At 44.9% G+C, this 57,671-nt stretch carries 51 protein-coding genes (1 of these 51 running past the window's edge); 12 read left to right on the top strand and 39 right to left on the bottom strand.

The window, feature by feature from the left end:
- Window positions 1–103: the 3' end of a BlaI/MecI/CopY family transcriptional regulator gene (locus tag KDM92_RS05870; RefSeq protein ID WP_212683476.1), read on the top strand. The gene continues 269 nt to the left of window position 1, outside the view; the window shows 103 of its 372 coding nt (coding positions 270–372); the start codon falls outside the window, past its left edge; it ends in the stop codon at window positions 101–103.
- Window positions 100–1,512: a M56 family metallopeptidase gene (locus KDM92_RS05865; protein WP_212683475.1), complete on the top strand. Its 1,413-nt coding sequence runs from the start codon at window positions 100–102 to the stop codon at window positions 1,510–1,512. Before KDM92_RS05870 ends, KDM92_RS05865 begins: the two co-directional genes overlap by 4 nt.
- An 89-nt stretch (window positions 1,513–1,601) precedes the next feature.
- On the opposite strand, the gene KDM92_RS05860 is transcribed toward KDM92_RS05865, so the two are convergent.
- The 3 genes from KDM92_RS05860 to KDM92_RS05850 form a co-directional block, all read right to left on the bottom strand.
- The gene (locus tag KDM92_RS05860) at window positions 1,602–1,910 is read right to left on the bottom strand and encodes a DUF1272 domain-containing protein (protein WP_212683474.1); all 309 of its coding nucleotides are present in this window, start codon (window positions 1,908–1,910) and stop codon (window positions 1,602–1,604) included.
- A 41-nt stretch (window positions 1,911–1,951) separates the two neighbouring features.
- A complete protein-coding gene (locus tag KDM92_RS05855; protein ID WP_212683473.1) occupies window positions 1,952–2,359 on the bottom strand; it encodes an SRPBCC family protein in 408 nt (135 codons plus the stop codon).
- A gap of 135 nt (window positions 2,360–2,494) precedes the next feature.
- Entirely contained in the window at window positions 2,495–3,391 is an 897-nt protein-coding gene (locus KDM92_RS05850; protein WP_212683472.1) for a DMT family transporter, read from the bottom strand.
- 148 nt (window positions 3,392–3,539) lie between these two features.
- Between KDM92_RS05850 and gcvA the strand changes: the two genes are divergently transcribed.
- Complete coding sequence (gcvA, locus tag KDM92_RS05845) at window positions 3,540–4,436, top strand: transcriptional regulator GcvA (RefSeq protein WP_212683471.1); 897 nt, start codon at window positions 3,540–3,542, stop codon at window positions 4,434–4,436.
- A 1-nt stretch (window position 4,437) separates the two neighbouring features.
- On the opposite strand, the gene KDM92_RS05840 is transcribed toward gcvA, so the two are convergent.
- On the bottom strand, window positions 4,438–5,040 hold the full coding sequence (locus KDM92_RS05840; protein WP_212683470.1) for a dihydrofolate reductase family protein: 603 nt from the start codon (window positions 5,038–5,040) through the stop codon (window positions 4,438–4,440).
- A 299-nt stretch (window positions 5,041–5,339) separates the two neighbouring features.
- Between KDM92_RS05840 and KDM92_RS05835 the strand changes: the two genes are divergently transcribed.
- Window positions 5,340–6,920, top strand: a complete 1,581-nt coding sequence (locus KDM92_RS05835; RefSeq protein ID WP_212683469.1) for an AbgT family transporter — start codon at window positions 5,340–5,342, stop codon at window positions 6,918–6,920.
- A gap of 107 nt (window positions 6,921–7,027) precedes the next feature.
- On the opposite strand, the gene KDM92_RS05830 is transcribed toward KDM92_RS05835, so the two are convergent.
- The 4 genes from KDM92_RS05830 to KDM92_RS05815 form a co-directional block, all read right to left on the bottom strand.
- Window positions 7,028–7,780 (bottom strand): substrate-binding periplasmic protein, encoded by a 753-nt coding sequence (locus KDM92_RS05830; protein WP_212683468.1) that lies wholly within the window; start codon window positions 7,778–7,780, stop codon window positions 7,028–7,030.
- A gap of 337 nt (window positions 7,781–8,117) precedes the next feature.
- Complete coding sequence (locus tag KDM92_RS05825) at window positions 8,118–8,708, bottom strand: HD domain-containing protein (protein ID WP_212683467.1); 591 nt, start codon at window positions 8,706–8,708, stop codon at window positions 8,118–8,120.
- 99 nt (window positions 8,709–8,807) lie between these two features.
- Window positions 8,808–9,620, bottom strand: a complete 813-nt coding sequence (locus KDM92_RS05820) for a LytR/AlgR family response regulator transcription factor (RefSeq protein WP_212683466.1) — start codon at window positions 9,618–9,620, stop codon at window positions 8,808–8,810.
- A gap of 43 nt (window positions 9,621–9,663) precedes the next feature.
- Window positions 9,664–10,650, bottom strand: coding sequence for a sensor histidine kinase (locus tag KDM92_RS05815; RefSeq protein WP_212683465.1), 987 nt, complete (start codon window positions 10,648–10,650; stop codon window positions 9,664–9,666).
- Window positions 10,651–11,343: 693 nt separating this feature from the next.
- Here KDM92_RS05815 and KDM92_RS05810 point away from each other — a divergent pair.
- Together KDM92_RS05810 and KDM92_RS05805 are read left to right on the top strand one after the other, a co-directional pair.
- Entirely contained in the window at window positions 11,344–11,811 is a 468-nt protein-coding gene (locus tag KDM92_RS05810; protein ID WP_212683464.1) for a helix-turn-helix domain-containing protein, read from the top strand.
- Window positions 11,808–12,707, top strand: a complete 900-nt coding sequence (locus KDM92_RS05805) for an alpha/beta hydrolase family protein (RefSeq protein WP_212683463.1) — start codon at window positions 11,808–11,810, stop codon at window positions 12,705–12,707. The genes KDM92_RS05810 and KDM92_RS05805 overlap by 4 nt, the downstream gene beginning before the upstream one ends.
- Window positions 12,708–12,846: 139 nt before the next feature.
- Here the strand turns inward: KDM92_RS05805 and KDM92_RS05800 are convergent, their stop codons facing one another.
- The 10 genes from KDM92_RS05800 to KDM92_RS05755 all read right to left on the bottom strand — a co-directional run bounded on the left by KDM92_RS05800 (window position 12,847) and on the right by KDM92_RS05755 (window position 21,412).
- Window positions 12,847–13,707, bottom strand: a complete 861-nt coding sequence (locus KDM92_RS05800) for an alpha/beta hydrolase (RefSeq protein WP_212683462.1) — start codon at window positions 13,705–13,707, stop codon at window positions 12,847–12,849.
- A 57-nt stretch (window positions 13,708–13,764) separates the two neighbouring features.
- The gene (locus KDM92_RS05795) at window positions 13,765–14,250 is read right to left on the bottom strand and encodes a DUF1579 domain-containing protein (RefSeq protein WP_212683461.1); all 486 of its coding nucleotides are present in this window, start codon (window positions 14,248–14,250) and stop codon (window positions 13,765–13,767) included.
- Window positions 14,251–14,461: 211 nt separating this feature from the next.
- Entirely contained in the window at window positions 14,462–14,872 is a 411-nt protein-coding gene (locus KDM92_RS05790; RefSeq protein WP_212683460.1) for a VOC family protein, read from the bottom strand.
- 76 nt (window positions 14,873–14,948) lie between these two features.
- Window positions 14,949–15,296, bottom strand: a complete 348-nt coding sequence (locus KDM92_RS05785) for a YciI family protein (protein WP_212683459.1) — start codon at window positions 15,294–15,296, stop codon at window positions 14,949–14,951.
- Window positions 15,297–15,325: 29 nt separating this feature from the next.
- Window positions 15,326–15,736 (bottom strand): VOC family protein, encoded by a 411-nt coding sequence (locus KDM92_RS05780; protein ID WP_212683458.1) that lies wholly within the window; start codon window positions 15,734–15,736, stop codon window positions 15,326–15,328.
- 39 nt (window positions 15,737–15,775) lie between these two features.
- On the bottom strand, window positions 15,776–16,222 hold the full coding sequence (locus KDM92_RS05775) for an SRPBCC family protein (protein ID WP_212683457.1): 447 nt from the start codon (window positions 16,220–16,222) through the stop codon (window positions 15,776–15,778).
- Between the two features lie 220 nt (window positions 16,223–16,442).
- Entirely contained in the window at window positions 16,443–17,726 is a 1,284-nt protein-coding gene (locus tag KDM92_RS05770) for an RNA polymerase sigma factor (protein ID WP_212683456.1), read from the bottom strand.
- A gap of 372 nt (window positions 17,727–18,098) precedes the next feature.
- Window positions 18,099–19,058: a DUF6624 domain-containing protein gene (locus KDM92_RS05765; protein WP_212683455.1), complete on the bottom strand. Its 960-nt coding sequence runs from the start codon at window positions 19,056–19,058 to the stop codon at window positions 18,099–18,101.
- Between the two features lie 472 nt (window positions 19,059–19,530).
- Complete coding sequence (locus KDM92_RS05760) at window positions 19,531–20,337, bottom strand: acyl-CoA thioesterase (RefSeq protein WP_212683454.1); 807 nt, start codon at window positions 20,335–20,337, stop codon at window positions 19,531–19,533.
- A 292-nt stretch (window positions 20,338–20,629) separates the two neighbouring features.
- Entirely contained in the window at window positions 20,630–21,412 is a 783-nt protein-coding gene (locus KDM92_RS05755; RefSeq protein WP_212683453.1) for a putative signal transducing protein, read from the bottom strand.
- A 321-nt stretch (window positions 21,413–21,733) separates the two neighbouring features.
- On the opposite strand from KDM92_RS05755, the gene KDM92_RS05750 reads away from it, so the two are divergent.
- On the top strand, window positions 21,734–25,384 hold the full coding sequence (locus KDM92_RS05750) for a DUF4214 domain-containing protein (RefSeq protein ID WP_212683452.1): 3,651 nt from the start codon (window positions 21,734–21,736) through the stop codon (window positions 25,382–25,384).
- Between the two features lie 310 nt (window positions 25,385–25,694).
- Here KDM92_RS05750 and KDM92_RS05745 read toward each other — a convergent pair whose 3' ends face one another.
- The 11 genes from KDM92_RS05745 to KDM92_RS05695 all read right to left on the bottom strand — a co-directional run bounded on the left by KDM92_RS05745 (window position 25,695) and on the right by KDM92_RS05695 (window position 39,646).
- On the bottom strand, window positions 25,695–26,402 hold the full coding sequence (locus tag KDM92_RS05745; protein WP_212683451.1) for a hypothetical protein: 708 nt from the start codon (window positions 26,400–26,402) through the stop codon (window positions 25,695–25,697).
- 271 nt (window positions 26,403–26,673) lie between these two features.
- Window positions 26,674–27,243 (bottom strand): hypothetical protein, encoded by a 570-nt coding sequence (locus tag KDM92_RS05740; RefSeq protein WP_212683450.1) that lies wholly within the window; start codon window positions 27,241–27,243, stop codon window positions 26,674–26,676.
- A gap of 657 nt (window positions 27,244–27,900) precedes the next feature.
- On the bottom strand, window positions 27,901–28,038 hold the full coding sequence (locus KDM92_RS05735) for a hypothetical protein (protein ID WP_212683449.1): 138 nt from the start codon (window positions 28,036–28,038) through the stop codon (window positions 27,901–27,903).
- Between the two features lie 175 nt (window positions 28,039–28,213).
- A complete protein-coding gene (gene asnS, locus KDM92_RS05730) occupies window positions 28,214–29,614 on the bottom strand; it encodes an asparagine--tRNA ligase (protein WP_212683448.1) in 1,401 nt (466 codons plus the stop codon).
- 554 nt (window positions 29,615–30,168) lie between these two features.
- Window positions 30,169–30,618 (bottom strand): dUTP diphosphatase, encoded by a 450-nt coding sequence (gene dut / locus KDM92_RS05725; RefSeq protein ID WP_212674323.1) that lies wholly within the window; start codon window positions 30,616–30,618, stop codon window positions 30,169–30,171.
- Window positions 30,619–30,674: 56 nt separating this feature from the next.
- Entirely contained in the window at window positions 30,675–31,265 is a 591-nt protein-coding gene (locus tag KDM92_RS05720; RefSeq protein WP_212683447.1) for a hypothetical protein, read from the bottom strand.
- Entirely contained in the window at window positions 31,266–32,468 is a 1,203-nt protein-coding gene (gene coaBC, locus KDM92_RS05715; protein WP_212683446.1) for a bifunctional phosphopantothenoylcysteine decarboxylase/phosphopantothenate--cysteine ligase CoaBC, read from the bottom strand.
- A gap of 10 nt (window positions 32,469–32,478) precedes the next feature.
- Window positions 32,479–32,997, bottom strand: a complete 519-nt coding sequence (gene lspA / locus KDM92_RS05710; protein WP_212683445.1) for a signal peptidase II — start codon at window positions 32,995–32,997, stop codon at window positions 32,479–32,481.
- A 229-nt stretch (window positions 32,998–33,226) separates the two neighbouring features.
- The gene (gene ileS / locus KDM92_RS05705) at window positions 33,227–36,127 is read right to left on the bottom strand and encodes an isoleucine--tRNA ligase (RefSeq protein ID WP_212683444.1); all 2,901 of its coding nucleotides are present in this window, start codon (window positions 36,125–36,127) and stop codon (window positions 33,227–33,229) included.
- Window positions 36,128–36,199: 72 nt separating this feature from the next.
- Window positions 36,200–37,168 (bottom strand): bifunctional riboflavin kinase/FAD synthetase, encoded by a 969-nt coding sequence (locus tag KDM92_RS05700; RefSeq protein WP_212683443.1) that lies wholly within the window; start codon window positions 37,166–37,168, stop codon window positions 36,200–36,202.
- Window positions 37,169–37,495: 327 nt separating this feature from the next.
- Entirely contained in the window at window positions 37,496–39,646 is a 2,151-nt protein-coding gene (locus KDM92_RS05695; RefSeq protein ID WP_212683442.1) for an HzsA-related protein, read from the bottom strand.
- 387 nt (window positions 39,647–40,033) lie between these two features.
- Here KDM92_RS05695 and KDM92_RS05690 point away from each other — a divergent pair, with 387 nt between their 5' ends.
- Together KDM92_RS05690 and KDM92_RS05685 are read left to right on the top strand one after the other, a co-directional pair.
- The gene (locus KDM92_RS05690; RefSeq protein ID WP_212683441.1) at window positions 40,034–41,671 is read left to right on the top strand and encodes a hypothetical protein; all 1,638 of its coding nucleotides are present in this window, start codon (window positions 40,034–40,036) and stop codon (window positions 41,669–41,671) included.
- A 172-nt stretch (window positions 41,672–41,843) separates the two neighbouring features.
- A complete protein-coding gene (locus KDM92_RS05685; RefSeq protein WP_230408200.1) occupies window positions 41,844–43,238 on the top strand; it encodes an HD-GYP domain-containing protein in 1,395 nt (464 codons plus the stop codon).
- A 45-nt stretch (window positions 43,239–43,283) separates the two neighbouring features.
- On the opposite strand, the gene KDM92_RS05680 is transcribed toward KDM92_RS05685, so the two are convergent.
- The 7 genes from KDM92_RS05680 to KDM92_RS05650 form a co-directional block, all read right to left on the bottom strand.
- Window positions 43,284–43,607: a DUF2322 family protein gene (locus tag KDM92_RS05680; RefSeq protein ID WP_212683440.1), complete on the bottom strand. Its 324-nt coding sequence runs from the start codon at window positions 43,605–43,607 to the stop codon at window positions 43,284–43,286.
- Window positions 43,608–43,922: 315 nt separating this feature from the next.
- Complete coding sequence (locus tag KDM92_RS05675; RefSeq protein ID WP_212683439.1) at window positions 43,923–46,046, bottom strand: amidohydrolase family protein; 2,124 nt, start codon at window positions 46,044–46,046, stop codon at window positions 43,923–43,925.
- Between the two features lie 284 nt (window positions 46,047–46,330).
- Complete coding sequence (locus KDM92_RS05670) at window positions 46,331–46,843, bottom strand: TPM domain-containing protein (protein ID WP_212683438.1); 513 nt, start codon at window positions 46,841–46,843, stop codon at window positions 46,331–46,333.
- Window positions 46,843–47,745, bottom strand: coding sequence for a TPM domain-containing protein (locus KDM92_RS05665; RefSeq protein ID WP_329603131.1), 903 nt, complete (start codon window positions 47,743–47,745; stop codon window positions 46,843–46,845). Before KDM92_RS05665 ends, KDM92_RS05670 begins: the two co-directional genes overlap by 1 nt.
- Window positions 47,746–47,753: 8 nt before the next feature.
- Window positions 47,754–48,341: a LemA family protein gene (locus tag KDM92_RS05660; protein WP_189346943.1), complete on the bottom strand. Its 588-nt coding sequence runs from the start codon at window positions 48,339–48,341 to the stop codon at window positions 47,754–47,756.
- 122 nt (window positions 48,342–48,463) lie between these two features.
- Complete coding sequence (locus KDM92_RS05655) at window positions 48,464–48,928, bottom strand: NanQ anomerase/TabA/YiaL family protein (protein ID WP_212683436.1); 465 nt, start codon at window positions 48,926–48,928, stop codon at window positions 48,464–48,466.
- Window positions 48,929–49,039: 111 nt separating this feature from the next.
- Window positions 49,040–50,302 (bottom strand): putative Na+/H+ antiporter, encoded by a 1,263-nt coding sequence (locus KDM92_RS05650; protein WP_212683435.1) that lies wholly within the window; start codon window positions 50,300–50,302, stop codon window positions 49,040–49,042.
- Window positions 50,303–50,515: 213 nt separating this feature from the next.
- Here KDM92_RS05650 and KDM92_RS05645 point away from each other — a divergent pair, with 213 nt between their 5' ends.
- A complete protein-coding gene (locus tag KDM92_RS05645; RefSeq protein ID WP_212683434.1) occupies window positions 50,516–50,761 on the top strand; it encodes a hypothetical protein in 246 nt (81 codons plus the stop codon).
- 83 nt (window positions 50,762–50,844) lie between these two features.
- Here the strand turns inward: KDM92_RS05645 and KDM92_RS05640 are convergent, their stop codons facing one another.
- Window positions 50,845–51,183 carry a DUF3579 domain-containing protein gene (locus KDM92_RS05640; protein WP_212683433.1) on the bottom strand — a complete coding sequence of 113 codons (339 nt, stop codon included), beginning with the start codon at window positions 51,181–51,183 and terminating at the stop codon, window positions 50,845–50,847.
- A 434-nt stretch (window positions 51,184–51,617) separates the two neighbouring features.
- Between KDM92_RS05640 and KDM92_RS05635 the strand changes: the two genes are divergently transcribed.
- Complete coding sequence (locus tag KDM92_RS05635) at window positions 51,618–53,087, top strand: M20/M25/M40 family metallo-hydrolase (protein ID WP_212683432.1); 1,470 nt, start codon at window positions 51,618–51,620, stop codon at window positions 53,085–53,087.
- A gap of 232 nt (window positions 53,088–53,319) precedes the next feature.
- On the opposite strand, the gene KDM92_RS05630 is transcribed toward KDM92_RS05635, so the two are convergent.
- Window positions 53,320–54,063, bottom strand: a complete 744-nt coding sequence (locus KDM92_RS05630; protein ID WP_212683431.1) for a YoaK family protein — start codon at window positions 54,061–54,063, stop codon at window positions 53,320–53,322.
- A gap of 795 nt (window positions 54,064–54,858) precedes the next feature.
- Between KDM92_RS05630 and KDM92_RS05625 the strand changes: the two genes are divergently transcribed.
- Window positions 54,859–57,504 (top strand): TonB-dependent receptor, encoded by a 2,646-nt coding sequence (locus tag KDM92_RS05625; protein ID WP_212683430.1) that lies wholly within the window; start codon window positions 54,859–54,861, stop codon window positions 57,502–57,504.
- Between the two features lie 74 nt (window positions 57,505–57,578).
- On the opposite strand, the gene KDM92_RS05620 is transcribed toward KDM92_RS05625, so the two are convergent.
- Window positions 57,579–57,671 (bottom strand): IS3 family transposase (locus KDM92_RS05620; RefSeq protein ID WP_212683771.1); only part of this gene is annotated, 93 nt, incomplete at its 5' end.

Genomic DNA, 57,671 nt, shown 5'->3' with positions numbered 1-57,671 from the left:
TAAATCGAGCATGGTTATGCGTTTGTTTGAAGATAAAAAAGCGACCAAGGAAGAACTAGCAGAAATCAAAGCATTTCTAAAAAAGATGGAAGCTGATAAATGAAGCTAGTTGAACTGGTAGATATCTTCGGCATTGATGTCTTGCATGCACTCGCATGGACTTTAGTGCATTCACTTTGGCAAGCCGCTTTGCTCGCCATTGGCGTCATGATCTGCATCGCGTTTACTCGTAGCAATCAAGCCGCATTACGCCATAACATCATCACGCTTGGCATGGGGCTAGGGTGGGGATGGAGTATCACCACCTTTTTTTCGTATTTTCAAAAAAGTGTATTGATGGTGCGTTTTAGTGAGCAAGGTGGCGTGACATCCATCATTCCGCTCAATGGCGAGTCCGACTTTTTTGCGAATGTTAGTCTAGTGGTGAATCAACATTTATCACTGTTAGTTTTGAGTTGGTGTCTTGGATTTGCGGCGATTAGTGGTTTCGCGATTTATGCTTGGGCACTAGGTAGAAATCTGGCCAAGCAAGGAACCGATGCATTCAGCAAAGAGTGGGAGGAGAAATTCTATGCTTTAGCTCGGCAACTCGGTATTCATAAAAAACTCACTTTTCTGCTTTCAAGCAAGATTCATGTGCCATGTGTAATTGGCTACATGAAACCAGTCATTTTATTGCCCGCGAGCTTAATGTTGGGGATGAGTCCGCAACAAATTGAAGTGATTGTATTGCATGAACTCGCGCACATTCGCCGTCACGATGTGCTGGCGGCGTACTTGCAGAGTCTTACTAAAGCGGCTTATTTTTTCAATCCATGTATGTTGTGGATGAATATGAAGTTAGATCAAGAGCGCGAAAATGCTTGTGATGATTTGGCAGTCCGTGTTTGTCAAAACCCTTTGTTGTATGCACAAACTTTGCATCACTACGCAGAAATGCATACGCATTTCTTATCCACCACCACATCTCTTATCGGGAGAAAAAACATGTTGAAGCACAGAATACAAAGATTATTTCCGAGTCCAAAAACACATACGAGTAATGCGAAGAAATTGATGAGCATGATCGTGCTTTTCAGTATGGGCATGAGTACCGCCGCCTTTGCTTGGATGCAATTAGATAAGCGTGGCACCTTCAATCTAAGTGTAAAGAATTTGCCGATCAACAGCGTGCTAAAGCAGGCGGAACAAGCATGTCCTGGCAGTACAAAGCAAATTCAATTGCGACAACCTGAACAGCCTATTACTCTGAGTTTTTCTAATTTAGCTTGTACAGATATTCCAGCAATCTTTGCCGATATCGAAGAACGATTTGGTATGAAATTTACGAAAGTACAGTTTAGCGAAGCACTCAAAGTATTACAGCAGCAATGCCCAGCGGTATTTCGTGATGTTCGACTAAAAAATCCAACTGCGCTTTATAGCGTCAATATGGTCGATGTGACTTGTTTAGAAGTGTTAAGTTCAGTGGCCGCCTTTGATGCCAAACCAGATTTGCAATCGGCTGAGTGAGGTGAAAAGCGGATTGTTTTAATCCGCTGTTTCCACATAAGGTTTGAAGCAATTCAAAATGGTCTGCCAGACTTGTTGTTGCAGTTTCATTAGCGCTTCTCTGGCGGTATTGATTTGATATCGGCTGCAAATCGTGCATGGGTTTCAAGATCGATAGGCCGGTGTTTGACCACGGTGCTCGCTGGGTACTTGCCAAGATAATTGTCGCCTTTCCAATTTTTCGATGGTCTGATTGGCCTGTGCACAAAACCTCCACCACAATTAGGACAGACATTGATTAAGATTGTGTCGACACACGTGGCGCAGAACGTGCATTCATAAGTACAGATGCGCGCCTCAAGTGACTCGGGTGGTAATAATTTGTTGCAGTGCTCACAGCTTGGTCTAAGTTCAAGCATGAAGTTTCTCGTCCATAAAGGTTAAGGATTGGTTCAACGAATTAGTTCAAGGATTCCACATAGCGCTTGAAATTATTCAAAATCGCTTGCCAGCCTTGCTGTTGCTGTTCTGGCGAGTAAGTGGTTTCCGCTTCAAACGTAATATCGAGTTTGACGCCATCTTCGGAGTCTGCAAATTGAATCGTCGCTTTGCGGTCACCGAATGTATATTCAATCAACTTATGCTCGACGATTTTGGTGAAGGTACCTGCAAAATCAAATCCCATGCTGCCGTCTTTTGCTTCCATACGAGACGAGAACTGACCGCCTTCGCGCAAGTCGACAGTCGAGGCGGTAGTGTGCCAATCATCGGATGCAGCATTCCAATTTTTGATATGTTCTGGCGCATTGTAGAGTGTCCATACTTTGGCGATGGGGGCGGCGATGATGGTTTCGACTGTGATGTTCATAATGTTGTCTCCGTTAAATTTTCATTAAAACTAGGACTTAAGTACAAGCGATGTGGCGGTCGTTAAATTTGCCTCGTCAGTGCTTTGTGATTGAGTCCTTAGCTATTTTTGGTTTGCATATTATTACATGCAAGATTACTGTGACCAGCGCTTTAAGAAGGGAAGTTTTTTTAGTAATCCCAATGACATTGCGGTAGCGAGTAAGACGATCAAGATACCAGCGATAATCCCGGGTGTGATCGGTTCATCGAGCAGCAACCATGCCCAAATGGATGCCGTCGCAGGGATTAAGAAAGTGACTGTCACTGCTTTGCTAGCACCTTCAGTTGAGATCAGATGAAAGAACAAAGCATAGGCAATCCCTGTACAAACGATCCCCAGAATCACAACAGAAACCAGTGCGCTGCTAGTGCCATATTCGATCGCATGCGGTACCGATGGCAGCGCAAATGGCAGTAATGCGAGCGCGGCAGCGAATTGGCTACCCGCAGCGGTGGCTAGTGATGGAATTTCTTTGGCATACATGCGTGTGTAGGTTGCTGCAAAGCCGTAATTAATCGATGCTCCCATGCCCGCTAACACGCCAGCAATGACTAAAGGCGTGACGCTGACAGGGCCGATTCCAACTAAAACTGCAACGCCAAATAAGCCTAAGACGAATGCACTAATGCGTAACCAACTTAAACGCTCGCCCAGCATAATGAAGCCAAACACCGCAGTAAAAATTGGCGCCAGTGAATTCATGGTTGCCATGTACGCAGATGGGATATGCAGTGCCGACCAAGCGAATAAACTAAATGGAATCGCCGTGTTGCCCAAACCGATTACCAAGTAGGTCTTTGCATTTTTCTTCCAATGGAATTCGACACCACGCTGGCGGGCAAACAGGTAGATCGCAAATGCGCCTAAACTAGCTCGCCCAAACGTCGTTAGTATCGGGCCGAATACGGGGGAGGCGATACGCATCAGCATAAAGCTAGTGCCCCAAATTAATGCTAGTAATACGAGTCGAGTTAAATTCGATGTGGACATGTGGGTTCTTTTTCGAATGTAAATATAAAGTAGAGATTGGCAAAGGTAAGCAAAGCAGCGAAGTTCAGAGCAACATGCTAACTGTGGTTCGTTAAAAAGGCGAACGATACTTATTGACATCTTCTGTTAGAAAATCTAACAATACGGGATGTTTCCTACTTCCCTAAATTCGCTTCTTACATTCGAGGCAGCTGCGCGCCATAAAAGTTATTCTTTGGCGGCGGCTGAGCTGCACATTACCCATAGCGCGATTAGCCAACAAATGCGTTTGCTGGAAAAGTCTTTGGGCGTTTCTTTGTTTGAGCGCAAAGGTCGGCAGATGCAGTTGACTGCCGAAGGTCTGCAGCTACACAAGCAAATTCAACCTGCATTGCGTCAAATCACACGTGCGTTAGCACAAGTCAAAACAGAAAAACGTATGCCGGCAATTCGAGTGGCAACTTTGCAGTCGTTTGCCACATTTTGGTTGTTACCGCGTTTGGGACAATTTCAAGCGACCCATCCTGATTTGGTGATTCATATTCAGGCAGCGATTGGTTTGGTGAATCTCGACAAAACACAAACCGATATCGCGATACGTTTCGGGCTAGGAAAATGGGAAGACTATGATGCCGAGAAATTGCTTGACGATCAGCTCTATCCCGTTTGTAGCCCCGATTTTAATGCGGGACGATTTCCAAGTAGTCCGAAACAATTACATCGCTTTCGGATTTTATGTGTAGAAAATGGTCGCGAATGGCTCAATTGGAGCCAGTATGCTGGTGTCGATATCGCTAGTTTTCAGCACGAGACGCATCATAGTGATAGTAATTTAATGTTGACTGCTGCCAAAGCAGGGCAGGGCATTGCAGTTGCTCGTCATAGTTTAGTTGCAGGCGAAATTGCAGCGGGAAATTTAGTGCGCTTATTCGACGTCATAGCTCCTTCTGATTACAGCTATTATTTAGTAACACCGAAAGACCTGCAAAAAAGTGCAGCGCTACTGGCATTTGAAACCTGGTTGAAAAGCGAGGCGAAAGCTTTTGCCAGCGATGAGCTTGTGTAATTTAGTCGGGATAACTTCCGGTCTGAACCTCTCCTGCACGCGCGTAGTTCGCAACAATCACGCCAGTTGAAGTCACTTGGCAGGCGTTTAGCTTAAATGCCGCTGGGATGGTGCCTTCGGTAAAAAGGCGTTTTCCACTACCTAAGGTAATCGGATAAATTTTCAGCCATAGCTCATCGACTAAATCGTGTTTCATTAAGGTTTGCATCAAATTGGCGCTTCCGTACAAATGGAGATTCGGGCCGATTTCTTGTTTGAGTCTTTGAATTTTTTCGACGATATCGCCATTCAAAAACACGCTAGGTTGCCAATCATGTTCAGTCAGCGTATTTGATGCCACGTATTTAGTGACCTTGTTGACTGCTGGCCAAAAGTCATTGTGCTCGGGCCAATACTGCGCCCAAATATCAAATGTCTTACGCCCAAGTAAGAGTTCGAACGGTTCGCGCATTTGTTCACGCATGACTTTACCTAATACAGGATCAGAGTGCGGTACTTGCCAGCCTCCATAGACAAAGCCGCCACTCGTATCTTCGGTAGGGCCTCCGCCAGCTTGGATCACCCCATCGAGGGTGATAAATTCTAGTGCAATTATTTTTCTCATGGGTTCTACCGAATTATTTTTGAAGTGCTTCTAAGTTGATGTGCGCACCGCTGCCAGAACCAGTGCTTGAAATCAAGCTTGAATTGATTCATGGACTAGCAAATTTAATTAATGCTTATTCGCCTTTCTTTGCACATTGAGTGAAATGCGCTGCAAAAAATCTTATCAGAGAAATCTGTTAAATTATTACCGCGAACCTGAAAATCGCAGCACATTGTGTATTGCATCTGCTACCGCAGAATATTCATGATTTATTTCAATTGATCAAATAATCAGAAGCTTTTTGATAAAGGAAAATTATGGCTGAAGTCAATGCAACTACTAGCGCACCAGCACCTCAGGGCTGGCTCAATCGTAGCTTGAATACGATCGAGCGCGTCGGTAACAAATTACCCGATCCGGCAATTTTATTCGCCTTGTTTATGTTGGCAGTTTGGATTATTTCTTGGGCGATGTCGGGGATTAGCTTCAATGAAATTGATCCGCGCAATGGTAAACCGATTCAAATTAACAATTTATTAGATGGCGCAGCGTTCACGACGTTCATGGCAAAGTTAGTCAATACCTTTGTCAGTTTTCCGCCGCTAGGTGTGGTTTTGGTCGCCATGCTGGGGCTAGGTGTAGCAGAGCATACGGGTTTTATTAACGCAGGTTTGCGTTCGATTTTAGCGGTTACCCCCAAGATGCTCTTGACGCCTGTATTAGTTGCCGTAGGTATTTTGAGCCACGTGGCGGTTGATGCCGGTTATGTTTTGGTGATTCCTTTAGGTGCAGTGATTTTCTATGCGGCTGGGCGACATCCCTTAGCTGGTATCGCGGCTGCTTTTGCGGGCGTATCGGGTGGGTTTTCTGCTTCTTTGTTTATTCCAAGTAGCTTAGATCCTTTGCTCGCAGGATTAACCCAGGCCTCTGCGCGTCTTTCTTCAAATCCGGCTGCGGCTGATTTAATTATTAATCCACTCAATAATTATTATTTCACTTCCGCATCAGCGATTTTGATTGTGTTTATCGGTTGGTTTTTGACAGATAAAGTGATTGAGCCGCGTTTAAAAAATACTGCGATTGATGGTGATCCAGCTAACCTGCCCAAGTTAGATCCATTGACACCAGCGGAGCGACGCGGTTTGCGTTTTGCGGTGCTAGCGATGTTGTTGAGTATTGGCTTGTTGTTTATTTCCGCGCTACCAGCGAGCTCGGCGTGGCGTGGAACTGATGCAAGCTTGACCCATTCTTCAGCACCTTTAATGCAGTCGATTGTGTCTTTGATTCTGGTTTTATTCTTGATCCCAGGCGTGGTGTACGGCTATGCTGCTGGAACTGTAAAGAATCACCGCGATGTGATTCAAGGCATGAGCAAAGCCATGAGTGGGATGGGTTACTACATCGTGATGGCATTTTTCTGCGCACAATTCATTTATGCATTTGGCCAATCTAATCTTGGCGCGCTGCTTGCAATCAAAGGTGCGGGAGCGTTAAAAGAACTTGCTCTACCGATGGGCGTTACGCTGGTTGGTATCGTTATTTTGACTAGCTTAGTCAATTTGTTAGTCGGCTCGGCTTCTGCTAAGTGGGCATTGATTGGTGCGGTGATGGTACCTATGCTAATGGAGTTGGGAGTATCACCAGACTTAACCCAAGCTGCTTATCGTGTCGGTGATTCATCGACCAACATCATCACACCCTTGATGCCGTATTTTCCGTTGATTGTGGTGTTCTGTCAGAAGTACGTAAAATCAACTGGCATTGGTACTTTGATTGCCCTGATGTTGCCATTCTCGGTAACTTTGTTGGCGTTGTGGACTGCGTTCTTAATGTGCTTTTGGATGCTTGGTATACCGTTAGGAATCGGTGCTAGCTATGAATTTCCAGCTATAAGCTAAGCTAGTTTCTTAAATCGAAAAATGTTAAAGAGCGATCAATCATTGATCGCTCTTTTATTATGCGCAAAAAGATTTGAGTTGTGCTGCTTGGAAAAGCATCGTGGTGACTAGTATTTGAGATCGATATTTTTATACGTGCCATCCGTCTTCATTTCACGCAATTTGGCGTTTAAGAGGGCGATGGTTTCTGCGCGCATCTTGGGATGACAGGCAAGGTAGTAATCTGAACTTTGATAATTGAATAGAAAAACGACTTTGTCTTCAAGCTTGTTTTCAGCGATGATTTTTTTACCGTGGGTATCGCCAGCGGTGGCGTAATCAATTCGTCCCAATGCAACGTTTTTAAAGGTGGTCGCTGATTCTATTGAGGTTACGATATTGAAGCCTCTTTGCGATAAATACGAAACAGATACATTGCCTTCTTCGGTACCGATGCTCGCGTGTTTAATCTCTTCTAGTCGAGTGATTTTACCGAGCTTGTCGGGGCTGCCAAAAACTGCCCAGTTTCCAGACGAAATTGGTCCTATCCAATTAAACCAAGATTCTCTTTCTGTGGTCCGTGCGGTTGAAAAAACACAGGTATTTGGGTTGCGACGCGCTAGCTTAAATGCGCGGCTCCAGCTCATGATATTCATCTGGTACGGCAACTGGCTACGCTTAAATAATTCATGAAGCTTATCTGCCGACTGCCCGTAGATATGGCTACCACCTTGGTCTACGATATTGAGCGGATATAGATATTCGGTGGTGAGATAAATCGTAGGTGAGTTAGTTTGTGCGCTGCTTGAGCTGCAAAACGCCAACAGAATCAAGGAACACATCCAAGAAAATTTACCGTTCAAGTGCTTTATTTTTATCATGTTAACGGCGCTAATTTCTAGTTTCTGATTGCTAATGGTTTGTGTCGGGATCGCTTTTTAGTAGTTCTTCTTTTGAGGAATTAATTTAATCGCTCAAGGAATTCGGCGCTCAGAGTAATTCAAGCGGTCATTTGGGTCAAATAATGTTCCTATCTTGGCAATTTGTTGGTTGTGGATTACATACGCATTGAAAGATGCATCATGCCAATATTATGCACATTGCTAGTTAGATTGATTTTCATTTTGATATGCGTGTGGATGGCTACGAGAAACCTAGCAATTGATCAGCTAGGTTTTCGAAAATTTTTAAAAAAGTAGGCTGTAATTTAAATGCTAACTAACTAACCAACCAACCTCGATCTTCAGCGATATCAATTTGCTCCAGCACGTAACGCCATAATTTTGGCGCAGCTGTCTCTAGGTATTGATTACGTTTTATTACTTGGTGTTTGAATACTTTATTCTGTACCCAACTGCCGCCTTCATTTTGCATATTTTGGATGAGTGGCAGTATGCGATCCATTGCTTTGGCAAATTGCGCATCAGCAGTTTCTGCTTGCTCGAATTCGTGCCATAGGGCGATCATGGTCTCTCGCTGCGGTGAGGGTAACAATCCAAAAATACGCTCGGCCGCTGCGGCTTCTTTTTCTGCTTGCTCGCCCAAGATCGTGTGATGATCAAACGCAAAAGTATCTCCTGCATCGATCTCTACAATATCGTGAATCAGCAACATTAAGCATACACGATGGATATCGACGGCCGCATTTGCATACGGCGCTAAGACATGCGCAGTTAGTGCAATATGCCAACTATGTTCTGCACTATTTTCATAGCGATTTTTATCCGCACGGATCAATGCTTTACGATAAACCGCTTTGAGTTTATCGAGTTCTAGAATGAAGTGAATTTGATGGTTTAGTTCTTGCATAAAATGGTGTCAGTAGAATTGAAGTCGAGAGCAAGTGTTGCTGGTGCCTAGCTTAGTTGATTTTTAATTTGTTCACCAATTTGCATATTAATGTGGAAGTTAATTGGATTCTCTGAATAGATAGCCAAAACTTCTGCTCACGGTTAAACGCTCAGCGCAATTTCTAAGAATTACTTCTAAGCGTTCACTATCGATGCGTTCTGCTGATTCGATTGCGTGAGCATTTACCACGGTGCCGCGATGAATTTGCCAAAAAATTTCTGGATCAAGCATCTCGATTAAGTCTTTGAGTGCGGTACGAATATAGGCTTCGCCATCTTTGGTTACGACGCGTGTGTATTTGGTATCTGATTGCAAGAATAAAATATCATTTAGATGAATTAAGCGAATTTGTTTGCCAACACTGGCTCTGAGCCATTTTGGTTTGGTCTTTTTTTCACTTGTTTGGTTCGCATTAGCAATGCTATTTAGTGCTTCTGCGTGTGACTTAGATACGCTATTTTCTGCTGTTTGTGATGCCGATTTGCTGGTATTTTGAATTCGTTCAATTAGTCGTTTGATGGTTTGTTCTAAGCGTTCCAGCGTGACTGGTTTGAGTAGATAATCGAGCGCCGCGTGTTCAAATGCTTGCAAGGCATGTTGATCATAAGCAGTGACAAAGACGATATGTGAGCGTGCACGAATCCTCTCTGCGACGGCGAGTCCGCTTAATCCCGGCATTTGAATATCGAGGAACACTACATCAGGTTCGTGCTCTAGCCATAAGTCCCAAGCATCATTGCCGTTCTCTGCGACCGCGACAATTTGTGCTTGTGGGTAGCACTGTTTCAATTGTGAGATAAGACGTTCGCGCATCATATCTTCGTCTTCGGCAATTAGCACTGTAAACGCGGGTTGGGTTAAATCGTTCATGGATGTCATAGTCGTTGAATAGTGTGAATTGATGTAGCTAATATCATGCAGGTAATACTAAGCGAGCAATTACGCCACGTGGTTCATTTTCTTCTAGTACTAGCTTTGCCTTTTCGCCATAGCTAAGTGTTAATCGATTGCGGATATGGTCAAGACCTAGGCCATGTCCGATTTCTTCACCAAAGCCAAGTCCGGTATCGATCACGGTAATATGAATTTGCTGATCGATTTGATGTGCGACGATGCTGATATGGCCACCATTAACAGCGGGTTCTATTCCATGTTTGATTGCGTTCTCGACTAAAGTGAGTAGCAAGGCCGACGGCAATCGGAATTGCTGTAGTTGCGGCTCGTAACGGATTTCATAACTCAAACGGCGCGGTAAGCGGGTTTGCATGATTTTGAGATAGGCATCGCAAGTTTTGCAATCATCCTCCAGGGAGATCGTATCTGACCTTAAACTCTCAAGTGTGGCGCGCAGAAATTGAATCAAATCTGCGGTCAACGCCGCGGCTTGCGGTGCGGTGGGTTCTGCTAAGTGTTGCACCAGACCTAAAGTGTTGAACAAGAAGTGCGGCTCAATTTGCGCTTTTAGTAATTTCAGTGTGCTGCTGATTTCTAATTGATTGGCGCGTTCACGCTCTGCATCATGACGAGCGATGGTCTGTGCGATTGCACGTTTCAATAAGAAGTTATGCGTTAAGAACCACATGACTGCGAGTAAGCTCAGCAATAATTGCTGCGACATGCGCCATGTTTCGAATTTCAAATCGTCCGCATTGCCAGCGGAGTTCCAGCCTGCAATAAAACCGCTAACAAAGTCTCCAAAACTTGAAATCACATAAACGCAAGCCAGTGCGAACATCAAGGCCAAGAATATGCGTAGCAGACTTCTCTTCAACATGCTCGCTGAATTGGAAGCCTTTGATGCGTTTGCTTGGTCATGCTCTGGTAAGTTAATACCGAACAATAAATAACCTAGATGAAATAAGCGCTCACGTTTGCTTTCTACTGGAATTTGGGCGTTCATAGATATTTACTCCTCGTTAAGGTTGAATGGCCGATCTGACTTTTTCGTAAAAATAAGGCGGATGGCGTAGACCGAAGTGTCCTTGACAATACCGAGCGAGAAAATCCAGATCTGACGAAAGAAGCTATCGAGGGCATGAGTGAAGTAAAGGTGGGTTAGAGCGCGCGTCGTGCGTTCTGTTTTTTTGATGGGGTAATAATAAAAATTAATGAAAAACTGAGGATTAACTCAGGATCAGCTTGGTATCAACTCAGTTGCTGGAGTGTTGGGTAGTTGAGTTTAACTGCCGTGTTGATTATCTTGGATAGTCATCATTTTGCCATATCGACAGCATTTCTGGCTGGAGGAAATCATCGGATTGCTCAGGCAAGCTGACTAGGTATTGAACTGACCACCGCCAAAAAATCACGAGAAATTATAGGGTTAATACGTATTTTTCTAAGTGTTCTTTCTGAAGGAGGACATGGAATGTGTGCGGAAAAAGGTTTTATTCTTCTAAACAATGTCATTTCTGAAAAAATAAAACTATGGAGATGATGCTACTTAAATTCGGCTTGCGTAAAAAAAGTATCGAGTACCGCACCTTTGTCAGCTTGTGGCGTGTTGATGGCGTCTCGTTGTCGCCTAGATTTGTTTCTAAATTGTTCTTCTTCTCCTAAACTAGGGCTTCGTTTGATTATGCAGGGAAGGACTATGTCGATAAAAAATCTACGGATTGAAAGAGGTTGGACCCAAGCACAGTTGGCTGATTTTAGTGGTGTTAGTCAACGTACCATTCAGCGAATTGAAAAGGGGCAGCCAGCAACAGCAGAGACGGCAAAATGCTTAGCAGCGGTGTTTGAGGTACCACTCAAGGAATTAGGGCTAACCGAAGTCTTAGACGAAACTCAATTGACCGAAGAAGAAAAGCAAGAGTTGGAGAATATTCGAAAAATTCGCCACTTTATTGTCGAATTAATTGCTTACTTGATTATTGTCCCTTTGATTTGCTTTGCCTCTTATGTTCATAACGGTGAAATTCGTAATGGCTTAGGTTTGGCTGTTGGTTGGGGCTTTTGGCTGGCCTACCAGGCAATCGACTTATTTGATACCAAGGCATTTTTTGGGGCAAGTTGGGAAAAGCGACAGTTAGATAAACGTATGGGAAGAGATAAAAAATGAAACAAGTAATCATCCAGCTTAAGTTGACCACTAAGTTAATCCTTATGTTGTTCTTTGTAAGCGCGCAAAATTTGATCATGGCGCAAGAACAGCAGGTCGTGTTTCCAGAACGACATGGACAAGTTAGCCAACAGTTGTTTACAGGCACGAACAAAAAGCAGCCCTTGATTGTTGGTCTAGGTGGATCTGAGGGCGGCAATCCTTGGGCGAGTCAATTTTGGAAGGCACAACGTGATCGTTTTTTAGAGCGAGGTTACGCTGTATTGGCTTTAGGATATTTTGGTACCAAAGAAAGCCCCGCTAAACTAGATCGTATTGCCATCGAGGGAATTCATGCCGCGATTATGCAAGCGGCTCAGGCACCAGACATCAACGCGGAGTGTATTATCGTTATGGGTGGTTCTCGTGGTGGCGAACTTGCTTTGCTCCTTGCAAGTCTATATAAAGAATATGATGCGGTGATCGGCATTGTCGCTGGTAGCTCGGTATTTCCAGCGTTGACGATGACTATGGATACACCTGGGTGGAGTCATCATGGCAAGCTGCTTCCGTTTGTGCCTGTGACTGAAGCGACCTATCCAGCTTTGATGCGTCGCGATCTGCGTGCGGCATTCTCTATCATGATGGAAGATCAGCTCGCAATGGATAAGGCGTCGATCGCAGTAGAAAACATCAACGGTCCGGTGATGCTCTTATCTGCTAAAAAAGATGAAATGTGGCCGTCGACAGAAATGTCTGACAAGATCGCACAGCGCCTCAAAGCCAAACACTTTGCCTATCCAGTGCAGCACATTGCCATTGATGGCAATCATAGTGCGTCACTTAAACATTTTGATCTTATCGAACAATTTTTAGAACGTGAATTGAAGCAGAGTAAATCCGAGTGTGCACTGTGACAGTGTTAAAGGAGGGTTCTGTTACGAGCGAATTGTCGTGCAAGATTGAAACTATTTTATAGTCTTATAGTTGGTAGTAAAAAGGGGGGGGGCTTTGAGTCACGCAGAAAGACCTCCCCAACATCGTTGCCAGCTCTAATCAAGGCAAACTGGTTTTCCAAGGATTTCCAGAAATCCAATTGATGATTTCTTGCCAAACGGCGTTTTCCTTACCCGCGAACCAGTGGTTGGAACCAGGTCCACATGGATGAACTTTGTCGGTGATTTCTATGCCACTTACTAAAATTTTAGGCATAGCTATGGGCGAGAAGTCGGATACAGGTGACACTGGACAAGCGTCTTTCGCGTTATGGACCAGCAGCATCGGCATTTTCAGCGCTGACAAATCTAACTTCGATAAGCCCGGGCCACTTGATGGCATATTGGGTCCGGGGAGGTAGGCTTGATATAAGCCGGAGAGAAGTACCAAGCCGCTGACTTGGTTACCTAAACTCTGTGCCAGATAAGCGGCAGAAATAGTACCTCGGCTATGCGCCACAATCACCAGGCGTGATTTTGGAAAACGACGTTGAATTTCCTTTACGGCTATTTGCATGTCAGCCACGTGATTAGATGACATGCGGATTTCCTGCGTTAAGTCTTCTTGGTCAGAGGGAGCGTTCATCACCATCACTGCCATCTTTTTTTGTAAGAGAACTTCCCGCTGTCCTAAAAATAGATGCGGTCTTTCGGCTTTTGCTTGTCCATCTTTTAGGCTCAGCCCTAAGTTTCCTGAACCACCGGGAATCAAGAGGATGACCGTTTCTGGATTGGAAGCATGAGGTTCCCAAAGTAGTAGAGATTGGGAGGCATTCGGTCGAGTCTTGAGTGTGATGAGTTCGTCTGCGAGAGCAAACGGAGCGAACAAAAACGAGATCACCGCGATGACTATTTGCAGTTGGCGTAAACACAGTGCCCTCGTAGATAAATACCAATTGAATTGAAGTTGTATTGTGTTCATTTGCGTAGCGTCACGGTGATGGAGGGTAAAAAAAGATCACAAAATTTTGCGTTCTGCCTATGACTTGCGATGATAATGCGCGCACATAAACTGATGCCAAGTACCATCCTCACTTTGCATGCGCGAGGTCAGTGTGCGGTGATCTGGCGTGATAAATTCGATGATGTCTTGATACTTTGCCATGGCACCGTTATCGGCGAAGCTCGGGCCTTCTGAGTCTAGTGTCAGAATTTTTGCAGATGCATCGAGCGTGCCTTTGTATGGCCACAAATGTGTCATCACCGATGCGATGAAGGTGCCGACAAAGTGCTGCGCTTGCGGATCATACCCAAGTGTCATCATCGAATTCCATGGTCCACCGTCTGGTGAGTCACTCGCTCCCTCGCCGATAGTCCACAATTTTCCCAATGATTTAACCACTTCACTTCCTGCCGTTTTCATAGGGGGCTGGTCTGGCCCCATGAGGCATTCTGATTCAAAAGTCCACTCACCGACGAGTTGCTGTAGCCAAAGATGTTCTGTTTGTGGTTCTGGGATTTGCATGATAAGACTCCTTCAATAGTGAATATACAGCGTGGATGTTTTAAACGATGCTAGCTTCCACATGCCCTACATCTACTGCAAAAGTAAGATTGGCGTTAGATGTTTGAGGATTGGACACATTTGCTGCACACCGAGTTCCACGTTTAGCAGTGATGTTTTCCTCAGGTTTTTCTAAAAAAGCGAAGGCTCGCAAGTGAGTTTGAGTTTGAAACTATTGCGGTGATGGAAATGCCGACATATCCATCCAAACCGCGCCCCAGATATGACCATCAGGGTCGGCGAAGTCACGTCCATACATAAAGCCATGATCTTGTACCGGATTGACATCCGCAATACCTCCCATGTGCATCGCGATTCGGTTCATTGCATCAACCTCGTCGCGTGATTCGCAAGAAATATTCAAAGCAACTTCGCTTGAAGTGCTTGGAGGAATTGGACGGGTGGTGAAGCTGCTCCATTTTTCATGCGTTAACAACATCACGCTGATGGTTTCACTCCAATCCATTAAGACGGCACTGTCGTCACCACATTGTGGATTAAATTTGAAGCCGAGCTCTGTATAGAACGCCTTAGACGCATCGAGATCTTTGACGGGTAGACTGATGGTAATGGTCTTAGCCATGATTTTCCTTTTCTACTTATGTTGCCTGGGCATGCAGGGTGGTTTATCTGTGTATGAATTGCCTGTGCTGCGTCCTTTATATTGTGGCCATACTTAATTCTAATTCACGCACTGGTCGCACTTCGATACTGCCGAACTTGGCTGGTGGGATTTTTGCCGCCCAGTTAATTGCTTCATTGAGGTCTTTGGCGTCAATCAAGTAAAAACCTGCCAACTGTTCTTTCGTTTCGGCGAATGGACCATCAGTCATCGACATTTGCCCATTGCGCACACGTACCGTAGTGGCTGTTTGTGTTGGGTGTAGTGGCTCGGCAGCGATCATGTGACCACTTTGTGCTAATTGACGGGCAAAAGCAAAACAAGTCGTGTCAGGACAGGCGTTCCAGTTCTCTTCGGACAGATAGACGAGACAGAGATATTTCATAGATGGGTTTCCTTGTTCAAATCGACTACTTAGGCATTGCCGACGGCAGCTGGGTCCATCCAAAAAATCTCCCAAACATTACCATCAGGATCTTGAACCGAACGACTAAACATAAAGCCGAGATCTTGTTGTGGATTGGGATCTGCTAGTCCACCTGCCGCAGCGGCACGTTCCAAAATGGCGTTGACTTCATCTCGACTATCGAACGTTAGTGCTAATAGACTAGCACTTGTGGCACGTGCGTCTGCAATTGGCCTACTGGTAAAAGAGCTGTATTTATCGTGGGTTAGCAACATAACGTGGATAGTCTCTGACAGCACCATGCACGCTGCTGTGTCGTCCGAAAACTGTGGATTTTGGCTGGCGCCGATTGCGGTATAAAAGCGAATGGAATTGGCAAGCTCAGTCACTGGCAAATTCACAAAAATCATTTTTGGCATAGTAAGTCCTTTTTTGAGTAACAAATGAATTGAAATTATTTATCCAGCGATTTCTGGCTCTACCAACTTCGCCAATTGTTCTAATGATTCTTGCCACCCCAAGTAACACATCTCTACGGGAATCATTTCGGGAATGCCGCTCTGAGTGATATTTAATTCGGTGCCGCAAGCGACCGCTTTGAGCGATACCTCCACGAGTAATTCTCCTGGCAGATTCGGGTCTTCAAATTTGTCGGTATAACGCAGTAATTTCCCTGGGATTAATTCTAGATATTCACCACCGAACGCATGTGAATGGCCGGTTGAAAAATTTTCGAACGACATGCGGAAAGTGCCACCCACCTTGGCATCCATGTGATGGACAGTGCAAGTGAAGCCATATGGAGCAACCCATTTTGCCATAGCGGCTTGATCTAAAAACGCACGATAAACCTTGTCAGGGTTTGCTTTGAGAACGCGGTGAAGTTGAACAGTACCAGTTGTCATCGAGATATCTCCTTTTTGTTGAATTGTTGATTATTGATGTTAATTTGCTTGGGAAAAAAGCAAAGCTCGTGATGTGAAAGCAATACTTTGTAGTTTAATTTGTTCCCAATCTACTACTAGTCGAACGGCAAAACTTCAAATCGACACTAGCTCAAAAATATTTTGAATTATTTGCGCACTGGCTAGCAAAACTTATTGATTTCCTTTCTTTGACTCTAGGCTAGCCCGAAATTTCGCTTATTAAGCGATTCATTTCGGCGATGCGTTTCTGTAAAAAACGCTGCTCAGCACCTTGCTTAGTTAAGGCGAGCGCATGTTCGTAAGCGCATTTTGCTTCTTGGTAGCGAGCCAAACGGCGATACAAGTCTGCCTGCGCGGCGTAGGCTAAGTGATATTTTTGCAGAGATTCTTCTTCTAAAAGTTGGTTCACTAAAGCTAGACCGCTCGCCGGACTATCGTGCATTGCAACAGCCACTGCGCGATTGAGTGCAACGATAGAACTGGGCTCCAGGCGAAATAGAGCGTCGTACAAACCGACGATTTGAGCCCAATCGGTGTCAGCACTTGTTGGTGCTTCCGCGTGCACAGCAGAGATTGCGGCTTGTAAGCTGTAAGCGCCGAATTTCTTTGTGCGTAGTGCTTGTTCAGCCAAGGCACATCCTTCTGTAATCAATGCGGCGTCCCATAAACTACGATCTTGTTCATCGAGCGGAACTAAATCATCTTGCATATTGATACGCGCCACGCGGCGTGATTCATGTAACAACATGAGTGCCAATAGCCCCATAATTTCTGCTTGCTCAGGCAGTAATTGACGTAGCAAACGCGCTAAGCGAATCGCTTCGTTCGACAGGTCATAGCGGGTTAGCGTATCTCCACTTGAGGCAGAGTAGCCCTCGTTAAAAACCAAATAAATTACACGCAAGACACTAGCTAGTCGCGCAGGGAGTTCCGTTGCATCTGGTACTTGGTAGGGAATGCGCGCATCGCGAATTTTGCTCTTGGCACGCACAATACGTTGTGCCAAAGTTGGTGTGGGTAGCAAGAACGCACTGGCAATTTCTTCGGTAGTCAAGCCGCAAACTTCACGTAGTGTCAGTGCGACTTGCGCATCAAATGCCAGACTAGGATGACAACAAGTAAATACTAAACGTAGCCTATCGTCTTCAAGCATGATTTGTTCTTGTAACTCATCCCAAGAGGGTGTCTCGTCCGCAATGCTTTCCGCTTGCTCTAGTGCGTCATCCCATGCGGTAAAACGTTGATTGCGCCGAATACCGTCAATCGCCTTGAAGCGTCCCGCAGAGATCAACCATGCGTGTGGGTTGGAAGGAATACCCTGTATTGGCCATTTCTCGACAGCCACTCTAAACGCCTCATGTAGTGCTTCTTCCGCCAAATCAAAATCACCGAGTAAGCGCACCAAGCTTGCAAAAATCTGCCGCGACGATTGCCGATAAACTTGGTCAATGGTCGAAACAATGTCGTGATTGGTAGTGTGCATACGACGCGCGTGGCTGATTAATAGAATTTACATTATCTGCGCAAGTGGATTCAAAATGTAAATTTAAGTTGATTTCGACAAATTGCACTTGGACGAAAACTAATCAGAGCAATCTAAACTAAGCCTAGAAAAAGAGCAGAGCTGGAATGTGCGTTCTGAATAAACTCATACAAGAATCTAGATTTGCGTTGCTGTGAAATTTCTGATGTCTATTCATTAGCACATCAGCTACCTGTGTATTACGCTGTTCGATAGTCGTTTGATCAACAAGAGTTTCTTTTGTGATCAAACGACGCAAAAAATAATTGCTCATCATGGGCACATGTCATACGGCATGATAAGTCTTCGGCTAATTCTATTTGTCTAGCAAGTTCATTTTTTTGCTGCCTTGCGAGCCTCGTCTTCAGCTAGTGATTTTTTGTAACTTTCTAGATCCCAAGTGAGGTTCCAATTCTGCAGATAGTCAGCGATGGGTCCAAGTCCAACTGAGGCGCGACGCTCATCGAGTCGATCGGGGTCTTCAACTGGCATCAACTTGGTTACGCCGTCGACTGTTTGTAATTGGCTGCCATATAGCTGCTTCTTGCCTAAACCGAAGGCAAGATAACGATCTTCGAGCAAAGCTAAACTGGATGCGCTGGCCTTTTTCTCTTGGACTGCTTTACGCATCATAGGAAGATACTTTTCCCATACTGCTTTATTCGCGTGTTGAACGACTAAGAATAAAGTAGAGCTGGCTCTTTCGCCTACTTGTTCGGGGCCTAGCCAGCCCTTGCTATCTAAAATCTGGGTGACACGTTTCAAGTTGGCCGCATCAAGTCGCTCGATTTCGTCCCAAGTTGCTTTGACTTGCTCAGATTTCTCACCATATTGTTTGATGATTGCGTCTATGCCAGTTCGCAGTTTTTGATCTGCGATAAAGATGTCTTCTAGCTCTTTTTTGAGCGCGTGATCATAATTTTTCTCACGTGCAGCTAGCTTGGCTTGTAGCTTATCAAGCATGATTGGCCACTCAGGACGATCATGTAAAGATTGCAGATCGGTATCTGCCTTCAAGTGGTCGATATTCCACCAATTTTTATCGATCGATTTATTCAGCCAAGTGAATGCGAGATCATGTTGACCTGCAAGTGCCGCAGCGCAGGCTGCATCATAGTATTCGCCACGATTTGCATCTTTCTTTGCAAATATCGCTTCAAAAACCTTGACTGCTTCGGCATACGATTTTTGATTTAACAGACGTTTCGCTTGGCTCATAGTGGCGCTCTCCTGCTGCGCCAACGAAGGAAAACTGAGTGCCAGTGAAATAATGAAAACTAATTTCTTGAACATGGATTACTCCAATCACTTGATTTGAAAAAATTGAATAGGGCGATTTGAAAGATACATCGAATTTGTATTTTTACCCATACCAATTGCTCGCTTTTTAGTGGAGTAATTTTATCAGAATAAATTTTAATTTATGCAAATCATCGCTCAGCAAGAGTAGCTTTGAACTTGGCCAAAATGGATGAGTATGATCAATGATTGTGATTAATAGTATGAAGGGGGGAGCAATAGCTCGCAGGGGAATGACGCCATTCGGTCATCCTCTGCAAAAACAGAAACCCAACTTAATTTCTGCAACAAATAAGCAAAGAAAAGAATTGTTCGCCACGAGCGAACACTGGATGACGCGATGTTGTTTTGGAGATTTGCATCCTAAGGCAAGATTACGTCTCGCAGTTTACAGACAAATGAGGGATTAATTACGTCTTACCGTGTTTACTAGCATCGCTTCAAGTCAACACATAAAGAAAATACCTCAAGCAAACACAGTCACTGTCTGGCGGCTAATTGCTACGAGTTGACCATACTCATTCCAGACTTCAGCTGCGATGTGGCCATAGCCATTGCGCGCGGCATCTGTGTGTGCACGATATTGCCACCATGGATTTGCTTGTTGCGACAAGGTCGCCTTGTCTATGTTCGGAAACTCTAAAGTCCAAGTCAAGCTACTGGCAGGATTTGGGCGGTCTAGCATTTGTAGAATCGCTGGTGGCCAAGCGTCGATCAGTGCAATTAAACTCAACAGTGGCGCACGGTTAGCACTCACCTCAGCGCTATCGTTCCAGCGCATCCAGCCATTGATATGTGACTTGGATGACGCACTAAACGGCAAATCACAATCGGTATACCGAAAGTCAATCTTGCGGGTAAATTCGGGGATGACTCCTTCGAGATAAGGAAAGGATAAGCCATCTTTGATGTCACCAAAATCGGGCGCAGTCTCACTCGTGACGACCACTTGCGAACTACGTGCCACACCAAAACTAGCGAGCGCGCTTAAGACGACTTTACCTTGTTGCAGTAAATGGCATTGCATTTGCGTGACCGATTTTCCAGCGCGCAGTATCTCAGCTTTAAATTCCACTTCACCCACTTCAACAGGCGCAACAAACGAAATCGTCAGTGCGCGCAACTTGGCTTCGCCCGTCAAGCGCGCTTGCATATGCGCGACAGCGAGAGCCGCCAAAATGCCACCAAAAATAGCGCGACCTTGCCCCCAACCTGGTTCCATCTGCACGAGCGAAGATTGCTCGGCTTGTACTAACATAGCTTCAAAACTCATTGATATCTCTCTTGGTCATTTCAATCTATCTAACGTGGATAAAGTTTAGCAAAATTTTGTATGCGTAATTGATATGCGTAAAATTGTATTTCCAAACATAGATTGCCGTGTTAGCAAAATTATTGCGAATTCTTCTGATATTTCGTAGGTTGAACGCAGCTTTATTGGGCTTACGTGTGTCGGTTGGAAACGGTGAAAAAGATAAAATGAGTGTGAAGTTTTAGTCTTTATCTCAAGCGGTTCGTCAGTTCGCAAAGATTGTGTTTTCCCCACTTGATTTGGCTACATTGATTTAACGTAGGTTGATTTCACCGTTTTCGTCATAGGTCTCTTTTTTATCCATAACTCTATCGAGATTTGTATCGATTTCACATACCTTGACTTTCCCGAGATGAATTGAACAGATTTTTTTGGCGTAGCCTGAATAGACATTGATGTATTCAATGGAAGTAGCAACGCCGAATTTGAAATTAGTGATGAAATCACTGAAGTGATCTCCATCGGTATCGGTTTTCATTTGAGTGATATTGCCATTTTCGTAGCTCGCAGTTGACTCAAATGTTCCGTCAAAGTTGTCATCGAACTCCGCCCTTTCAATCAGTCCATTTTTGTCGAAATGAAAGACAAGATCTAATTTTCCATCGAGATTTCGATCAACTTCATTGAGGAGCGCTACTCCGCTGGGACTGTATGTCCATTGATCGTCTAAGCGGCCATCATAGTTATAGTCATAGCCACTTCTATCATATGGTGTCCTTGAGAATGCGTATGCCAATACTAAGCCTAGTAGTAGACCCAAAAAAATCAAACCAAGCGAGCTCTTTCGAGTTCGAGTTGGGATGAGATTTGATGACACATAGGTTTCTTGGGATTGATTCCACTCATCAATGATATGTTTCGCATTGGCGAAGTCGGATTCAGCTACAAGTATTCTTACGAGATTATGAGCGGGCAAGTCTCCAACGCCACCTTGTAAAAATTCGCCTTCAATAAAAGCGTTTATTTCATGTTGCTCCAGCATATTTTTTACCATGTGGGCTTCGATAATATTGCTGGCTTGATAGATTGTTTGCATCGTGAGAGTTGGTTGGAAGTGATTGCTCTATTCAGGTTCGTTTGTTATTTTTTTGCGCTGTTGATTTAATTTGTCCGTATCAAGTTTATATCGGATTGTTAATCAAAGACTTAAAACGTCTTATCAGGAAAATTGGCCTGGATCAGACTAAGTGAAAAAATAAAATTGTTTAATTTCATCAGTTGTCCTTAGCCCTCTTTTCATTCAAGCTTTCATATTTTTTAAGTGATAACGGTATAATGACAAAGTCATAGAAATACATTTTTATTTTTAATATTTATATTTGTGAAAATAATTCATACTTGAATGTAAAGGTAGCGCATGAGCTTGTCTTCTGAAATTTTGCAAAAAATCTATATCGCTTATTTTAATCGGCCAGCTGATGTAGCGGGGCTGAAGTATTGGATTGGACAATTGGAAAGTGGGGCGTTAACTTTTGCGCAAATAGCGCAAAGTTTTAGTGAGCAAGCTGAGTATAAGAAAGAGTATAAAGATAAGTCACTAACAGATGTCGTTAGCACATTATATAAAAACTTGTTTAATAGGTCACCTGATTCTGACGGTCTTAATTATTGGGTTGGACAAATTGAGAAGAGAAAAGTTGATTTGGGTGGTGCTGCATTATCCATACTAAATGGTGCACTGCAGGGTACCGATGATTTTAAAATTATCTCTAACAAGTTAAAATTTTCTGAGAACTTCACTAATAACTTGGTGCTTAATTCTTTCGCGGATAACTATAAAAATGCTGAAGCTTTTGCGATAGTCAGGCAAGTGTTGTCGAACGTAAATGCGGATCCAAGTTCAATTTTTCAATTTATTCCATCATTGACTGGAGGTGGATCGACTACTCCAGGTTCCAGCGCAGGAGCTGCAATACAAGCGATAAAGATTCTTGCAGCGGCCTCCGGAATTAACTCTGATGAGGTGAAACAAGGCTTTCCAATTGAGGTTTCTTTAGCAGATGGTGCCAAACTAGGGGACTCTCTTCAATTACTGAGAAATTCGGCACCAATTTCGGGTATTAACGTTCATGTTATTAGTGCTGCAGATATCGCACTCGGTAAATTAACTATTTTGGTTCCACCTAATTTGAATTGGGGTGTGGATGGCAATCAAATCATCTCGATAAAAGTAACTAGTGCTAATGGAATTGTCCGTGACACCTCCCCCACGCTCTCTTTTAACTTAGATACTACACCGCCAACAAAACCACGCGACTTTAGTTTAACTACGAGCTGGACGACTGCGTCACCCGTAGGTCTAGATTACTACACGTCAAAATTAAAAGTAGGTATTAAACCTTTTGAGAGTTCAGGTGGGTATGCTGTGATTGTTGTCCATGGAAAAGAGCTAGCACGAGATTCGATCATTTTATCGAATGATGACTTGATTGAATTTAATATGGGTTATAAAGAAGGAAAAGAGTTTTATCAGGCATTTTACTTGGAGAGTTTTAACATAGAAATTGCGCTTTATGATCAAGCTGGCAATAAGGTTTCTCATAAAGGCATTAATGATTTAGGAATACTCAATTTTAATTACCCGCAGGGTAAACCAGCCACTAATTTACAATTTACCGCAATTGGGGGAAGTGTAGAAAATAATACCCTTAACTCAAGCAATACTGGTTTTAGAGTCAGTGCGAAGATTGATGCTTTAGACTATTTCAACGGCAAGGCATTTTTAAAATTAAATGGCAATGTGATTGCGAGTGATGAGATTATTTTGTCTACTGATCAGACAGTGGATTTTCTAGTTCAAAAGTCGAGTTTTAACGAGCTTAAACAAGTTGTGTCTCAAGGTGGGACTTTGAGTGTGAGCGTTAATGATTTGAATCAAAACGCAATTGCAGGGGAATCTACAATTAATTTGGTTGTTAAAGACAGTGCCCCTAACGGAACAGGAACAGGCACAGGAACAGGCACAGGAACAGGCACAGGCACAGGAACAGGAACAGGAACAGGAACAGGAACAGGAACAGGCACAGGCACAGGAACAGGCACAGGAACAGGCACAGGAACAGGCACAGGCACAGGCACAGGCACAGGAACAGGAACAGGAACAGGAACAGGAACAGGAACAGGCACAGGCACAGGAACAGGCACAGGAACAGGCACAGGAACAGGCACAGGCACAGGCACAGGAACAGGAACAGGAACAGGAACAGGAACAGGCACAGGCACAGGAACAGGCACAGGAACAGGAACAGGAACAGGCACAGGAACAGGCACAGGCACAGGAACAGGAACAGGAACAGGAACAGGACTTGTAGCCAGCGACATAATTGTCGTTTATGTGAAAGGTAGTTTCAGTGGACAATCTCAATCTCAATTAATCGATACCCGGGATTTACTGGCAACGCTAAGTGCAGGCATTTCTACCAATGTTGCAGTGGGGGGGCGTGCCGAGTTTTACTTTGGAGGTAAGTTAATTGCCACGGATAGTGAAATTAAAAAAGGTGACTACTCTGTTGATTCTATATTGGGAAATGATGGCATAAAGCTTTCTGAGTATTTTCCTAAGAGTGACTTTTTGAGCGTTAAACTTTATAACGCGAATAATCAAATGGTGGATACTGCTGTTCGACCATTTGTTATGGTCAATACCAAAAATGAGATTAACTTGGCAACAGTAAATTACTTGGAGCTTTTTGGGAAAATCACACCGTCTAGTCTCACTTTTAGTTATCAGCAGCCGGATAGAGAGATTTTTAAAATTCAAGTTGCTACGTCCAATATTCCTAGCAATACGTCAAAAATTAAGTTGTTATTGGGGTCGAATTATCTGGCAGACGGCTATCTAGTTGAGGGAAAAAGTAATACCGTCGAATTCAATTTCGATCTTCAGATGCGAGATGCATTTGGTATGAATGGTTTTAAAGTTGCGTATATAGATAGCAATGGCAATACTTTACAAACAACTGGAGATTTGCGAAATGTTTGGTCAAAAAGTAGTTATGGTTCTACCTATGTCGGTCCTTCTGCTATCACCGATATTCAAGTTCAAGCTGTTGGTGGAAATGTCGTATATCAGACATTTAATGCAAGTAATACTGGCCTTGTTGCAAGCGCAAAAATTAGTGGCAGTGATTATGCAGGTGGGCGAGCCGAATTGCATTTTAATTTCGACTCCAAAGCTATCGCAGTAGATGATCAAATTGCTAGTTCAGATACTAGTGTTAATTTTTCACTCAGTTCTGCCAATCTGAATTCTATTCTCAATAAAGATTCCAAATTTAGTGTTTGGGTATATAACGCCAAAGGTGAGTTGAATGGCGTTCATACTCAATACACTATTAAGCAAGATTTTAAGGCACCAGATGCCCCTAGGAAGCTTTTTATTTCTGACGGTGCTAATGGTACAAAAAATGTTGAGCTGCAAATAACTGCAATGCAGAGCACCGGCGGTAAGGCAATTCTTTCTATCGATAATCAGTTGTTGGCTCAAGACAATTACATTAGTAGTTCCGACGGGCTTCTCGATTTTAATTTAACTAAAGCCAATGCTGACAAATTAGCAGTCGCAATAGGTCAAGGCAAAGCAGAAGTCACGCTTTTTGACGCTGCGGGAAATTCGGTCTCAAAGAATCTTCAGTCACTTATGATATTTAACGATTCGGCTAGTAGTTTAATGGGAGATATCACGCCACCAACTGCAAAAGAGATATCGATTAAATCTCGGTATGTCCCAACATCCACGAATCCATTTAATCGAGAAGTGGTGTTCAAATTTTCTGAATCGATAAACAAACTAACTCAATTATCTTTTATTAATTCAAATAATATAGAATTGAATAAAGATGTGTTCAAAGTTGACAGTAGCTTGTTGAGTTGGAATGCCGCAGGAAATGAACTCACATTAAGGTCGGGTGCAAGTGATAATTTCTTTTATGCAGAAAAAATCACGGTCATTGGTGTTCAAGATTTGGCAGGAAATATTTCAGATATCACTTTTAATCTTTCTCAATGAAGATCTTATGGCGGACCGAAATGTAGGTGGATAGGTATTTTGACGAAGCACGCGTAAACATGTTTTCGCAGCCTTTATTGAAGTGAACTTCCCCTAATTTCGTTCCCCAACATAGATTGCCGTGTTAGTGAAATTGTGGCGACTCCATTGAGTGATTCGTAGTGTGGACACAGCTTCATCGTGCCCACGCATGACGGTTGAAAAAGATTGAAAAAATAAAAAAGCAAGACAAGGTTTAATTCGGTGTGCGCAAGCAATCAGCATAAGTACAAAAAGTGTAGTGAACTTAAATGGCTGCCCCAAATTGGCCTCATTGGCACCAATTATTTTTTTGTGCGGGATCAGCCGTGTCGCACTGGAGAGTGATGTCATCTAAGAAGAAAGCTCGGCTGGATTGACGTTTTTTCCAAGTTACCTTGGCCTTGACATTGCTAAAGTCATTTAACCCGGTGCTTATTTTGATTTTTCCATTCAGATAATTGGTGCTGTATTCGGATCTTTCGCCAGTGCTTCGAGAAGACTCGGAACGATCATAGCCTATCAATTGAAATCGCGTTCCCTGCAGGCGAAAAGTGAATTTTTCATCGACCACGCCATAGCTACCGCAGCTTCGCCAGTCTTGCAAATTAATGGTGAGATTACCTCGCTCAATTGCGATACCTCCGTTCGCTAAGGGATCTCCCAAACATCCCATATCTTCAACATGCTCGCTTGGTAGCAATGCGTCTCGGCGTATAAGTTCTTTGAACCCATTCTGCGATCCCAATAGAACAATTAGACGACGCGGATTAAGATTCAGTATCGATGGCCCAGATCCGCTATTTGCTTTGAAGTTGTCAGGATTTTTCTCTTCAATCACAAGTACCACGTCCTCAATTCCGTCGCGGTTCAGGTCTCCTTTCTCACTGTCGATGAGTTTCCAATTATTAGGAACCCACTTGCTAAAAGGCTCATCGGTTTGAGCGAAAGTTGGAGTGGCAAAGAATACTAGCAGCAGAAAAAAATTGTTTCTTAACATTGAGAACCTCTTTGAAATGATGCTTATCTACTGCAACTGCATAAGTTGGAAATGAGGAGTAAACATTAGCTTATTGTAAGTTGTCGTCTTAATTCAAGTGTTGAGGCAAAAGTGTGCTTGTTTAGCTTAGGCGGTGAACAATAATGCTCTTCAACCAATTTGGAGTTTAGCTTAGTGAAATGTCTAATGGCGGATAAAACATATGTCTTGAAGGGACAATCAATTGCCGTCCCTGCGTGATACGGTTGTTGACGATAAATGAAGCAGGTAATCAGCAACGTAGCTTAGCGATGGGCCAATTGTGGTTTTGATCGCCCTCTATGCCGGGAAACCCGCCACTCTTTAACGAACGATCAATGTGTTCCAAAAACGTCTCTGTTACAGGCGATGCGTTGAGAGGAGGATCATTTGCCACGGCAGGAATACTTATCGAGTATGGCGCTCCTCCGCTAACATTGGCCTTGTGCAGCTCGTCTGGCGCAATAATGATTTGAAACGGCTTGTCATACTCAAGATGGTTTCCGTGCTCGTCTTCAAAGTAGTAGAGCGCATAGGAAGCTGGATAGACGATCAGTGGGTCAGGGCAAAATTCAGTCTCAGTCCAAGAGGGATGGTGACCAGTCAAATTGACGCTTCCTACCTGCCGCCAAAAAAGTTTCAATGCTTCTGGAATTTCGCCAACCTCACGCTCAATCTTTTCGATGATAGTTTCGGTTTCAATTTCAGGCCCTGGAAATACTTGTGTGGGGTCTTCGAATACGTAGCCCATATTGCGCAGGCGCTCGATCAAGATGGCAATTCTTTGTCCAAGTAAGTCTATTTGAGAACGCATGGTAGTCATTTGTCAGAATTGTTAGGGATGAGCCCGCAGCTATTGAATAGTTTGTTATTGGTAATTATTGTTGCGTGAGCAGGTAAGTTTATTGGAATGGCTATAGCAAAATAGTCATGCACTTTTCCGTGCCTCTGACGGTTTGTCTCCATGATATTTCACATGAGGACTTACGAAAAGATTGCACCTTATCAGTTTTTGGTTTTTTTGATTTCGGGTGTGTAGGTCTAGAGGAATTATTGCGAATTCATCGGATAGGGCGTAGGGTGGGCACAGCTTCATCGCCACGTGGGCACAAAACCCGTGCCCACCGTACATGATTCAGCGATGTCCCATATTTCCAATAGACGCGGATCGGTCATGATTCGTAACCTTGGGCATTATCGACGCCGAAGCGTGCAGCACGGAGGGGAACAATGCGGCGAGCTTTGGGGCGACTGAATATTGGATTTGTCAGGTTCATTCTTTCGCCTCTTGTTTGATGGTGATAGCAGGCTTGAGACGAACCCATAGTCTATCTTTCTTGTTGAGTTCAATTTCAAGAATTTCAGTGTTTCCTTCTTTATGGTATCGGATATCCGCGACACTCATCGCATTTAGCTCATAGAGCACGGTAGTCTTTTCCCTGAGAGTCAGGCGAACGTCTTTGTATGAAGGGGCGATGGCTCAGGACAGGGAAATTTCGTTGAGAGAAAACTCGTATGCTGCATCGTTATATACCCAAGGAACGTCTTCATCGCGGAGCTTAGGCTCACATTCGAAGAAAGTTAGTAGATCAAGTTCCTCCGCGGGGATTTTGTTCATGACATGAACCTAGCGTTCATTAATTTGCAAAAATGAACTGTAACGCGGATTATTTAAAAGATCAATTTGTTTGAAGTTTCATCAAGCCTGAGTGGCACTTGATTCGAATGATCACCAATAACAAAAAAGGGCGACCCAAAAGTCGCCCTTTTTCATTCAAACTCAAACCCAAAAATTAGAACCGCACATTCCCCGGCGTACGCGGAAACGGAATCACATCCCGCACATTACCCACACCAGTGATGTAAGACACCGCACGTTCAAAACCTAAACCAAAACCTGCGTGTGGTACTGTGCCGTAGCGGCGCAGGTCGCGGTACCAGTAGTACGGTTCTTTTACCAAGCCGACTTCTTCCATGCGCGCGTCTAATACGTCTAAGCGTTCTTCACGTTGTGAGCCGCCGATGATTTCGCCTATGCCTGGGGCTAAGATGTCCATCGCTGCTACTGTTTTTCCGTCGTCGTTCATGCGCATGTAGAAAGACTTGATGTCTTTTGGATAGTTTTGCAGAACCACTGGGCCGTTGACGTGTTTTTCAGCGAGGTAGCGTTCGTGTTCAGATTGCAGATCGGTGCCCCATGACACTGGGTATTCGAATTTTTGACCACAGTTTTGCAAGATATTGACTGCTTCGGTGTAGTCCATGCGAACGAATGGTTTGGCGATGATGTTTTGCAGTTTCGCGATCACGCCTTTTTCTACGCGCTCTTCGAAGAAGGCCATATCGTCTGCACGTTCGTTCAATACTGCGGTGAACACATATTTCAACATCGCTTCAGCGAGGTCGGCATTTTGTGCCAAGTCTGCGAAAGCGACTTCAGGTTCTATCATCCAGAACTCAGCCAAGTGACGGCTGGTGTTGGAGTTTTCTGCGCGGAAGGTTGGGCCGAAGGTGTAGACCTTAGACAATGCCATGCAATAGGTTTCTACGTTCAACTGACCTGAGACTGTCAAGAAAGTTTCTTTGCCGAAGAAGTCTTTGCTGAAATCTGGTTTGCCTTCTGGTGTTTTTGGGAAGTTCATCATATCCAAGGTGGATACGCGGAACATTTCGCCTGCGCCTTCGCAGTCAGATGCGGTCAAGATCGGTGTGTTGACCCAGTAAAAGTCTTGCTCATGGAAGAAGCGGTGAATCGCTTGTGCAATCGAGTGACGTGTACGTGCCACTGCGCCCATGATGTTAGTACGCGCGCGCAAGTGAGCGTTCTCGCGCAAGAATTCCATGCTGTGCGGTTTTGGTTGAATAGGGTAGGTGTCTGGGTCTTCGACCAAGCCAAATACCTGCACGCTTTCTGCCTGCATCTCAAAACTTTGACCGCCACCTTGCGATGGCACGATATTGCCTGTTGCAGCAAAGGATGCGCCTGCAGTTAAGTGCAAGACTTCGGCATCGTAGTTAGACAAAGTATTCGGTACCACGATTTGTAAAGTGCCGAAGCAAGAGCCATCGGTGAGTGCCAAGAAAGACACGCCCGCTTTGGAATCGCGGCGGGTACGTACCCAACCTTGAACGGTGACGCTAGTGTCACTTGGGGCTTTGCCGTTGAGGACGTCTTTGACGCTGAAAGTTGCCATGTTTGTTTTCTCCATTTCTAAGCGAGATTTGGGAATTGACCTGTTTGGTCAACACCTTAGAAATCTCTTGTGGCGCATATGATAGCCGTTTGCGCCGTTAAAACCAATTTTGTTGGTTGATGGTTTGCCTCAGTTTTTGTTAAGTGAGGCTTGGGTGTTGCTTTGATTGTTACTTACTTCCAAAACTTATTGCTTCAATTTATTTTCTTTATTGTTTGGCGCACTTAAGAAAATTCAGTTTGCTGTAATGTCTGTCATTCCCACATGCTCTTAGCGGGAATCCAGTGGCTTTGCTTGATTAACGAGAGACACTGGACTCCCTCCTTCGCGGGAGCGACGGTAAAGCAGCTCGTAGGGCGGGTGTAACGAAGTCATAGCTACCAGTTTTAGCTCCCTCTCCCGTAAGCGGGAGAGGGTTGGGGTGAGGGCGATTCTGTAATCTGCAATGATTGTTTGGCTTGTCTCTCATTTCTTACCGCCCACCAAAATGTCTGCTTGCTGAACTACCCTCATCCCAACCCTTCTCCCGCTTGCGGGAGAAGGGCTTTAGTTCATTAATGCTTACCCGTACTACCAAATCCACCTTCGCCACGTTCACTTTCGCCGAACTCTTCTACGATGTTAAAACCTACCTGCAGCACCGGCACGATGATCAGTTGTGCTAGGCGTTCCATGGGGTTGAGCGTGAAAGCGTTTTGTCCGCGGTTCCATGTGGAGATCATCAACTGGCCTTGGTAATCAGAATCAATTAAGCCCACTAAGTTGCCAAGTACGATGCCGTTTTTGTGACCCATGCCGCTGCGTGGCAAGATCATGGCGGCGTAAGCTGGATCGCCGATATGGATCGCTAAGCCAGTTGGAATTAACACCGTTTCGCCAGGCTGGATAGTGATCGCTTCGTCTATACATGCACGTAAATCAAGGCCAGCGCTACCTGGTGTCCCGTAGGCAGGGAGTTGGTCTTTCATGCGTGGGTCTAGGATTTTTAGGTCTATGTTTTTCATTATTTTGAAATTTTTATTGATGTCGAAATTGGTTCTGAAAATAAGAGAACAAGTGCTTAATTTATTTTCATGGGTGAGTTGTTGGTATTTACTTCGAATATTTCTAAACCGTTCTTGCCCCAAAGGAGGTATGTGCTGTACCGTTCATCGGGGATAATCTGATCATCTATCTCATCGACCTCAGAAGAAGTTAACCACCCAATAACGCCTCGTTCATATGGAAGTGATTCGTGCAAGTGTTTTGCTAGTGATACGAACCACTCATGTACTTGCGGTTGCCAGGTTTGGTGATCTGAACTCTCAAAAGGATACCCGCCGACTGGAAAGAATTGTGCGAGCGAGCCCATTGGTATTCCCGCATATAGCCAAACGCCATCTTCGTCCTCAATAACTGAAGTACCGAAGGCAAATTTCTTTCCATCGTTCAGTTCAGCAATGCCGAACCTCGCCTCTGTGTCATTCGCAGATTTCTTTACTTGAAGTTCTGGTTCGATGTGATTGCTTGTGTATGGCCCGTCAATGAACGGAAATTGCCATAGTGCATTACTAATCTTGACCCTAATATTTTTTGATGAGTCATGAATCAGAATCAAAAGCTCGATGCTACCTCCACTCCATGCATCTGGTATCGTGAATACTCCCTGCATTTAGCATTTGCTCCGTTTCGCAATCTCATTCACCAACTGCTTCGCCAAGCTCTGCTTATCCGCCTTAGCCAAAGCCTGATGGCCCTTCGCATCAAACAACACCAACTCATTCTCATCTTTACCAAAAGTGTGATGACCAATGTTGCCGACTAAGAGGGGAATATTTTTCTTGATACGTTTGGCGGCGCCGTATTCGAGCAGGTTTTCTGATTCTGCTGCAAAGCCAACGCAGTAGGGCGCTTTGGGTAGTGCGGCGACGCTGGCGAGGATGTCTGGGTTTTGCACGAACTGTAGTTGTGGCGTGTCGCTATCGCTGGTCTTCTTGATTTTTTGATCGCTGGCATTCGCTACGCGCCAATCGGCTACCGCTGCTACGGCGATGAAAATATCTTGCGTGTTGACTTGCGCCATCACCGCATCGTGCATTTGCTGGGCGGTTTGGACTTGTTGGCGTTGTACGCCGTAAGGGGCATCTAAGGCAGTGGGGCCAGAGACCAGTGTGACGTGCGCACCCGCTTCCCATGCTGCTTGGGCGATGGCGTAACCCATTTTTCCGGAAGATAAATTGGTGATGCCGCGTACGGGGTCGATAGGTTCAAAGGTTGGGCCAGCGGTGATTAAGACGCGTTTGCCCGCCAGCGTTTTGCTTTGGAACGCGGCTTCAAGCTCTGCCAAGATTTGCGCTGGTTCTAACATGCGGCCCATACCGACTTCACCACAGGCTTGTTCACCAGTAGCGGGGCCGAAGACTTGTATGTCGTCTTGTTTGACTTGTGCCACATTGCGTTGCGTCGCTGGGTTGCTCCACATTTCTACGTTCATTGCAGGCGCGATGAATAAGGGTAAGTGAGCAGGGCGGGCGATGCAGAGTGTGGACAATAAATCGTCGCAGGCACCATGCGCTAATTTGTAGATAAAATTGGTGCTGCAAGGCGCGATCAAAATGGCATCGGCATCGCGTGTCAGATCAATGTGCGGCATGTTGTTGGCAATGCGCGCATCCCATTGATCGGTGTACACCGTATTGCCCGACAAGGCTTGCATGGTCACGGGCGTGATGAACTGTGTGGCACTCTGCGTCATGACGACTTGCACCGTTGCACCGAGTTTGCCTAGCGAGCGGCAAAGGTCCGCAACCTTATAACAGGCTACGCCACCCGTTAAGCCAAGGACGATTTTTTTACCAGCGAGTCGGGAAGCCATGATTGTTTCCTTATTTTTTTACGCGGCGTAATTCATCGAGAATAAACAAAGCCGCGCCCAAACAGATTGCGCTATCGGCTAAGTTGAACGCAGCGAAATGGTAAGTGTCTTTGTAATGGAAATCCAAGAAATCAATCACATGACCATACAGTAAACGATCAATCACATTACCGATGGCGCCGCCCATGATGAGCGCGAGTGACCAGCAAAATAGTTTTTGCGTCGCGTGTTTTTTGAGTAGCGCGGTGATGACGATGGAAGCGATTACGCCAATCGCTGTAAATAAATAACGCTGCCAGCCGCCTTCATTAGCGAGAAAACTAAATGCCGCGCCCTTGTTGTATACCAAAGTGAGATTGAAAAAGGATGTTACTGGATATAGCTCGGCGTAATGAAAGGCTTTCTCTATCGTGATCTTGGTGACTTGGTCGAGCAAAATCACAATGGCAGCTAAGCCCATCCAAACACCGAATAAACTGCCAGAAGATTTAGGTTTGCTTGAGAAGGTATTGGTTTTTTTAGTCGCCATATTTTTTCGATTTCATTTTTTAACTCCCCCCTCTCTCGCTTGCGGGAGAAGGGGCTTGTTCGTTCGTAGGGCGGGTGCAAGCCGTGCTGCTCAGGTGCTCGATGGCTTGGCGGCGCGAGTTGCACCTACCCTATTTTTTTGTTGTCACTCCTGCGCAGGCAGGAGTCCAGTGGCGTTCGCGGTGCTTTAAAAGACGCTGGATTCCCGCCTGCGCGGGATTGACATCGTTTTAAGCAAACTTACGATTTTCACCCGCACCAAACAAATTGCTATTGCAACGGCCGCACAAAGTTGGATGTTCAGCATTGACACCCACATCTGCACGATAGTGCCAGCAGCGCTCGCATTTTTGGTACTTGGATGCGTTGACTACTACCGTTTCTTCAGCTTCACTTGCCACTTGTTCTACGCTAGCAGCGGAAGTGATCAGTGTAAATTTCAAATCATCTTCAAGGCTACTCAAGACATTGAATTTATCGCCACTCGCTTTGATCAAGACTTCTGCCTGCAACGAAGAGCCAATCGCGCCAGAGACGCGCACTTCTTCTAACTGCTTAGTCACATCAGCACGCACGGCACGCAAACTTGCGTATTTCGCTTCCAAGGCTTCGCTGTTGGCGATGGCTGGCAGCTCGTAGTAAGTTTGTGTGAAGATAGTTTCGTCGCTGCCTTTGAACGCTTCTGCGCTCGCAAAACTTTGCCATGCTTCTTCTGCAGTGAACGACAAGGTTGGTGCCATTAAACGCAACAAGCTTTGTGTGATGTGCCAGATGGCAGTTTGTGCTGAACGACGTGCGAAAGAAGTTGTGCCGCTGGTGTACAAACGATCTTTCAAAATGTCTAGGTAGAAACCACCCAAATCTTCAGAGCAGAAGGATTGCAATTTGCTGATCACAGGGTGGAATTCGAAGGCGTCGTAGTGCGCCAAAATTTCTTTCTGCAATGCGGCAGTATGGGCGATCGCGTATTGATCGATCTCGAGCAAATCACTAGTGGCCACAGCGTCTTTGCTGAAGTCGAAGTCTGAAGTGTTCGCCAATAAGAAACGCAAGGTGTTACGGATACGACGATAGGCTTCAGTTACGCGTTTCAAGATTTCATCGGAGATCGAGAGTTCGCCGGAGTAGTCAGTCGAAGCTACCCACAAACGCAAGATGTCAGCACCCAAAGTGTCGAACACTTTTTGTGGTGCGATTACATTGCCTTTGGACTTAGACATTTTTTTGCCTTCGCCATCGACTACGAAACCGTGCGTGAGCAACGCTTTGTAGGGCGCGTGGCCGTCGAGCATCGATGCGGTCAACAAAGAAGAGTGGAACCAACCGCGATGTTGATCGGAACCTTCGAGGTAGAGATCAGCAGGGTAGGCGGATTGTTCTTTGTGTGAACCGCGCAAGACCGTGAAATGCGTTGCACCGGAATCGAACCACACGTCTAAGGTGTCGCGATTTTTTTCATACATTGGTGCTTCATCACCGATCAATTCTTCAACCGTGATGTTTTGCCAGGCTTCGATACCTTCTTTTTCGACACGCTTCGCAATCACTTCTAAGAGCTCTGGTGTACGTGGATGGATTTGTCCAGTTTCTTTGTGCAAGAGGAAAGCCATAGGCACGCCCCATTGACGTTGGCGCGACAAAGTCCAGTCAGGGCGATTCGCAATCATGCCGTGCAAACGGGCTTTACCCCAAGATGGGTAGAAGGCGGTTTGCTCGATCGCTGCCAAGGCAGTTTCGCGCAAACTAGCACCGCCTGCTTTAGGCGCGTTATCCATACTCGCAAACCATTGTGAGGTAGCACGATAGATGATCGGCGTTTTATGGCGCCAGCAGTGCATGTAGCTGTGGTCAAACATTTTGAGTGAGAACAAAGTACCTGCTTCACGCAATTTATCGCAGATCGGCTTGGATGCTTCCCAGATCGTCATGCCTGCGAAGAACGGCAACCAAGACGCATAGCGGCCATCACCCATGACTGGGTTGAGCATGGCGTCATCTTTCATGCCATGCGCTTTGCAAGACAAAAAGTCTTCGATACCGTAAGACGGTGCCGAGTGAACGACGCCAGTACCGGTTTCGGTGCTAACGTAATCGCCCAAGTACACCGGAGACGTACGATCATAGCCTTCATGCGTGGATGCTAAAGGATGTTTGAATTGCACCAGTGATAAAGCTTCACCCAAGCAGGTTGCGATGATTTCTGGCTGCAAATTCCAATTCGTGAAAGCGGCTTCAACCAAATCTTTCGCCATCAAGATCAAGCAGGGTTCACCATCACGCTCGGTTTTCACCAAGGCGTAAGTGATTTCTGGATGCATGTTCAAGGCTTGGTTAGATGGGATGGTCCACGGTGTCGTGGTCCAGATCACGCAATAACCTTTGTCGAGTGGTAGTTTGTCTAAGCCGAAAGCTTTGGCAATTTTGGCGTTTTCTTCGCCGCCCACAAACGGAAAACCAACGTCGATGGATGGATCGCGTTTGTTTTCGTATTCGACTTCGGCTTCGGCCAAAGCAGAGCCGCAATCAAAACACCAGTTCACTGGTTTCAAACCACGATACACATAGCCTTTGTCGAATAATTGGCCGAGCGCACGGATTTCGTCCGCTTCGTTACCGAAAGCCATGGTCTTGTATGGATTATCCCATTCGCCCAACACACCCAAACGGATGAAGTCAGCTTTTTGACGTTCGATTTGTTCTTCTGCATACGCACGTGCCTTGGCTTGCACTTCGGCGACAGGTAGGTTTTTACCATGCAGTTTTTCGATTTGGATTTCGATCGGCATACCGTGGCAATCCCAGCCTGGTACGTAAGGCGCATCAAAGCCACCCAAGGTGCGCGCTTTGATGATCATGTCTTTCAAGATTTTGTTAACGGCATGACCGATGTGGATGTCACCATTCGCATACGGAGGACCATCGTGCAAAATGAATTTTGGACGACCTTTGGCCGCTTTGCGTACGCGTTCGTAAATTTTCTTTTCTTGCCAGTTTTTTACCCATTGTGGTTCACGCTTAGCGAGATCGCCGCGCATAGGAAATGGCGTTTCCGTCATGTTGACAGGGTACTTATTTGCCTGATCTTTAGCTGGTTTTGCGGATTCTTTTTTTGCTTGCTTATCGTTAGACATAGTCGTTTCGCTTCAATTTGAAATCTAAAATCGGTATAAAAATGTTGAATGGGAGAGGACGCAAGGCGTCCTTCAAATTCGGTCTGTGGCGGAGCCGTTGCGTTGCTTGAAATAGCTACGCGCTTGATCGGCGTCGCGGTTGATCGCGGCCGTTAAGGTCGGTAAGTCGACATATTTTTCTTCGTCGCGCAGCTTTTGTAAAAACTCGACGTGGATGATCTTGCCATAAGCGTCGACATGTTGATCGAGAATGTGGGTTTCGAGTAATACCCGACCACTATCATCGACCGTCGGACGTACACCCATGCTGGCGACCGCAGGCAAAGGCTGTTCACTTAAGCCATGCACTTGCACCACAAAAATGCCCATCACGGCCGGTTTATGATGCGCGATGCGCAAGTTCAAAGTCGGAAAACCCAAAGTGCGACCGAGTTTTTGACCGTGCACAACGTGACCAGAAATTTGATACGGGCGACCAAGTAAATGTTTGGCTTCGTCAAAATCGCCTGAAGCTAAAGCAGCACGTACTGCAGACGAAGAAATCCTCTCGCCATTACGCTCGACAGTATTCATGGTTTGCACAACAAAACCATAACGCTCGCCTGCTTCCTTTAATGTATGGATATCACCAGCCCGTTTCGCACCAAAGCGGAAGTCGTCGCCGACCATGACTAGCTTGACGTGCAGCCCATCGACCAAAATCTTTTGGATGAATTCTTCTGGGCTGAGTGCAGCAAAATGTGCATTGAAGTGTTCAACAATCACGCGGTCCACACCAGCTTGATCGAGTGCCGACAAATTATCACGCAAATTCGCAATCCGACTTGGTGCTTTGGATAAGTCGCCTTGCAATTGTGCAAAGAAAGCGCGCGGGTGTGGTTCAAAACTCATTACCGCGGCATCGACGTTCAGACGTGTCGCGGCTGCGCGCAAGTCGGACAACAAAGCCTGGTGCCCAAGATGTACGCCATCAAAGTTGCCAATCGCCAAAGCGCAGGGGGCGCGTGAAGCAGCATTGGGAAGTCCACGGAAAACCTTCATAGGTCTGAATTCTTAGTTAAATTGCATGTTTAAGCCAATCTTGTGCCGCGATTCTGCGTGGCAAAAAAATGGCTTAACAAAAACCTTTGATTATAAAGGCATTTAGCTCTGAACAAGCTTGTATTTGTCCGTTTTTGCGATGCAGCAGGATGCAAATTCCTCATTTGGATTCGACTTTGTATCAGGTAAGTCAAGTAATGCGGTTTTGTAGCGTAATTTTTTGTGTTAAAACCTTGTAAGTTGATCTTAAAATTCACTAAATTTAGTCAAGTCTCGATAAACTTCAATTTATTTGGGTGCTTTGCATGATTGATGATTCATGGTGATTTACCTTGCTAATTTCCAGCGTCTTATCAGTTCCCGTAAAGCCTCTGGTTGATTGATCGGAGCGGGGAAGTTTGCTTGATCACGATGATTAACCCCATGACAAGAAGCACAGACCCGAATCTCTCCAGCTTTGAAAGTGATCCAATTTCGCTCTCTGACGATCGCCTGACCTTGCTGGTCAGTTGTTTGCCAAGTTAGTGCACGTTCTGCTGGCACTAAGGCTGCTGTGGAACCATCTTTGGCAATGATGACACTGCTTTTAGGTTGGGATCGCGTTGAATTTTCTGAGTTTGTGCTGAGATTAAGCGGATGAAAGTCTCTAATCGTTTGTGCAAGATGCCTGCGTCCCGCTCGATCAGCGTAAGCACGTACTTGCTCTGCTTGAAGAATTTGGAAATGCTGGATCGAATAAAGTTTGCCGTCGGGATTTATTGCCGACAGTGTTTTAATGCCACCCGGAACTTGTAGATTGTACGGCTGTTGCAAGTCTGCACGATCTCGGCTGGTTTGATTGCGCGTGATAATGAGTGCCAGTTGATTTCGTTCAAGCCAACGCCGCAATTCGGTCTCATCAATTTTCTCCGCATCTAGAATACTTTTTTCTGGTGCCTCTAGCTTTGGCAATTGTGTTGGCACTTTCCTGCGTGGCTTTAATTCAACTGGATCGAGTTCCCACAGATCTCCTTGATAATGACGTAACTGTTCGCCATCCCACCAGCTTAGTGATTTGTGTATGCCCTTAGTTAGGGGCGTTGCCGCCGTGTAGTGTCTAGAAGTGGTATCTATCTCTAAATATTTTAGGCGCAAGTCTCTTAAGCTTGTTTCTGGTTCTGGTGGCAATTGATTGCTTGTATGACTTGCGATTAGCTTGCCATCGGAGAGGGGGAGTGGATTTCGATAACGTCCATCTTTTAAGTTATCCGATTTGTCGAAACGAGTTACGGCAAGGATTTGCATTTGCTCTGGATTAATGTCTGGTCTGGCATTGACTTTGATGATGCTATCGGTGGTAAATGATGCTGATTCGCGTGCGTTAATTCCAATCAATACGCCAGGTTCAAGTGGGTCTTCACGTAGGTGAAAAATACCGCCTTCACGCCTTAGTGCGAGACGATTGCGATGTAATTCTTCACGTGTGCGTTTGCTCAAATTTTTATCATGCATGAAGCTTGGTGTGAGATAGCCAAAAGAGAGTTCATGTAATCCAGCGTGGTTAATGGTTTCTTCATTTCCGCCGTCTTGATCAATCTGCCAAATGCTAAAGAAATTGCTGCGAAATGCATGAACCGTACCATAAGGGCTTTCGCTGCCAACTCGTGATTCTGGAAATATTTCTTCTCGACTTTCAAGTTGTTTTGCTTGTGCTGTTTCGTCGGCATAATTAAATGACTTGAATGGCAGTGCAACACCGTTACGGCTAGCGTCCCGATCTCGATCGGCCAATTGATCTTGCTGTAAATGATCCCAGCGTGTGAATATAACTCGCCCAGCATGGTCGATAATCGGTGTAAATGCTCCGCTGGGTGTATGACTTAATAAGCGTAATTTACCGCTGCTAGGATTAAGTTTCCATAGTCCAGAAATGCTAGGCGTCGCTTCGTATTCATCCAACTGTGGGTATAAATGTATATCACCTGTACGTGGTCTATCTGATGTAAAAATGATTTCTTCATCATCTGCATAAATCGGCGATACATTATTGAATCGCGCATCTTGATTTTTTACTTTTTGGATCACCGCTTTTTGATTTTTTTCTAATCCACTTATCTCATAAAGCTGCCAGCGGAAACCTGAGCTTGCCTTGGTTTGTAGCGCTTTCGATCGTGGTGGAGATCCCACAAGCATACTAAATATCGCCTTTTTGCCAGCCGGATGTACCGATGGTTCTCTCACCGCGATTGCTCTATCCAATTGCAAACCTGACATACCATATCCAGCTTCGGCGGTGAGATTACGCAAGCTACCGTCAGGATAAAGCAACATCAAATCACCACCACGCGGCACATCTTGAACACTGGTGCGATGATTGGCAAATGCCGAGAGTCGGGTATTGTTGTCGTGATCGACCGGCACTTGTGTAACAAATAGAATCGGTTTGCTGCTTTCTACTGCAAGTCGCTGATTTACTGTTGGCTCACTGAGTAAGGCCAAATCTGATTTTGTATCGAGGTGAGAGTCCTTCGGTTTCTCGCACGCACTCAAGTAACACAATGAAATCAAAAGTAGCGTAATTTTGGAACAAATATGCATATAGGTGATCAATGTAAAAAGCCGCTACAAAAAATTGATGTTTGTTTGCGTTGAATACTTATTTAATAAGTTCAATGTTGGTGAGATGTTGAGATGGCTAATTGGTGAAATCTTACTTGAGTTTTTTCACAAACTGCGCCAATCTTATTAATCTTAATATGCAAAGCGGTAAAATTTTTATCGCCATCATCCAAAGTTGTGCGGGTGAAGTGTAAATTAATGCCCAAATTAACCCCAGAAAGAACGCGTTAATAAGTGGGTTCACACGAATAAAAGACGAGACAGAAAATGACAAGATCTAAAATAGCACCTGTAAAAAATGCGTGGTATCGGTCTAAACAAAGGGTCGGCTTAACCCTCGCTTCAACGCTTGCGGTCGCATCAATAGTTGCGGCATGTGGAGGCTCTGGTGGCGGTAATGCGGTAACTTCGGTGCCCGGCAATGGTAATGGAACCGGTACGACCAATCCTAATCCAGTTGGTCCGCCATGGTTAAGTCATGGCGGCAATGCGCAACACGACGGTTTGTCTGCGGTGGCGACGCAAGCTTTTTCACGTATTGTGTGGCAGACACCGGTTGACCTTGCTCCCAAGTATTCGACACAAGGCTATTTGCTGGTCCACTATGGATCACCCGTCATCACTGCAAAAAACACCGTGATCTTGCCCGTGAAGTCAGAGGCAGATTTAATGTATCGCTTCGAGGCGCGTAATGGAAATGATGGCAAAGTACTGTGGTCAGAAAATACGGATTACATTATGCCTCCGCATCGTTGGACGCCAGCGTACAACCTTAGTCTGGCGGCAAATAATCGTGTGTATGCACCGGGTGCTGGTGGCAAAGTGTTTTACCGTGAGGATGCTGATGCGATTAGCGGTACCTTGAAGGTGGCAGTGTTTTATGGCGAGGCAGTTTATAACGCCAATAAAGCCGCGATGGATAAAGCGGTAATGATTAACACCCCCATCACCATCGATGCGCAAAACAATGTTTATTTTGGCTTTATTGCGACGGCGGGTAATCCGGCTGGCTTAAGCAGTGGGGTTGCGCGGATTGCTGCAGATGGCAAGGCTAGCTGGGTCAGTGTCGCTCAATTAGCTCCCGGAACTGGAGTAGCGAAACCAGCAACCAATAGTGCATTTGCAGTATCAAAAGACCAAAAAACTTTGTATGTTGTAGCTAACGATAATATTGCTACCGGGGTGCGTCAAACAGGCTATTTGTTAGCGCTTGACGCATCGAGCTTGGCATTAAAGTCAAAAGTACAGTTAATTGACCCCAATGAGAATGGGGCTGCCAATATCTCTGACGACAGTACAGCATCGCCGCTGGTGGGACCCGATGGCGATGTTTATATTGGTGTCTTAGAAAAGACGTATGGTTCACACAATGCACGTGGTTGGCTGTTGCACTTCAATGCCGATTTGTCGCAAACGAAATTGCCTGGTTCTTTTGGTTGGGATGATACGCCATCCATTGTGCCGGCAAATTTGGTTCCCAGTTACAAAGGAAGTTCGTCTTATTTGTTGATGGTGAAATATAACAATTACGAACGCGCAGGTTCTGGAAATGGGATGAATGAAATAGCAATTATTGATCCGCATACTTCGCAGGATGATGAGTTTGCTAACGTTAAAGTCATGAAAGAAGTGATCACCATGCTAGCCCCTACACCAGATCCAAATGTACCAGGTGGCTTTATTGAATGGTGCATTAATACCGCCGCTGTCGATCCATTTACCAAATCAGTGATTGTTAATAGCGAGGATGGTTATCTGTATCGTTGGGATCTAAGTACCAATGCTTTGAGCGAAAAGATACGCTTGACGAGCGGACTAGGTGAGTCTTACACCCCGACCGCTGTGGGTGCTGATGGAAAAGTGTACGCGATCAACAATGCAATTTTGTTTGCGATTGGTAAATAGAAGTAAATTTAGCAAATTTACTTGTTCTATCTTGTTGATAATTTTGCCGAGGATAGTGCAGAAGAACTTGCAGACGGTTAGGGTTTCTTCTCGGCAAAATTTTATACTTTGATGTATTCTTTGCTTTGCTAGATTCGATAATCGAGTCAATGATCGCGCAAGGGGATACCACATGTCGCAAATCATAATGAATCAGGACAGTGTCGCTACACCGACCGTGCCTGGGTTAAAGTTATCTGAATTGATCAGCGCTCTAAGTCATGCGCTCGATATCACTGAGGGGCAACCCGAAGGGCACTGCATACGTTGCTGTTGGATTGGCATGCATATCGGTCGCGAGATGCATTTGCCAGAAGATCAGCTGTGGAATTTGTATTACACCTTACTCTTGAAGGATCTCGGTTGTAGCAGCAATGCAGCGCGCATTTGCGAGTTGTATTTGACCGATGATTTGCAATTTAAGCGCGATTTCAAAACCGTCGGCGACAGCTTACCGCAGGTTTTACATTTTGTTCTCAAACATACGGGTTTAAAAGCGGGCTTGGCTGAGCGTTTTCGTAGCGTGTTAACAATCTTGCGTGATGGTCGTAATATTGCACAGGAGTTGATCGCCACGCGATGTCAACGTGGTGCAGAGATTGCGCGACTATTGCGTTTTTCAGAAGACGTGGCGCAAGGAATTTACAGCCTTGATGAGCATTTCAATGGGCAAGGGCGCCCAGAAGGATTAAAAGCCGACACCATACCGATGTTTTCTCGCATCGCTTTGCTTGCCCAAGTGATTGATGTGTTTCAAATTGCGGATGGTGCTGAAGCCGCATTAAAAGAGATTCGCGAACGTTCTGGTGTCTGGTTTGATCCATTGTTGGTCGATGCGTTTGAACGCGTTGCTGAGAGCGAGGATTTTTGGCTCGCTTTACGTGCGGATGATATTCATCTTCGGGTGCTTGCGCTTGAACCGCATTCGTACGAAGTACCTTTAGATGAAGATTATCTCGACGACATTGCTGCAGCGTTTGGACAAGTGGTGGACTCGAAAAGCCCTTATACCAGTGGTCACAGCGCTAGAGTCGCTTTATATACCGACTTGATTGCTGAGGCTTTGCAACTTAGCCCACAACGCAGAAGGTGGTTGAAGCGCGGTGCCTTGTTGCATGATGTCGGAAAACTCGGTGTTAGCAACAGCGTATTGGATAAGGCAGGGAAATTGGATATCTCGGAATGGGATGAAGTGAAATTGCATGCCAGTTATACGGAAACAATTTTATCGCGTATATCGGCATTTTCTGAATTAGCCAAAGTCTCGGCCGCGCATCATGAAAAACTAGATGGCACTGGTTATCCACGAGGCTTGAAGGCTGAGGAGATTAGTCTAGAAACCAGAATCATTACGACAGCGGATATTTTTGACGCGATTACTGCTGAGCGCCCTTATCGCGGCGCTACACCGATTCCGAAAACGTTGGAAATCATGGCAGAGAATTTGCATACCGCCATCGACGAGCGTTGTTTTGAAGCTTTGAAACTAGCGATTGCGAAATTGGACAAAATGGAAGCAACTCAGTGATGACACTCACTGCATCGATCATTCGCGCCGATTCTTTTTGTTTGCTTATTTGCTGATCAGTTGTACGCGATAGCTATTGCATGCCGTATCTTTGTTATTCACTAAGTCGAATAATCGGTCGATGTTTGGATGTTTGCCTGGAAACGCAAGCGCATCAGCAGTGTGTTCTGCATACATCGCCAAACCTTTGTTTGCTGCAGCGACATCAATTGCGCCAAACTCCGCAAATAACGCGTGATACACGCGCACACTACCCGCAGAGCCGGGTTTGTTCTCAATGCGCGCCACGAGTTGATCATTGGTATAAAGTTCGATTGCTTGAAGATGATCAATGCTGGGTAGACTGGATAAAATTTCGCTAAATTGCATAGAGGTTTTCCGAAAACGAAGGAGTGAAAAGCGGTATTAGCATCGCATCATGTAAATCGGGCGCCATCTTAATCGACGGGCGGTGAATGTACAAGCTTAAAGTTTGAAGCATGTACATAAGTTAAGCGCACGAATAATTGGAGCTTGCGAGTTGATAATTGTGAGTCGATCTCGATCGATGAAATTTGTCAAAATTTTTTATCAAAATTTCTCAACATCTACTTTCGATTTTTTGAATTCTCGTCTCGAGCTTTTGTTCTCTTAAATGATCCCCGCTGGAATCTGTGTATCAAAAAAATTCCAGCGGGTTCAGCTTTAATCGTGTTTTGCAGCGCCGAAGAAACGCTGCATCGCACCCTCATTCATTCCAATCGGATTCGAAGCAGACACAGCTTGTAGTTGCTTTAATGTAGGCTGTTGATCGACGAAGGGTTTGATGCCCATGCTTTGATGAATTTCACGTGGATACATTAAATAGCCGCGTGTGATCACAGCAGAGATCTTACGAATATCTTCGATGTTCTTGGTTGGATCACCATCGACCAGCACCAAGTCAGCTAGTTTGCCTACACTGATTGAGCCACGTTCGTTTTGTGTACGCGTATAAATTGCGCCATTGCGCGTTGCCACTTGTAATGCTTGCGCTGGACTCAAGCCTGCTTTGACTAATAGCGCGAGTTCAGAATGTAGCGTGAAGCCGGTCAGTTCGTCGGTGCCCGCAACAATTGGTACGCCGGCCTTGTACAAACGACCAACGAAATCGATCATTTTTGCGTACGATTTTTCGTAGCGTTGATGGGTCGCATCATCCGCGATTTTCATTGTGCCAACTGAAAAGCCACGACGTACATCCGGTGGCATGTGGTCAGCGATTGCGGCGAAGGGCTGATTGATCGTACCATCCTTTTGTCGTAAAAATGAGAAGGTCGCCAAAGTTGGATCGATGGCGATTTGCTTGGCTTTTAAGCGTGCTATAAAGTCTTTTACAGGTTTTGAATTAAAGTCGATATCCACCGTTTTTTCAGATGGCAAGATAAATCGATCTAAGGTACGTGTATCGGTTTTTGGCGTCGCTAAAAAATTCAGCATTACTTGGTTGATATGCTGAATTTCGTCATAGCCAGCGTCGAGAGCTTCAAAAGCACGTAAGCCAACTGGAATATGACCAGAAACGCGTAAGCCACGGGTGTGTGCGTAGGCGACGGTTTCTTTTAGAATTTCTTTTGGAAATGAGTTATAGATTTTGAGTTGTGGATAGCCATGCTGTGCATACCAATCAATCGCATTCTTCGCCTCGGCTAAATTCTTAATGACGAAACCATTATTCGCTGAATAGGGACTTTCTCCCTCTAAAAATCCGGCTGGAACAATTTGTGGGCCTAACAAATCACCTTTGCCAATTTCGTTTAACAGCAATTGCATCTGTGCATTATCATTGCCCATGTCACGCACACTAGTGACTCCGGCAGCAATGTTGAGACCGCCATCCCAGCGCCCGACATGACCATGCATATCAAATAAGCCTGGCAATAAAATTTTTCCTTGCGCGTCAATCTCGGCAACAGCACCGCGTACAGGTGAGCCTGCCGGCAAGATTGCGGTGATACGTCCGCGCAATACATACACATCCGATGTCGCTTTGAGTTGCGCTTTGTCGCTATCAAAAATGCGCGCATTACGAATCACAGTTAAGCCGGGAAGGGGGTGTTGCAGTGTCTTGGCGCGCTCAAGTAGGACTTTGCTTTCTGCGGCTTTCTGAAAGTTCGCCATCGCTTCGCCGTTGGCTTGCCAACCTTCTTCGACCATTTTCATATAGCCTGGAATGACAACCGCGAATAAACGTGGATCAGCACCAGTGGTTGCCCACACAAAACTTGGCGACAAGCCGATGCCAGTTTGCGCTAACAATTGCACGGTTTGTTTTTTGTCGCCATTGCGGACTTCCAATTCACCAATTTTGCTTTGCGAGAGCGTGCCGGAAGGTAGCAAGGCTAAGTGTTTGTCGGCTGATTTTTCGAGTGCGGTGATCGATAGCGAACCTATCGCAAATGAACTATTGAGTGGAATGTAAAGGGCAGAGCCCTTAACACTTTGTTTGCCTTGTTCAGAGGTGGATTTCCATTCGGCTTGATCGCCAACGCGTTGGTAACTTTCGTTGACAACGGCACCGAAAGTAGAATTTCCGGTGACCTTATATTCTTTTGGTAGGCCATCCGCACCTAGTCGAAATTCTTCATTTAGTTCTGGGCCACGACCATTATCTTTAAAGATGAATCGCACCTTGGTTAAACCTTGATCATCTCGTTGCACAATTTGTTCGCCTGCTTGTTTACCGTTTTCGACAAAGATTAAATACTTCGTCGTTTGTGTATCAGCAAATGCGCTAGTGGCGTAAAGCAGCATGAGGCTTGATGCAATAATTGTTTTGATGCGTTTCATAGAAAATGTCCTTTATGAGTAAGCAAGACGGGAAGCATTGAATAGCACGATATGGGCGCTAGACATTGATGCATAGTCAGAAGAAGAAATAAAACAGAAATGCACTTTAGCATGCTGTGACGCCATCAAGCGTTATCAAGCGCTATTAGATTGCGAAAACCAGCATAAGCGTGGTCAATATGCACAATGGCGGGGGAGAGTATGAAGTGGCTGTGTACGATTTAATATAAAAAAGCTGGCAGAGCGAAATCACTCTGCCAGCTTGAAAATAGTTTGAAGAAAATTTATGGGATAAAAATCAGTTCATTACTGAGTTCGTCAGGGTTTTCCGCATCTGAGGCGATTGGGAAATATTGACGCAACAATTGCGCGCATGAGCTTAAGGCTTGGCTTAAGCCCTCGATCACATGCGCAGCTGCAAGCTCAGATTGAAGTTGTTCGCAGATTGTATTCCACTCGTTTTGGTCGACTAATTGGTTGATGCCACGGTCAGCGACGATTTCTATCTTTCGTTCGGCTAACAAAATGTAGATAAGAATGCCGCTATTTTCTTCCGTATCCCAAACGTGTAGATCCGAGAACCAATGAATCGCCCGATCACGTGCCGTTGTACCAGCGCGTACAAGGGATAGAGCGAGTTGTGATTCAACCACTAATCTGATTTCACCTCGATGACCTTGTTCAGCCTTGACAATTTCTTGGCTGAGACGTCGGCGATTAGCATCATTAAAATACTGACGATAGGGATTGGGGCTTAGTTGCGCGCGCAAATTTTGCCATACTCGTTTGTTTGTCATTACCAATCTCCCGAGGCACCACCGCCGCCAAAATCACCACCACCGCCGCTGAAACCATCGTTATCGCTGCCACTACCTCCACCGCCGCCAAAGCCACCGATTGCACCACTTTGTAAAACTGCACCAGCGATGTCCCAGAATAAACGACTGCTGAGTAAGCTGTAGATGATAATCATCAGCAAGCCGGCCAGCATCGCCATTCCGATTGGCGTTCCAGCAAATAAGGCAGCGCCAGCGCTACCTAGGCCTAAACCACCACGTCCTAACCACGGACCAAAAATTTTACTCAAGATGAATCCGGCAACTAATAAACCTAACCAGACAAGTGGATGCAACCCAAAAATGTTGAAGTTGTCTTGAAAATGCGCCGTTTGCCCTTGACTGGGCGCGGGTGTTGGCAGTTCTTCGCCAGCAATCACAGCACTAATTTTATCGATGCCGATATTGATACCACCGTAGAAGTCATTTTGTTTGAACGCAGGGCGCACAAATTCTCGGATGATGCGGGCGCTGGTCACATCGGTTAGCGCTCCTTCTAAACCACGACCGACCTCAATTCTTAGGCGCTTGTCATTTTTTGCGACCAAAAACAGCACACCATCGGCAGTGCCTTTACGCCCCAACTTCCATTCATCAACAACACGGATAGAAAATTGTTCTATACCTTCTTCACCTGTGCTAGGAATGATCAACACTGCAATTTGACTACCTTTGGTTTTTTCAAGCGTTGCTAATTTTTGTGCAAGCAACTCAATTTGTTCAGGTGTCAGGGTTTGCGTCAAATCGGTAACGCGCTTTGATAATTTAGGAACCGGAATTTGCTCTGCAATGGCATTACTACTCCCGAATACAAGGAATATCGGAAGCAGTAAGGCCAAGCAAAAATTTGTGAAAGACTTCACCGTCAACATTATTTCTTACCGAAATCGACTTTTGGTGCGTTTGAAATTGCTTTTTCATTTTCAACAGTAAAGTTCGGCTTCACATTCATGCCGAACATTTTTGCAGTCAGATTGCTTGGGAAGGAACGTACCGTAACGTTGTAAGTCTGTACGCTCTTAATATAGCGATCGCGTGCAACAGTAATACGATTTTCTGTACCTTCCAGTTGCGCTGAAAGATCACGGAAATTATCGTTCGCTTTCAAGGCTGGATAGTTTTCAGAAATCATCATCAGGCGTGACAACGCTGAACTCATGCCAGCTTGTGCTTCTTGAAATTTTTTCAAAGCTTCAGCATCTTTCGCCAATTCTGGTGTCATTTGTATGCTGCCAATTTTTGAGCGTGCTTCCGTCACGCCGAGTAAGACTTCTTTTTCATGATCGGCATAGCCTTGCACCACATTCACCAAGTTAGGCACTAAGTCTGCACGACGTTGGTAATTATTTAAAACATCAGACCATGCAGCTGACACTGCTTCATCTTGCTGTTGCAGAGTGTTATAGCCGCAGCCAGTTAAGCTAGTTGCAAGAAGAGCGATTAACAAAAAACGTTTCATAGAATTTGCTCCTAAAAAATTAGATATTAGAAATAAGAAATTGAGTGAATACACAACAAGTGAACAACAGATCACTACAAGACCCGCGCAGCATACCGTAACTGCGCGATGAAAATCTTCGGTTATTTGGATAAAATTTTTATCACTACTTTTTTGATTTGCATTGATTGATTCACTGCACGACATGGACGGTGTAGCTCGCCCGGAAAGAATACAGCATACATGCCAGCCGTGAGGACAATACGCGTTTCATTTTCTTGTTGTGCGACAAATGCGATATCGCGTTCCACCAAAAAATCATCAGTCGGTTGGAGATTGCTGTTCGCTGGCAAAAAGCCTAATGCCTCTTGTCCACACAGTAAATACTGAACATCAATATGACGCGCATGAAATTCTGGGAAACCAAGATCCCAACTTTGCGTAATTGGGTCTTGCACGATCGCGAACATGCGTTCTCCATCGATCGGATATCTTCCGGGCGCGATTTTGGTGTAGTCGGTATCGCGTAGGTGCTGTAGAGCATTTTCAATATCCGTGCTGGCACTTGAGTGAATAGTTTGAGTTTGATGCAAGTGACCAAGAATCATAGTAGTAGGTGAGGGCAATCCTCAAGCAAATGATGTATCAAGAAAGTGGGAATCATAGCATTAAGTGCAATCTTTAAAGAACTTTAGATCATTCAACCATAGCCGCAATAATTAGAGCAAGCGAAACGCCAACGCAGCAATGATAGTGGGTCCCAAAGCTGCTAGGAATAGTCCGAATGGATGAATTGCCTCGTCTTTAAAGTGACCGCGAAGAATCGCAAAACCAGCTGGATTGGGCGCATTCGCAATGATGGTTAAACCGCCGCCAGTCACGGCACCAGTGACCAAAGCGTATTTGAAGCTATCAGATAGTCCTTCTACCAATGAACCTAGATAAGTGAGTGCTGCATTGTCAGTTACTGCGGTGAGTATGGTGGCGCCATAAAACACTTGATCGCTACTCATGCTAAGCAATACAGGTTGTAGCCACCATTGCTGCTGCCCCCCCAACACCACTAGACCTGCCAGAAAAAACGCCACTAACAATCCTTCGCGCAAAATCAAACGATCTTGGTGTTGTTGGTAGGCTTGTGTAATGCCCAGAAAAAACAAGAATAAGCCCATGAAGATTGCTGGGTGATGCGCAAACACGACCACGGCAGTCAGGAAAGCAAAGTGAACGATACTTAAGACAAGCGGTGTTCTCTGTACCTCTTTGGTCGGGCTGGATTGCGGCAATTGAATTAATTCACGATGAAATAGTGCTGCCATGCAGATGGTGCTAAAGCTGATCGCAGCTGCCGCTTTCCATCCTATCATTGTCAGCATGAATGGCATGCCCCATCCCCATTTGCCCGCCACCATGAGGACAGGTGGTGCGGCGAATGGAGTGAGTGTTCCGCCTATGGATACATTCACAAAAAGTAAGCCTAAGGTGGCGTACTTAAAGCGATTCGATACAGGGCGTGAGAAAAAACATTCGGCGATCATGAGTGCGGCTAAAGTCATTGCCGCTGGCTCTGTGATGAACGAACCTAATAGCGGAACCGTAATCATGACAATCAAATACAAACCTAAACTTCCCGGCAAGGGCAATAGGTTTGCTAGCCATTTCACAGCTGACATACTTGATTGAATGATGGGCCGGGTGCCAGCGATGACCATGATGGCAAAAACGAACATCGGTTCTGTGAAATTGCGCGAGTCGATATAAGTGGTAGCTGCTTGCGATCCTTCTAAACCAAAGATTGCAAGCATCAACACAAATGCCCAAAAACCGAACACCACCTCGACTTCACCTAGCAGATGCCACAGGCCAGAGTGAGATGGCTTTGCATGTGCTAAACGCTCAAAAAACTTAGTGGAGAATGTATGGATGATCGCGATCACGAACAGAATTGCGCCTATCAATTGGACATGTGTTGGGGATGGCATGTGAGCTTTTCGATTCGATGTCGGGTAGTGACAAATGTGTGCTTATGAGTGGGTAGTTGCAATTGGATTGATGCCTAATTTAATTGAGCGTTTTCTTGTATCCTAGCTTGCGTCAAGATCCAATCCAATCAGATTTGATTTATTATTGTTCGAGCTAATTATTGTAGCTTACACATCCTGACCTCTGCTAAAAATCCTTAGATAAGGAAGCTTATGTCTATCTTGTACTTAAGTCTGATTGCTATCGTTTCGGCAGTGGTTTGGCACCGTTCGCAGCGACGATTTTTGCTGGCAAGTGCCTTGTCAGCAATTAGTGCGACGTTGCTGTTTGAATTGTTGACGTATGTTGAAGCTGGATCTCTCGATTCATTTTTTATGATCGCCAGTGCGTTTGCTTTCGGCTTGAGTTTTTTAATCTCAGTTGCGATTGGATTACTGATGCGTAGGCTTCGCGAATAAGATCAGGTACTAGACGATTGAAGTTTTTTACTTAGTGATCCAGCATGATCACATCATCTAGATATGAGGCGCGTGAAAATCACTTAGGATTTGGCCGGTGTTGGTTCAGGCAATAAACATGCATCGATAATTTGCAAGTCATTATCTTTTGCAAAACTCATCACAAAGTGAAAAGCGAGTGGCTCAATTTCACGTAGGGCTTCATTCACCACCACCGAGCGAACGCCATTTAGTAGTATAGGGCGAACGTAGGGCGAATATTGTAAATGCGCGTTTCTACCGCCTTCAGGACGAAAGCACGACATCGCACCACAAAGACGTTCGGCCCAATCGCTTGGACGGAACTGTTTGCCATCACTGGTGAGACCTTGGATAAAGAACTCACTTATTGGCTTGGGAGCGTGTTTGGCTGTATCAGTCATGTGATCCGAGGGCAAATACGGCAATGCTATGTCTATCAATTCTGGTCGGCTTGATGCTTCAACAACGGTAGATGTTGAACAAAACCAGATTCCTATTTTAACCTACCTATGTATTATATCTTATAGAAGACTTGAACTAAAATCGGGACAGGAAAATTTCTTTGATGCAACGATGTTAAGTATAGTCGATATTCGATCGCTGTAAAGTAAGTTGGATGATCTCGTGAAATTTAATTTAATCCTTAATTATCAATGGTTTATGCTTTTTGTTTTGCGGGTTTTAAAGAAAATTTGTTTGTGTTTGATGCATTGGAAATAAGCGCAAGAGGAACTTTGTAGAGCTGAACTTGTCTGCTTAATTGTTTTTATGGGGTGTCAAAATCAGCTGAAGTTTTGTTTTATATCACAAGAAAAATCACGATCAAGGGAAAAACATGTTTAATAGAAAAGAGATTCGAACATTGAAGAGTGCTGGATTGGCCTTATTGCTAAGTTGTTTATTTAGTTCTGCGAATATTTTTGCAAGTCCAGCGAATGACGATAAAAAGCCTGCGGTTTTTAGTGAAAAAGAATTACAAACCGCCGCATGGATACGCGATGCTGCGCGCACAGACAACTTAAGTTACAAAATTCTAGAATCATTGACGACAGAGGTTGGACCTAGGATGGCTGGAAGCCCAGGCGATGCGCTAGCAGTTGCTTGGGCAGAAGCGAAGTTTAAAGAGCTTGGTTTTGATAAGGTATGGAAAGAGCCAGTGACTTTTCCAAGTTGGAAGCGTGGTATCGAGAAGGCTGAAATTACAGCGCCTTTCCCGCAAGCTTTGGTGATTACGGCGCTGGGAAATACCGTGGCGACGCCACAGAATGGATTAACTGCCGAACTAGTTGAATTCGCGACCTTGAAAGACATGCTAGCAGCGCCGAATGAAAAAGTGCGCGGCAAAATTGTCTTCATTAATCATAAGATGCAAAACTCAAATGAGTACGGCTTAGTGGTGCCTGGCCGCTCCAAAGGCGCATCCGAAGCAGCGCGAAAAGGGGCGGTGGCGATTGTGATTCGTTCGGTTGGTACCGATAGCCATCGCTTGCCGCATACCGGTGTGATGACTTATGACTCTGATGTGCCGCAGATTCCAGCGGCGGCAATGTCAAATCCAGATGCCGATTTAGTAGCTCGTATGCTGAAGCGCGGCAAGCCAGTTTCATTAAAATTGGAAATTAGTGCGAGCGCTGCAGGTACCTACACGTCTTACAACGTGATTGGAGAAATGACTGGTAGTGAATTGCCGAACGAGTATGTCTTAATTGGAGGTCATTTAGATTCTTGGGATTTGGGTACCGGCGCAATTGATGATGGTGCAGGATGTGCGATCACGATGGCTGCAGCAGAATTTATTAAGCGTAATGGACTCAAACCAAAACGCAGTATTCGTGTCGTTTTATTTGCGAATGAAGAGCAAGGTCTGTTTGGTGGGAAAGCGTATTTAGCAGCGCATCAATCGCAAATTACAAAAATTCAAGCAGCTGCTGAGGCAGATTTAGGACAAGGTCCAGTCACCAAAATGGCTTCCTTCGTGCGCGCAGAAGCCTTGCCTTTGGTAAAGCAAATGCACACCATTCTGGCTCCTTTGGGCATAGAAGCTGGCGATAACAATGCTTTTCCTGGGCCGGATATGGGTGATTTGCGAATGGCTGGCGCAGCAAGCTTTGGGTTGGCGTTAAAAGCAGATGACTATTTTGATTTACACCATACGCCCGATGACACATTCGATAAAATCGAACCTGCACGCATCAATCAAGCGGCGGCGACGTATGCCGTGTTTGCGTGGATGGCAGCACAAGCGCCGATCGGTTTTGGTTCAGGGGCAGAATTGTTGTCGGTAATAAAGGCTGCAAAAAAATAAATCACCAAGGAACAGAAAATTACACCAACTACTTCATCGTTGTACCAGAATCCGTTGATAGGCAAGTTTGTTGCAGTGTAGTAGCGGACTCCTCTTGATTTACATTTGACTACTCGCAATGTTTGCGTAGAGATGTTTGAAGCTAAGTGGTATTGGTGAATATATGGTGAACGAAGTTTGATTTGATTCGACATAAAATGAGCGCCTTCAAATTACTTGAATGCGCTCATTTTTATTCGGCACTTGCGTTACTAAACATCGGCGCAAGCGCCAGTGCGATTAATGCCAGTGCCAGCGGCGCGCTAGAAATAAATCCTAAATGTTTGAAGCCTGCAGCACCAAGTACACCGCCTATTGCGAATGACAAAACCAGTGTGCAATGAAGCTTGAGTTTCTGCTTGTTGACGATCACTTTTAAATCCTGATCATGTTCATGATCGCGATTCCAGTAGAGTAGTTTTCCCAGTTCGATACCAATATCGGTGACTAATCCGGTGACGTGTGTAGTGCGAATTTCTGCGTGTGAAATTTTGGTGATCAAGGCGTTTTGTAAGCCCATCATGTAGCACAACAAAATCGCAGTAAACGACACGGTTATCATTTCGTGCTTTAACATTCCTTGCCCCAGCATGCCGAAGATGAGTAGCAAAACAGCTTCTAAAAATAAGACTGGCGAATAGATAAAGCGAGGAAAATTACGCCGCGCGTAATTCACAATTAAAGCAGTGCAAGCTGCGCCACAAATAAACGATAACATCATAAATAGCGCTGCGAGCGCTGCCATGCTGTGTCCAAGGATTAGTTCATCTGCAGCGGTTGAAAGCAAGCCTGTCATATGCGAGGTGTACTCGCCAACCGCTAAAAAGCCTCCCGCATTCAGCGCACCTGCAATCCAGCACAAGGTCACACCTAGATGCAGATTTGCTTTGGCATCGCGTTTAGGAGAAGTGAGTTTTGCAAGATAGTGCTGAGGCATAGTGATTTACGTCGTCGGTGTTGAGTAATCGATGCTAAATAATTTGCTTGGTATTTCATCGAACTACGATATCAAATCCAAGCAAAGTGTATTCAGTTAGAACTTAACTCATGATCGCGCGCTTGCCGTATTTTGGTCAAGTTCCATGACCAGCTTTCCTATTTGTGCGCTCTTGAATAGTAATTATTTTGAAAATCAATCAAGTAATTTAACTTGAATCCGCGTTTTTTCTTAGAGGCTTAAAAATAACTTCATTTTTTAAATTGGTATGTTGGATTGAGTCAACATACCATCTCAATAATTACTCCCGTCGAAATTAAATAAATCTTTTTTATTCAATGACTTAAGTTGTGTGTGGGGTGCTGCATGCTAATACCATTTGTCAAAAGTAGGTAATACCAATCAAATAAAAATAATACCACATGAATACCGCTTGACAATTGGTATTGACAAATCTAAAGTGAAGTTTCTTCAAAAATTGATATGTTTAGCTGACTTTAAATCATCAATAAGCGATTTAATTAGGTGAATATTCCTGTGGGGGGAGTTTTTTTGAAGTTATTTCATTGAGAACCTGGCCAACGAGTTGCTAAATTTGCTCCAACATGGCGAACTTGTTTGGTCAGGAATTCAAAACCAAGATCGCGAGAAGTGGTGTTTATCTGGTTTTGATTATTCTCTTAAAGTGGTTTGGTTTTTCTTGATAAGTGGTAAGTCGCGCGAAGCAGCATAGGATGTTGAGATCTGCTAAGCATTGAATGTGTTTTGGTTTTTATGGAAGTCTTGGGGGAATAAATGAAAAGTAATTTGAAACCTGGTTTGACGCCTATTGCATCAGCCGTTTCTGTGTTGGTGATGACTGTTGCGATGTCTGCACAAGCGCAACAAGTCGACACTAAGAAAGAGGAATCTCAGCAAGTCACTGTGACTGGCATTCGTATGGCACTGCAAAGTGCAGTGAACATTAAGCGAAATGCGAATTCTGTTGTCGATGCGGTGTCAGCTGAAGATGTCGGTAAATTGCCAGATACCGATGTTGGCGAATCATTGGGTCGTATTCCAGGCGTGACTGTTGGTCGTGCATTTGGCCAAGGTGCTTCTGTATCTGTGCGTGGATCTGATCCACAAATGACTTACACGACTTTGAATGGACAAACAGTCGCTTCGACAGGTTGGTATGATCAGCAGGCGCTGGATCGCTCATTCAATTATTCATTATTACCTTCTGAATTGATTGGTGGTATGGATGTGTACAAATCGTCCCAGGCAGATTTGACGGAAGGTGGTATCGGCGGCACCGTCATCGTGAAAACACGTAAGCCTTTAGACATGAAATCTGGCACCGCCTACGTTGGTGCTAAGGCTGGAAAAGGTAGTGTGAGCGATAAAGTATCGACTGATTTGTCGGGCATGTTCAGTTGGAAAAATGATGCCAATACTTTTGGTGTGTTAATCGCAGGCGCGCACGAGAAAGGTGATTATATTCGTCGTGGCGTAGAATCTGATTCTCGTTGGTCTGCTGACGTTGCGCCAACTACATTTGTGCAAGAACGTAAACGCTCTGCGCTCAATATCAACCTACAAGCACGTCCAGTGCAAGGCTTGGATTTAGGTTTGAATTATATGAAGTTGGAACTGGATGCAGATAACTCCAACACCAGTCACTATATTTTCCATGATCCAAACTGCACACAACGCAATACTAGCGTTAAATCTGCCTTTAACCCAGATGGCGTTTGTTTGAAGAGTAATACAACTGCCGCTAAAGCGAGTGATGCTTTCCTTCAAACTTGGGCACGTCAAGGTAAGATGACTTCTGACAGCTTCACCTTAAATGCAACTTATAAAGGCGAAGGCTACAAATTAGATGCGATGGCGGGAACCACCAAGGCAGACGGCGGTACTTCAATGACAACCAACTATTCTTATGGTTGGTGGACAGCTGGTGCCACTTTGCCTAAATGGACAGGAGCGATTGACGCAACTGGTAAACAGATTGTGATTTCTCCAGCATCGAGCCAAAACGTTTCAGTAGCGAATTTGCCAGCAAAAACTGGTCCAGCTGGTTCTTGGGCTACCTCACGCGGACCGAACGCAGATAAAGAAAATTTCGCTCAAGCTGACTTAAGTTTGAACGTCAATTGGGGTGCGATTACGTCTTTCAAAACTGGTTTCCGCAAATCTGATCACACTTTCAGAAAGGCGACAGATCGTGCATCTTTTGCTGCAACGGCGAAAGAGGTTGCTACTTCCAGCTTGTACGACGGTAGTATGGCAATGGGTTCATTGGGATGGTCATCGCCACGTCCAAATATCGCAGCGATGATGGCGAATACAAATCAAAATGTGACTGGTTGGATTGAAGAGCGCGGCGGTTATGGTAAGTTAAACGAAGACAATACTGCGCTATACGGTATGTTTAATTTTGAACAAGATCAGTGGCATGGAAATTTCGGTTTGCGTTACATTAGTTCCGATGTCACCGCAGAAGGTTATAAGCTGGATGGTACCGCGGTTGCTGCTGGCGATATCGCACAAAATGCTGGTTGGGGTCGTACGAAAAAGACAGAATCAGCGAGCTATAACGATGTATTGCCAAGTCTGAACGTGGCATACGATTTGAATAGTAATTCCATTTTGCGTTTTACTGCATCGCAGGCCATCACGCGTCCAAATTATGAAAACATGTTTATTGCAACGCAATCAGGGTTCCAAGACACGGTAGCTGGTAACGAGACAGTGAGTTTTGGTAGTGCAGGCTTGAAGCCAATGAAGTCAACGCAGTTTGATTTGGGCGTGGAATATTACTATGGGAAAGGTAATTTGTTCTCATTGATGTACTTCCACAAAGATATCAATAACTTTATTACGACTGCAACCAAGATTAATCAAACAATTGGTGTAGTGAGTCCTGATAGCGGTAAAGACAGTTGGACTGTGAATCAGTACATCAATGCCGGCGGTGGAAAAATTAATGGTATTGAAGCGCAAATTAACCATGCATTCGACAATGGCTTTGGTGTCGTTGCTAACTACACTTTGTCTGACGCGAAAGCACCATCAACAAGCTATCAGGATCAGTTGAATGTGTTCACATTGTCTTCTAAGCACAATGCCAATTTAGTTGGTTACTGGGAAAATGAGACCTATTCTGCGCGCTTAGCTTACAACTGGCGCTCCAAGTACATGGTACGTGAAACAGGTTGGTATGGAAATCGTATGCATGATGCCTACGGTACTTTGGACGCTAGCTTTGGCTGGAACATCAATAAGAATCTTCGTTTGGCATTTGAAGCAACAAATCTGTTGAAAGAAGATGACGTGCAATATGGTGCAGCTGCAGCGAATACAACGGTAAAAGATCCATTAAAGATGGGTTATCCAGCGTGGTCATTTATTGGCGAAAGAATGTACAGAATCAGTTTGAGCGCGAAGTTCTAATCGATTCTTAGTTTTGCCTTTCTATAAAACAGCCCGACTTTGAAGTGACCCCAAATAGTTGGACAGTTTGTTAGTTATGCATAGGAGGGCTGATTTCTGTATTGAACAGGACTCAGCCCTTTTAGTTTTAGTTTGATTCGCTCATGATTATAGTAGTGAATGTATTC

The sequence above is a fragment of the Affinundibacterium baiyunense genome (assembly GCF_018139645.1).
Lineage (GTDB): Bacteria > Pseudomonadota > Gammaproteobacteria > Burkholderiales > Burkholderiaceae_D > Undibacterium > Undibacterium baiyunense.
Note: the sequence above shows the minus strand (reverse complement) of the source record. Positions and strands in the feature narration are given on the sequence as shown.

Excerpts from the sequence above, each read along its gene's own strand:
- KDM92_RS05795 (WP_212683461.1), bottom strand. The coding sequence starts at position 14,250 with ATGCAAATCCCAGAACCACAAACAGAACATCTTTGGCTACAGCAACTC.
- KDM92_RS05755 (WP_212683453.1), bottom strand. The coding sequence starts at position 21,412 with ATGCAAACAATCTATCAAGCCAGCAATATTATCGAAGCCCACATGGTA.
- KDM92_RS05690 (WP_212683441.1), top strand. The coding sequence starts at position 40,034 with ATGACAAGATCTAAAATAGCACCTGTAAAAAATGCGTGGTATCGGTCT.
- KDM92_RS05655 (WP_212683436.1), bottom strand. The coding sequence starts at position 48,928 with ATGATTCTTGGTCACTTGCATCAAACTCAAACTATTCACTCAAGTGCC.
- KDM92_RS05805 (WP_212683463.1), top strand. The coding sequence starts at position 11,808 with ATGAAACAAGTAATCATCCAGCTTAAGTTGACCACTAAGTTAATCCTT.
- KDM92_RS05660 (WP_189346943.1), bottom strand. The coding sequence starts at position 48,341 with ATGAAACGTTTTTTGTTAATCGCTCTTCTTGCAACTAGCTTAACTGGC.
- KDM92_RS05860 (WP_212683474.1), bottom strand. The coding sequence starts at position 1,910 with ATGCTTGAACTTAGACCAAGCTGTGAGCACTGCAACAAATTATTACCA.
- KDM92_RS05850 (WP_212683472.1), bottom strand. The coding sequence starts at position 3,391 with ATGTCCACATCGAATTTAACTCGACTCGTATTACTAGCATTAATTTGG.
- KDM92_RS05790 (WP_212683460.1), bottom strand. The coding sequence starts at position 14,872 with ATGGCTAAGACCATTACCATCAGTCTACCCGTCAAAGATCTCGATGCG.
- KDM92_RS05635 (WP_212683432.1), top strand. The coding sequence starts at position 51,618 with ATGTTTAATAGAAAAGAGATTCGAACATTGAAGAGTGCTGGATTGGCC.
- KDM92_RS05820 (WP_212683466.1), bottom strand. The coding sequence starts at position 9,620 with ATGAACGATTTAACCCAACCCGCGTTTACAGTGCTAATTGCCGAAGAC.
- KDM92_RS05840 (WP_212683470.1), bottom strand. The coding sequence starts at position 5,040 with ATGAGAAAAATAATTGCACTAGAATTTATCACCCTCGATGGGGTGATC.
- KDM92_RS05775 (WP_212683457.1), bottom strand. The coding sequence starts at position 16,222 with ATGACAACTGGTACTGTTCAACTTCACCGCGTTCTCAAAGCAAACCCT.
- KDM92_RS05640 (WP_212683433.1), bottom strand. The coding sequence starts at position 51,183 with ATGACTGATACAGCCAAACACGCTCCCAAGCCAATAAGTGAGTTCTTT.
- KDM92_RS05760 (WP_212683454.1), bottom strand. The coding sequence starts at position 20,337 with ATGAGTTTTGAAGCTATGTTAGTACAAGCCGAGCAATCTTCGCTCGTG.
- KDM92_RS05670 (WP_212683438.1), bottom strand. The coding sequence starts at position 46,843 with ATGACAAACAAACGAGTATGGCAAAATTTGCGCGCGCAACTAAGCCCC.
- KDM92_RS05625 (WP_212683430.1), top strand. The coding sequence starts at position 54,859 with ATGAAAAGTAATTTGAAACCTGGTTTGACGCCTATTGCATCAGCCGTT.
- KDM92_RS05630 (WP_212683431.1), bottom strand. The coding sequence starts at position 54,063 with ATGCCTCAGCACTATCTTGCAAAACTCACTTCTCCTAAACGCGATGCC.
- KDM92_RS05675 (WP_212683439.1), bottom strand. The coding sequence starts at position 46,046 with ATGAAACGCATCAAAACAATTATTGCATCAAGCCTCATGCTGCTTTAC.
- KDM92_RS05780 (WP_212683458.1), bottom strand. The coding sequence starts at position 15,736 with ATGCCAAAAATGATTTTTGTGAATTTGCCAGTGACTGAGCTTGCCAAT.
- KDM92_RS05745 (WP_212683451.1), bottom strand. The coding sequence starts at position 26,402 with ATGTTAAGAAACAATTTTTTTCTGCTGCTAGTATTCTTTGCCACTCCA.
- coaBC (WP_212683446.1), bottom strand. The coding sequence starts at position 32,468 with ATGGCTTCCCGACTCGCTGGTAAAAAAATCGTCCTTGGCTTAACGGGT.
- KDM92_RS05645 (WP_212683434.1), top strand. The coding sequence starts at position 50,516 with ATGTCTATCTTGTACTTAAGTCTGATTGCTATCGTTTCGGCAGTGGTT.
- KDM92_RS05830 (WP_212683468.1), bottom strand. The coding sequence starts at position 7,780 with ATGATAAAAATAAAGCACTTGAACGGTAAATTTTCTTGGATGTGTTCC.
- gcvA (WP_212683471.1), top strand. The coding sequence starts at position 3,540 with ATGTTTCCTACTTCCCTAAATTCGCTTCTTACATTCGAGGCAGCTGCG.
- KDM92_RS05770 (WP_212683456.1), bottom strand. The coding sequence starts at position 17,726 with ATGCACACTACCAATCACGACATTGTTTCGACCATTGACCAAGTTTAT.
- KDM92_RS05855 (WP_212683473.1), bottom strand. The coding sequence starts at position 2,359 with ATGAACATCACAGTCGAAACCATCATCGCCGCCCCCATCGCCAAAGTA.
- KDM92_RS05785 (WP_212683459.1), bottom strand. The coding sequence starts at position 15,296 with ATGAAATATCTCTGTCTCGTCTATCTGTCCGAAGAGAACTGGAACGCC.
- KDM92_RS05700 (WP_212683443.1), bottom strand. The coding sequence starts at position 37,168 with ATGAAGGTTTTCCGTGGACTTCCCAATGCTGCTTCACGCGCCCCCTGC.
- KDM92_RS05815 (WP_212683465.1), bottom strand. The coding sequence starts at position 10,650 with ATGAACGCCCAAATTCCAGTAGAAAGCAAACGTGAGCGCTTATTTCAT.
- KDM92_RS05810 (WP_212683464.1), top strand. The coding sequence starts at position 11,344 with ATGTCGATAAAAAATCTACGGATTGAAAGAGGTTGGACCCAAGCACAG.
- KDM92_RS05740 (WP_212683450.1), bottom strand. The coding sequence starts at position 27,243 with ATGACTACCATGCGTTCTCAAATAGACTTACTTGGACAAAGAATTGCC.
- KDM92_RS05685 (WP_230408200.1), top strand. The coding sequence starts at position 41,844 with ATGTCGCAAATCATAATGAATCAGGACAGTGTCGCTACACCGACCGTG.
- KDM92_RS05765 (WP_212683455.1), bottom strand. The coding sequence starts at position 19,058 with ATGTTCAAGAAATTAGTTTTCATTATTTCACTGGCACTCAGTTTTCCT.
- KDM92_RS05835 (WP_212683469.1), top strand. The coding sequence starts at position 5,340 with ATGGCTGAAGTCAATGCAACTACTAGCGCACCAGCACCTCAGGGCTGG.
- KDM92_RS05680 (WP_212683440.1), bottom strand. The coding sequence starts at position 43,607 with ATGCAATTTAGCGAAATTTTATCCAGTCTACCCAGCATTGATCATCTT.
- KDM92_RS05865 (WP_212683475.1), top strand. The coding sequence starts at position 100 with ATGAAGCTAGTTGAACTGGTAGATATCTTCGGCATTGATGTCTTGCAT.
- KDM92_RS05735 (WP_212683449.1), bottom strand. The coding sequence starts at position 28,038 with ATGAACAAAATCCCCGCGGAGGAACTTGATCTACTAACTTTCTTCGAA.
- KDM92_RS05650 (WP_212683435.1), bottom strand. The coding sequence starts at position 50,302 with ATGCCATCCCCAACACATGTCCAATTGATAGGCGCAATTCTGTTCGTG.
- KDM92_RS05825 (WP_212683467.1), bottom strand. The coding sequence starts at position 8,708 with ATGCAAGAACTAAACCATCAAATTCACTTCATTCTAGAACTCGATAAA.
- dut (WP_212674323.1), bottom strand. The coding sequence starts at position 30,618 with ATGAAAAACATAGACCTAAAAATCCTAGACCCACGCATGAAAGACCAA.
- ileS (WP_212683444.1), bottom strand. The coding sequence starts at position 36,127 with ATGTCTAACGATAAGCAAGCAAAAAAAGAATCCGCAAAACCAGCTAAA.
- lspA (WP_212683445.1), bottom strand. The coding sequence starts at position 32,997 with ATGGCGACTAAAAAAACCAATACCTTCTCAAGCAAACCTAAATCTTCT.
- KDM92_RS05800 (WP_212683462.1), bottom strand. The coding sequence starts at position 13,707 with ATGAACACAATACAACTTCAATTCAATTGGTATTTATCTACGAGGGCA.
- KDM92_RS05750 (WP_212683452.1), top strand. The coding sequence starts at position 21,734 with ATGAGCTTGTCTTCTGAAATTTTGCAAAAAATCTATATCGCTTATTTT.
- asnS (WP_212683448.1), bottom strand. The coding sequence starts at position 29,614 with ATGGCAACTTTCAGCGTCAAAGACGTCCTCAACGGCAAAGCCCCAAGT.
- KDM92_RS05720 (WP_212683447.1), bottom strand. The coding sequence starts at position 31,265 with ATGCAGGGAGTATTCACGATACCAGATGCATGGAGTGGAGGTAGCATC.